The sequence below is a fragment of the Paraburkholderia sediminicola genome (assembly GCF_046027825.1).
Taxonomy (GTDB): Bacteria; Pseudomonadota; Gammaproteobacteria; order Burkholderiales; family Burkholderiaceae; genus Paraburkholderia; species Paraburkholderia sediminicola_D.
In genome coordinates this window covers 1-57671 of record NZ_JAQQDU010000050.1, presented here as the reverse complement: position 1 = coordinate 57671, position 57671 = coordinate 1, and the positions used below count along the sequence as shown (strand labels likewise).

Here is a 57671-nt window from a genome sequence, read left to right as displayed (position 1 = left end):
CAAATTGATCGTCTGGAGCTGTCTTGTGATAATTTGCCCCGCCTGGAGCATGATCCGATCGATCAATTCCTTGACCGTTGGAATGTCGTGAATGAGACCTGCGACCATACCGCACGACCAGGCGCCGGCATCCAGGTCCCCGTCTTTCATGACTCGCGGGTACACACCACCGACCTCGTTTGCGATATCCGAGTAGCTAATACCCGCGCCAAGTTGCCGCTCCTTTTCTAGCAAACGCTCAACACCGCGATTGTTCAGCACACGCTCGGTATTGCGCAGCGGCCGCATCACAAGCCGTGTATCAAGCTCCGTCGCTGCAACAATGGCATCCTTCACGCGGTGATGGACCGGCGCCTCCTGTGTCGCCACAAAACGCGTGCCCATGTTGATGCCAGCAGCGCCCATTGCGAGCGCGGCGACTAGCGAACGCCCATCGGCCATGCCGCCCGAAGCAACGAATGGGATGGCGAGCCGGTCTGCTGCGCTCGGCAGCAGAATAAAGTTGGGCACGTCGTCCTCACCCGGATGACCACCGCATTCGAAGCCGTCCACACTGACCGCGTCGCAGCCGATGGCTTCCGCCTTCAGCGCGTGTCGAACCGAAGTGCATTTGTGGATCACCTTGACGCCCGCCTCGTGCAGTGCAGGCAACCACTTTTGCGGATTGTTCCCGGCCGTTTCCACGATCCTTACGCCGCCCTCAATGATCGCCCTCACGTAGCCCGGGTAGTCGGGCGGATTGCGGGCGGGCAAGAATGTCAGATTGACGCCGAATGGCTTATCAGTCATGCCGCGACAACGCCTGATTTCCGCGGCCAGTGCGTCGGGGCCTGGCTGCGTCAGAGCCGTGATGATTCCCAGCCCGCCAGCATTCGATACGGCAGAAGCCAGTTCTGCAAAGCCAACATAGTGCATTCCACCCTGGATGATCGGATGCTCGATTCCGAAGAGTTCGGTAAGTGCTGTCTTCATGTAAAGGTCCTCTCGATTAGTGACCGATGTCGGTCCGATTCAGAACTGATCCGCGGGAAGCGTCATCAAGCACGCTGCGCCCGTTTTCACTCGCCGACCCAGCGCAAACACAACGGGCAGCTCACGTTCGAACCAGTAGCGAGCCAGCGCGAGCTTGCGTTCGAGGAAAGCGGCGTCTTCTGTTTGAGGCTGGAGAGTCAGTGCGACATCGGCGATTCGCAGCCACATCCACGCGCAGGCCAGAATGCCCAGCATCGTCAGGAAATCGCTGGATGATCCACCTGCATCGTAAGGGTCGCGCGAGACGTCCCTGAACCAGCTCGCGCAATCCCTGAGTTCCCTGGTTGCGTCCTTCAGCGTGTCCGCGTGTGAACGAAGCGATTCCCAACGCCCCGCTTCCTGCGCCGTTGCGTCCACCAGATCGACAAAGTCGGCCAGAGATTGGCCGTCATTCGCCGGCAGTTTCCGAAGCACAAGATCCAGCGCCTGAACACCATTCGCGCCTTCATAGAGCTGAAAGATGCGGGCGTCGCGCACCAGTTGCTCGACACCATTCTCGCGGATGTAGCCATGCCCTCCCATAATTTGCATGGCATCGTTGGCCGACTCGAACGAGCGGTCGCTAAAAAAAGCCTTCACGACAGGTGTGAGCAGGCTGCCCATAGCACTCCGTCTCGCGCGCAATGCTTCTTCCGGTTCGTCCAGGAGTGTTCTGACGTATAGCGCAAGGGCGCGGGCACCTTCAATAAACGCGGCCTGCTTCAACAGGAGACGGCGCACGTCCGGGTGGACCACAATAGGATCGGCCGGACCGCCCGTACGATTCGCAGCCTTTGCGGCCCTGCCCGCCAGTCGTTCGCGCGCGTAGCTCGCGGCATGGCCATACGCTCGATTAGCCGACGAGAGAGCCTGCAACCCCGTGCCTAGACGCGCCAAGTTCATCATGTCGAACATGCCGCTCATGCCAGCCGAGGACTTCCGTTTGGCCCCGGCCCGCTGGTTGGACTCGTGCAGCGGGTACGCTTGAGCGCTCTCGAAGGACAGCGTGCAGGTGGCGCTCCCCTTGAGCCCCATCTTGTGCTCAATACCGGTCACGGTAACGCCGTTCGCTTCGCCCAAAGCCCCCGTCGTGGTATCCACTGTCAGCTTGGGGACGAGAAACAGCCTGACCGTGGACAGATCGTCGAGAACGCGCCCCGCCTCATCAGGCACCTTCGCCAGCACCAGGTGAATGACGTTCCCGGTCAGGTCCTGGTCGCCGCCCGAGATGAAGATCTTGGTCCCGCTCAAGCGCCAGCTACCGTCGGACTGCGGTACCGCGCGAGTCTTCATCAGACGCAGGTCCGTGCCGCAATGCGGCTCGGTCAGGCACATTGTGCCGGCCCAACGCCCTTCCACCATCCGCGGCACGATATGCTTGAGCATCCAGTCGTCGCCGGTACGGCAGATCGTTGCGTGCGCTCCGTTTGTCAGCCCCGTGTAAAGTCCCAGCGAGTTGCAGGCCGACGCGGAGAATTCGCGCACAGCCTGTCCGATCGAGTCGGGTAACCCCGCGCCGCCATATTCCGCGGGGGCTGACACGCTGTTCCAGCCCGCTTCGCACTGTGCTGCATAGCCGGCCTGAAAGCCTGCCGGCGTCTGGACTGAGCCGTTTTCGAACCGGCAACCCAGTTCGTCACCTGGACCGTCTATGGGGGACCACACTTCTTCGAAAAAGCGCGCCGCCTGCTCCAGAACCTGGCGCGTATCGTCACGAGACAGATCGGCCAGCGCATGCGGCGCGCCCGGTCCAATCACGTCATGCAGCAGAAAAAGATAGTCCGCAACGGGAGCTTTGTAGATGATAGACACAGTGCTTCTCTTTCCTGGTTAGTGCGGTTGACCATCGTCGCCGTCGCGCGCGCATGCGCAGCGCGAGGCGCGACATGGTTTCGTCAGGTCCGGTTACCGATTGGTGAAACGTCAAGCTTTAGTACGCCGAATTGCATGAGGGATCGTGAAACTACGCAGTGCTTCGAGCAGTTCCGCATCCGCCCTTGCGGGATCGCTCACGTTGATCTCCACGAAGAAGCCGTTGCTGCCCCTGTCAGAGGCTCGGACCGAGACATTCGCGCTCAAGCCAGGCTTGTCGAGCGCCGCCTGAAACATCCGCTCGATTGCGTCGAGACGCAGCACGTTCTTCTGAATCTTCCCCACCGACGTCTTGGGCATTTCCCGTAGCACGAAACAATGCTTCGGGACGGCCGCGCGCTCAGGAACGTGCCCGGCGGCATACTGCAGGATCTCCTCCGCCGTCGCCACGGCGCCCGGTTTGATCACGACGTAGGCGACGGGCACCTCCCCAGCATGCGCGTCGGGCGCGCCGATGACTGCCGCGTCCTGGATCGCCGGGTAGCCGAAAAGGACCTCCTCGATCATTTTCGGATCGATGTTGTGTCCGCCACGGATAATCAGATCCTTGGATCGGCCCGTGATCCACAACCAACGGTCCTCATCGAGGTAGCCGAGGTCACCGGTGTCCAGCCAGTCACCATCCACCCACCGCGCGCTCTGGTTGTCACCGAAGTAGCCCGGAAATACCGACGGCCCGCGCACGATGACGAGGCCGGATTCGCCCGGTGCACAATCCGTAGCACGTCCCTCCGCGTCGAATCGCACGATGCGTACGTGCTGGTACGGCAACCTCAGTCCCGAGCTGCCAACCTTTATGTTGTTGACAGGCGGTGTGATGCAGGTGACCGCGGTCGTCTCGGTCATGCCCCAGCTCTCACGGATGGGCAGGCCGGTCATTTGATAGAAAGCCTGCGCCACCGTTGTCGACAGCGGCGCCGTCGACGACGCCACGTAGGTAAGCGAAGCGATGTCCGCGCCGCTTACGGGAATCGAGAGCACCTGGTTTACCAGCGTCGGAACGAAGGTCAGCATGGTGGCACCAAAGGCCTCAACGATTTTCCATATGTTGGGGAGTACGGAAGGGTGCCTGAAACCCGTCGACGTCATCAGAACCACAGTCGAGCCGTTCGCAAGCGGCCCATAGCAGCCCACGACGGCACCGGCCACGTGGAAAATCGGCACCCCGACGAGGCGCACTTCATCGGAGCCGAAAGTCGTTAAGCACTTCGATGCCCAGATCCAGAACACCTGATTGCGGTGCAGATGGCGCGCCAGCTTCGGTGCACCGGTCGTCCCCCCGGTATGAAAGAGCGATGCAGTATCGTCCGGCGAAAACGCCCGCCCCGAAAGCAGCCTGTCATCAGGGAAACGCGCGATCGCATCGGCGAAATCGATCACAGGGATCTCCGCAATCGACGCGGGTCCTGATCCGTTGCCGCCCACGCGGATCAGGGCAACGAGCGACGGCACGCCACGCGCGACCACCTCGGCCTTGGCCCAGATTTCTGAATGTTCCTCGTCTGCGAAAGCGACCAGCACCTTCGTGCCGGCGGAGCGGAACATAGGGATCAGGATATCGGGCTCCAGCATCCAGTTGGCCGGATTGACGATGCCCGCGGCCTGCGCGCCCCAGAGGACAAATTGCGACTCGGGAACGGCTGGCAGAAGCACCGATACGACGTCGTCCTTGCCGACGCCCAGCTCGGCGAGCAGATTCGCGGTCTGGTGAATCTTTGCCCGTAGCTGCGCGAACGTGACCTGCTCGACGGTTTCCAGAGGCCGCGCACCGTCCCTGAAAAACTGGATCGCGACCTTGTCCGGGTCGATGCGACAACCGTCCGTCAGCATGTCGTAGGTCGAGGCCGGCAGATTTCGCGCCTCCAGGGGCACACGCTCGAAGCGCGCGACGTCCGCCTCGGTCAGCAACAGCTCTTGGGGGTAGTAATCCGGCAAGCCAGATGATGCGGAAGCCATTCTTGTCGTCTCCTGTTCTTGTGTTTAGTCAGGAAGCCAATGCCCACGCGCAGCGCAGCGCTGCCTCACGCCTCGCGAGCGCACACAGCCAGCATGGCCAGTTTGTCTCTGGAAGCGCGGGGCAGCAAAGGTCAGTGACCCTGGAATCGGGCCTCGCGCCGCTCGACGAAAGACTGAATGCCTTCCTTGAAGTCCTCCGAGGCGAACACCTGCTCGCGCACTTGCGGAATGATGTCGATAGCAGCCTTTTCACCGTGCTCGATAAAGGTCAGCGCCGCGGCTTTGGTCGCGCGCAGACCGATCGGCGCCACCTTGCAGATCAGGCGTGCGATTTCCATGGCGCGTTCGCGGTGCTCGCCGTACGGATGAACTTCCTGGACGAAGCCGCAGCGATAGGCCTCCTGCGCAGAAAATTCGTCGCACAGGAACAGGTGGTACATCGCATTGCCCCAACCCGTGCGGGTCAAAAAGCGGTAATGCGCGCCACCGAGAGGCGCGATGCCACGCTTCGATTCCATCTGGCAGAAGAGGGCGGTGTCCGCTGCAATGACGATGTCCGACGCAAGCATCTGTTCAATGCCGATGGTGTAGGTAATGCCATGCACCACCGAGATCAAGGGCTTCCGGCAGCGCCTCTTCAAGCCGAACGGGTCGACCTGGTCATCAGGAATCGGCTTCGCCGTGGCGGCCGGACCGAAGAACTTCGGCATGTCCAGACCTGCCGTGGTGTGCTCCCCCGCCGGATCGAGCACAGCCACCCACAGGTTGTCGTCGTTGTCGAACTCGGTCAGCCGTTGGGAGAGTTGATGCATCAAGTCGGGCGTGATTGCGTTCTTCTTGGCGCGGTTGTCCAGAGAGATGACCGCGATGTGCCCCTCAACGTTCATGCGCACTTCTGGTGTGTTTGCGGCGTTGCTCATGGTGTACTCCTCCGATTCGGAAATAGGTTCTTTTAGGTGTTCAGACAGCCGTGACGCCACCGTCGACGGCAAGGATTTGACCGGTGATGTGTTTGCCGGCATCGCTCGCGAACAACAAGGCTGCGCCTTTGAGATCGTCGTCGTCGCCAATGCGTTGCAAGGGGGCGCGCTCCGAGAGCGTTTCTACACCAAGCTTTTCGAGCGTCCCTCGGGTCATTTTTGAAGGGAAAAACCCCGGCGCCAGCGCGTTGACGGTAATGCCGTACGGTCCCCATTCACCCGCGAGAGCACGCGTGAAGTTCACAACCGCGCCCTTGCTGGTGTTGTAGGCGATGGTCGGCTGAGACTTGGGACCGTTACCCTTGAGTCCCGCGATGGAGGCAAGATTGATCACGCGCCCATGGCGGTGGGGAACCATCGACAACTTTCCGATCTTCTGCGTGAGCAGGAAAATCGAGCGCACGTTCAGGTTCATCACCTTGTCCCAGGCGGCCAGCGGATGATCCAGCGTTGTCGCGCCCCACGTGGCGCCCGCGTTGTTGACCAGGATGTCGACCCTGCCCAGGCGTTGCAGCGCTTCGTTGGCGAGGCGCTCAACGTCCTCCTCCGAGCCGCTGTCCGCGGCGATCCAGCTTGCATCCACGCCTAACGACGCGAGGCGCTCCTGGGCCGCCTGAAGCGAATCAGCCTTGCGCGCGGAGATCACCACCCGCGCGCCCTGGGTGCCCAACGCCTCGGCGATCTGCAGGCCGAGGCCACTTGAGCCGCCCGTCACGAGGGCCGTGCGCCCCTTCAGATCGAAGAGTTTTGCAACAGCAGTCATGCCCATCTCCTTGTCTAGAGAACTTCAAAAACGCCGGCGGCTCCTTGCCCCCCGCCGATACACATGGTCACCACGACATACCTAACCCCTCGGCGCTTCCCCTCGATGAGCGCGTGGCCCGTCAGTCGCGCGCCACTGACGCCATAGGGGTGGCCGACGGCAATTGCGCCACCATTGACGTTGAGCCGCTCATCCGGGATACCGAGCTTGTCGCGGCAATACAGCACCTGGCACGCAAACGCCTCGTTCAGTTCCCACAGACCGACGTCTTCCAGCTTGACGCCCGCGCGCTCAAGCAACCGGGGAATGGCAAACACCGGACCCACACCCATCTCGTCCGGCTCGCAGCCGGCGATGGCGAATCCACGAAAGAGGCCAAGCGGCTGGATGCCCCGTTGCTCGGCGAGCTTTGCGTTCATCACCACGCAAGCGGATGCGCCGTCCGAAAACTGGCTCGCGTTGCCGGCTGTCACGACCCCACCCGGCAGCGCCGGCCGGATACGCGCTACTGCCTCAAGTGTCGTGTCGGCGCGGATGCCTTCGTCCTGAGCGATCGTCACCTCGCGGGTGACGACGCGCCCCGCGGCGTCGACCACCCCCATCGTCGTGGTCATGGGAACGATTTCGTCGTTGAATTTCCCCGCGACCTGCGCGGCTGCGGCACGTTGCTGGCTGCGCACTCCATAGGCATCCTGATCTTCCTTGCTGATGCCATACCGGCTCGCCACCTGTTCCGCGGTCTGCAGCATGCTCCAGTAGAGTTCGGGTTTGTGCTCGACGAGCCACGGGTCGCGCCGCATGTGCGTGTTTGCCTGGTTCTGCACACAGGAAATTGATTCGACGCCACCGGCCACAATCGCCGGCGCGCCCTCCAGAATGACGCGCTGCGCGGCCATCGCAATCGACTGAAGGCCCGAGGAACAGAACCGGTTGACGCTCACGCCTGCCGTCGTCACCGGCAGGCCGGCACGCAAGGCGATGGCACGGGCGATGTTGCCGCCGGTGGTGCCCTCGCCGAACGTCCCGCCCATGATGCAATCCTCGATCTCCTCAGGATCGAGTCCCGAGCGGTCCACGGCATGCTTGACCGCATGCGCGCCGAGCGTCGCGCCATGGGTCATGTTGAAAGCGCCCTTCCAGCTCTTGCCTAGAGCCGTGCGGGCGGTCGATACGATGACAGCCTCGTTCATGATGTTTTTCCGTAAGGGTGAGTGGATAGTCAGGAATTGAAGGCGCCGCCCTCGTCAGCCAGTCGATCGATCAAGGCGGCCGGCTTCCAGCTCGCGTCGTCGTTGGAGAGCTCGCGCAAGGCACGGCGAACGTTATAGACGCCGACCGTGTCGGCGTAGAACATCGGGCCGCCACGCCAGGCCGGGAAACCATAGCCATGAAGGTAGACGGCGTCGATATCGGACGCGCGCGCTGCGATGCCTTCCTCGAGGATCGTCGCGCCTTCGTTCACCAGCGCATACATCAGCCGTTCGACGATTTCGTCATCGGTGAAACGCTTCGGCCTCACGCCTTTCTCATGCCACCACGCTTCGAGCATGCCGCGCGTGCGGGCGGATGGAAGCGCATTGCGTTGGCCAGCAACGTAGTCATACCAGCCCGCGCCCGTCTTCTGACCGAAATGTCCTGCCTCGCAAAGCCTGTCGGCCAGTTCGAAACGCGGCATCGACGGATCTTCCGCATAACGGCGTTTGCGAATGGCCCATCCAATGTCATTGCCGGCGAGGTCGGCCATCCGAAAGGGGCCCATTGCGAGGCCAAACTTTTCTACCGCCCGGTCGACCTGTTCGGGCAAGGCGCCCTGCTCCAGCAATTCGCCGGCACGGCGCGCGTATCGGGCAATCATGCGATTACCGATGAAACCGTCACACACGCCCGACACCACGGCCACCTTTCCGATGCGGCGGGCGAGCCGCATGGCCGTTTGCAGCACGTCCGGCGCGGTTGCCGCACCGCGCACGACTTCGAGCAATCGCATCACGTTTGCTGGGCTAAAGAAGTGCAGCCCGATCACGTCCTGCGGGCGCCGCGTCTGCGCCGCGATACGGTCGACGTCCAGCGTCGAGGTATTGGTAGCGAGAATCGCGCCCGCGCGGGCCACTTCGTCCAGCGCACGGAACGTGCGGAGCTTGACCTCCATGTCCTCGTACACGGCCTCGATCACCAGGTCGCAATCGCCGATCTTTTCCAGCGCTACACCCGGGTGGAGCAATGCCATGCGCGCTTCGAGGTCCGTAACAGCGAGCTTTCCCTTCTTCACGCTAGCCTCGTAGTTCTGACGAACGGCGGCGGCGCCCTTTTGCACCGCCGCCTCCGAGACGTCCAGTAAAACGACCGGGATCCCCGCGTTGAGGAAGTTCATGGCGATGCCGCTGCCCATCAGTCCCGCTCCAACGACGGCCACCTTGCCGATCGGGCGCTCAGCGGTCGATTCCGGTACGTCCACCAGCTTGGCCGCAGCACGCTCGGAAAAGAACGCGTGACGCAGCGACCTGGAAACCGGCCCGTTCATCAACTCGAGGAAGAAGCGCCGCTCGAGCGCGAGACCTTCGTCGAATGGCAGCTTGACGCTTGCTTCGATGGCATCGAGGCAACGCATCGGCGCTGGCAGGTTCTTGTACTTTGCCGCGATTGCCGCGCGCGCCAATGCCAGATAGCCTTCCGGATTCGGGTGTTGTACCGCCATGTCGCGCACTCTCGGGTGGCGGCCGGAACGCTGGGCGACTTCCCTCGCGAACGCAAGCGCGGCGGTGAGCACGTCGCCTTGCACGATGCGATCGAACAGGCCGGTATCCGCCAGCGCTTGCGAAGCGACCGACTTGCCGTGCACGATCATGTTCGTCGCCGCCTCCAGACCGATCAGACGAGGCAGGCGCTGCGTGCCGCCGGCGCCGGGCAGCAGGCCCATCGTGACCTCCGACAGTGCAATGCGCGCCTCGGGCACCGCCACCCGGTAGTGACAGGCCAGCGCCAGTTCCAGGCCACCGCCCATCGCCACCGAATGAACCGCGGCCACCACGGGCTTGGGGCTGTTCTCGAGCGCGGCAAGAACCGTGTTCAGTCCGGGTTCGCGTCCGGTCATCGGCGAGTTGAATTCACGCATATCCGCGCCGCCGGAAAATGCCTTGCCAGCACCCGTCAGCACGATGGCCTTTACGTTGCCATCAGTGAGCGCACGTTCGACGCCATCGATAATCCCGACGCGGACACCGTAGCCCAGGCCGTTGACAGGTGGATTGGCGATCGTGATGACTGCAACGTCGTCGATGAGTGTGTATTCGGTGTTCATGGAACGTCCTTTTCTGATTGGAGCCGCAGTTCTTGCTCAGACACGGGTTGCTGCCGCGTCGGGCGCTCGCTGAAGAAATTGCTGGAAAATCTCCTGCGCCTCTCGTGAGCGGCGCAGCGTGTCAAAGACCGTCCCCTCCCTCTCGATGCGCGCCTTGATCAATGCCTCGGTCGACTCGCGAATCAGCCCGCGTGTGGCAAGGAGTGCCTGGCGCGGCTTGATGGCGAACCGCTTCGCAATAGAGAGGGCTTCTTCCTCAACCAGGCCCAGTGGCACGATCCGGTTGACGAGTCCCGCCTGATGCGCTTCCGCAGCGGGAATCGTGGCGCCGAGCAAGAGCCATTCGGCCGCCTTGTTTCGTCCTACCACGTGCTGAAGCAGCAAGGTGGACGCGAACTCAGGGCATAGCCCGAGGTCGACAAACGGAAAACGGATCCGTGCATCGTCGGACGCGACGACGTAGTCACAATGAAGGAGGACAGTGGCGCCGATGCCGACGGCGTGCCCGCGCACGCACGCCACCACGGGCTTGCGCAGCGAGGTCATGGCCTGAAGGAAGGGTACTGCTGGAGACTCGCGTTGTTCGGCCACCGGTCCGCTTACGAACATCCCGATGTCGTTACCACTCGTGAAATTGCCGCCTTCTCCCTTGAGGAGCACGGCTTGAACATCATCGCGACTCTCCGCCTCGGAGATCGCCGCGGCCAGCGCCCCGTACATCTGCGCCGTGAGAGCATTCTTCTTCGCTGGCCGGTTGAGCATCACGACCAGCACGCTGTCGTCCAGACGCACGAGTACATCTTCGTTCATCACTCTCTCCTTCAGTACGCCTGATTGCGTTATTTCCTGAGAAGAGAGTGTGGACGGAGAATTCGGTCCTGACTGTCAGAACTGGCTCTGAGATTTGTCAGCGTTTTCTGAAGCTGCCGGCAGCGGCGACAACTTCAGACAGTGAGTCAGTCGATCAATCGATGTTCGACTGCATAGCGGGCCAGCTCGGTGTTGCTCGAGACGCCGATCTTCCTGAGAATGCGTGCGCGATAGGTGCTCACGGTCTTCACGCTCAAAAACATCTGGCGACCAATCTCGGTCAGCCGGGTGCCGTGCACAATCAGCAGCATGATCTCGTATTCACGAGAAGACAATTGCTGATGCAACGCGGTTTGAGACGGCCGTCCGACGCCATCGAGCAGACAGTTCGCGACAGCAGGTGTCACGTAGCGCCCGCCTTTGGCGACACTTCGGATCGAGTCGACCAGCGCCATCGCATCCATATCCTTGGTGACGTACCCGGACGCGCCAGCCTGGAATGCGCGCAAGGCGTATTGCTCCGCGGGATACATGCTTAGCACGATTACCGGCATTGCCGGCCATTCGGCACGAAGCGACGGCAGCATGTCCAGCCCGCTACGTCCCGACATGTTCACGTCGAGCAGCGCGACATCGATCTGCTGCTCGCGAAGGCGCCCCAGCGCCCCGGACGCGTCGCTCGCTTCCGCGACGACATCGAACCCGTTCTGCTCAGCCAGCAAGCGCTTGAGTCCTTCGCGAAAAATCGTGTGATCATCAACCAGCAAAAGACGAATCAAAGCCTGCCCTCCTCCGAAGTACTGCCGTGTCGCACTGGAACGCAGAGCTTCACACACGCGCCCGACCTGGGTCCCGTTCCGAGCAGCAATTTTCCTTCAAGCTCCCGCGCCCGCTCTTTCATGCCGAGCAGGCCGAGATGCCCCTCCAATCCAACGGCGTCAGACTCGAATCCGAGACCGTTGTCCGCGATCGCCAACTCCACCCGGTCCGCATCCCAGGCCAGACTTACGTTCACTTCAGTGGCTTTGGCATGCCTCGCGATATTGGTCATGGCCTCCTGAAAAATGCGGTAGATGCCGATCTCGGTGTTTCTATTGATCCTGTATGCGAGACCCGTGGTCTGAAATCTCACTGCGATGCCATAGCGCCGTTCGAACCGGATCAGATCCAGCGAAAGCGTGTCGCAAAGCCCAAGGTGATCCAGCGCCCCCGGCCGAAGCCCTTCGGAAATCGCCCGTACCGCTTCAATGGTCTCCTGGGTGAGCTGAAGTGCCTGCGCCGCCGTCACGGCCGACGCAGCGAGCGCCGGCGGCCCCGCGCTTGCCGGCTCTGACCCGGGTGTGAAAGACCGGTTCACCGTCTCGATGCCGTTCGACAACCTCGACAGGTCGAACTTGAGCGCCGTTAGCATGCCGCCAATCACATCGTGCAGTTCACGCGCCACGCGATTACGCTCGTTTTCCCTGACGTCGTTGGCGCTCGTCACCAGTTCCTGTAATCGCTTGCTGGCCTCGACCAGCTCCATACGCTGGCGTTCCCGCTCCGTGATGTCGATGCCCACGCCGACGATAGCCGGACGACCGTGGAAGATCACACGCGTGCCGTGAATCTCGAAGCAACCCGGCCGCCTGGATAGCGTGCGCCGGATCACGAACCGCTCCGAAGGTCCACCCTTGATCTTGCGCGCATACTCGGACATCAGCGCCGCCAGTTGCTCGGGATTGGCAACGTCGCTCAGTTTCGCACCGAGGAGCTGCTCCCGCTTGAGGCCGCACATGTGCGCAAAGGTCTCGTTGACGTAGCGGAATCGCCCGTCCTGCAGGATGTAGATGCCGGCTATGGATTGCTCGACGATGCCCTTGAAGGGCACCTCGTAGTCGTCCAGGTCGATATTTAGATCAGTCATGGATTCGGCATGCATCCCATCTGAATGATAGTTGTCATCCAGAAGAATGATGTTCATAATTCACAATGTCAAGAGATCAAACCCGGATACCACCATGGGGCATTCACAAGCGGACAAGGCACGCAGCAGAGAACGGATCCTGGAGGAAGCGGCCGAGCAGATCAGGGATCAGGGGCTCGAGTCGGTCAGCGTCGGAAAGCTGATGAGCAGCGCCAACCTGACTCACGGCGGCTTCTATGGCCACTTCGCCTCACGTTCGGACCTGCTGCTTCACGCTTTGGAACATGCGCTGAACGATGGCAAGGCAGCATTCGAAGCCAGGAACGGCAAAGGCCCTTATGACTACAGCGCCACGATCCGAAGTTATCTGAGCCGCAAGCATCGGGAAGCCCGACGGTCGGGATGCGCGATCGCCGCGCTTGCCGGCGACGTCGCGCGAGCCGACGAGCAGGCGCGTGAAGCCATGTCGGGCCACATCGAACAGTTCGTCAGCAAACTCGCCGCCGCCATGGATGGCGACGAAGACAAGGCCCTGTTCGCCGCGAGTGCGCTAATCGGTGCGCTGGTGGTGTCGAGAGTGATGGTAGACGAGAAGCGATCCGATGCAGTGCTCGCAATGGCAAAGCGGGAACTGCTGGCACTCAAGGAAGATAGCTGACCCCGAACGCTGCCGGGGTCCTGGCAACAGAGGGCGATTGCGAACAAGGTCAAGCGCCGGTCACGCCGGGCAAGCCTGCCAGGCTTATTTTTCAAGCGGCCGGCGGGCAGTCTCGCCCGTCGCACGATACTCAATCGCTTTTCCCGCGCTGCGGCCACCGGAACGCAGGCGGCTCCTTACGCACGAAGCGCGCCGCGGCCTCCCTCACATAAGGCGACGTGAGCGCGATAGCCTGCGCCGCGGCCTCGGCATCCAGCAGCGCGCCGAGGTCACGTTCGAACGTCTGCGCGAGCAGCCGCTTCGTCATGGCGAAGCCGTCCGGCGACTGGGCGGCCATCGCGCGCGCAAACTCGTACGCGCGTGCGTGAAGCGCATCGGCGGACACCACCTCAAGTACAAGTCCGAGTTCCTGCGCCTCGCACGCGGACAATTCACGCGCCGAATAAATGAGCTCCCGCGCGCGCTGCACGCCAATCATGCGCGGCAACGTGTGAAGCGCTCCGAAGTCGGGCACGAGACCAATCCGCGCGAAGGCAAGGCAGAAGCGTGCCCGGTCGCTCGCGACAACGAAGTCGGCCATGAGCGCAAGACTGAAACCCGCCCCGAACGCAACGCCGTCCACTGCCGCGATCACGGGCCGCTCGAAGCTTGCAAGTGCCGTGCACGGCCGCTGGCTCGCGGCCATCCGCTGACGAACCGCGGCGGCATCCGACGGCCCCTGCATGGAGGACACGTCGCCGCCCGAGCAAAAGTCGCCGCCTTCGCCGGTCAGCACGAGGGCGCGCACGGATGCGTCGCGGCGTAGCGTTTCGATCGAGCCGGTGAGTGCTTCGAGCATCTCGGGACTCAACGCGTTCTTGCGCCCCGGCCCCGCGAGTGTCAACGTGGCGACGCCATTTTCGATGGTAGTGTTGATCATTTTATGTACCAATCCGCTGGAAAATAGCGCAGGAGATGTCCCGCGCCAGGCTGTGCGCGGCGAGACGCGAAGCTCAGTCCTGCATTGCCTCGCAGTAACGCGCGAGGTGGTGGTCGCTGTCGCCGAGCAGCGGGTCGAACATCGTCAGGCGCTTGAAGTAGTCGCCCACTTCGAGCTCGTCAGTGATGCCCATGCCACCATGCAGTTGCACCGCCTGCTGGCCAACAAAGCGCCCCGCCTTCGCGACCGTCACCTTCGCGGCCGCGAGCATGCGGCGACGCTGCTGGGCGTCGGGTTCGTCGAGTGCCTGTGCCGCGACATAGGCCATCGAAAGCGCCAGCTCCTTTTGCACGAGCATGTCCGCCACGCGGTGCTGCAACGCCTGGAACGTGGCAAGGGGTACGCCAAACTGGTGGCGCGTGCGCAGGTACTCCGCGGTGATTTCGATCAGTCGCTCCATTGCACCCACCGCTTCTGCGCATAGAGCGGCAATGCCATGGTCGATGCCATAGGTGAGCGCCACGAGGCCGTCGACCGCTTCGCCGACCAGCGCGTGCGCACCGAGCTCGACCTCCCGCAACATCACGTCCGCTGCGCGCAGGCCGTCCATCGTCGGATAACCCGTCACGACAACACCACGCGTCTCGCGCGGCACGACAAAGAGGGCGGGCGCACCGGTGCCAGCCATCCGCACGCTCACAATGAACGCATCGGCCGCCTCGCCATGCCAGACGAGCACCTTCGCGCCATCGAGCACGTAGCCGCCCCCCGTGTGCAACACGCGCGTCTGCACCGCGTCCAACCGGTAACGCGACGACGATTCGGCGTAGGCCGGCACGACGACCTTCTCGCCCGAAACGATGGCACGCAGCCAGCGGTCCTTCTGCGCCGCGCTCCCGTGCCTGACGAGGATCGCCGCAGCCATCACGCCGCACGGCGTCACCGGTTCGAGTACCAGCGCACGGCCCAACTCGTGCTGCACAATCAGGCGACTCGCCGCGCCCTCGCTAAAGCCGCCGTACTCCTGCGGCACCGTGAGGCCGAGCACACCCAGTGCCGCAAACTGCAACCAAACCGCACGGTCGAAGCTCCCGCCTTCCCGTGCACGCCGGCGGCGCGCTGCGAATGTGTATTCGCTCTCCATAAAACGGCGCAAGCTGTCGGCGAGCATGCGTTGCTCTTCGCTATAGCTAAAGTCCATCTGAGTTTCCTAAAAGCCAATGATCGTCCTGGCGATGATGTTCTTCTGCACCTCGGTCGCGCCCCCGTAGATCGACGTTTTGCGCATGTCGAAGTACGTGGATGTGGCTGGCGCCGCCCATCGCGGGCCGCTCACCGGCTGCCGCGCGCCCGGCTCGAGCCATTGAGACGAATACGGCCAGCCGTGTGGCCCCGCAACTTCCTGCTGCAACATCGCGATGTCCTGCTGCAACTCCGAGCCGCGGATCTTCACGATCGACGCCTCCGCACCGGGTCCGCGACTCCCGCTTCCGGTCGCGACACGCAGAAGCAGCATTTCCAGCGCCATCAGATCCATCTCGAGGCGCGCAATCTTGTCGCGCATGCGCGGATCATCGATCATCCGGCCACCCGCTCCGTCATGGGTCGCCGACGCATAGTGTTTCAACTGCATGAGCTCGCGGTAACAGAAGCCGATGCCAGCAATGCCCGTACGTTCGTGGCCGAGCAGGTACTTCGCGTAGGTCCAGCCGTGGTTCTCCTTGCCAACCAGGTTTTCCACCGGCACCTCGACATTGTCGAACCAGGTTTCGTTTACGTCGCGGCCGCCGTCGAGCGAGACAATTGGCCGAACCGTGACACCTGGCGACTTCATGTCGATCAGCAGCATCGAGATGCCTTCCTGGGATTTTGCCTCGGCGTCGGTGCGCACGAGGCAGAAGATCCAGTCGGCGAAGTGCGCCATCGTGGTCCACGTTTTCTGGCCGTTCACGACATAGCGGTCGCCATTGCGCACGGCGCGCGTCCTGAGCGAAGCGAGGTCGGAGCCCGAGCCGGGCTCCGAGTACCCTTGGCACCAGAAGTCGTCAATGTTCGGGATGCGCGGCAGAAAGCGCGCCTGCGTCTCGGGACTCGCGTACTTCATGAGCACGGGGCCGATCATCGTCAGACCGAACGGCAACAGACGCGGCGCGCCCGCACGCACAGTCTCGATCTCGAAGATCAGGCGTTGCAGCGCGTTCCACCCGGTGCCCCCGTGCTCCTTTGGCCAGGTCGGCGCACCCCAGCCGTACGCATTCAGGATGCGATGCCAGCGCACGTAGTCGTCCTTCTCGAGACGCTGGTGCGAAAGCACCTTCTCCCTGATCTCGATGGGCAACTTGTCCCGCACGAACGCGCGCACTTCTTCCCGGAACGCCTGATCCTCGGCGGTATAGCGCAATTCCATCTCGTGATCCTCTCAATGCAGCGTTAGAGCGTACGGGCGATCAGTTCCTTCATGATCTCGTTGGAGCCACCAAAGATCTTGCTCACGCGTGAATTCACGTAGAGGCGCGCAATCGGATACTCCATCATGTAGCCGTAGCCGCCATGCAGTTGCAGGCACTCGTCGATGATTTCGCAGCTGCGCTGCGTGCACCACCACTTCGCCATGGCGGCCGTTTCCGGATCGAGTTCGCCGCGTAACACCCGCTCCATGCAGCTGTCGACGAAGACACGTGCGATCGTCGCGTTCGTCTTGCACTCGGCGAGCCTGAAGCGTGTGTTCTGCAGATCCAGCAGACTCGCGCCGAATACCTTGCGCTCACGTACATAGTCCGTCGTCACTTCGAGCGCCCGCTCCATCGAGCCCAGTGCACCGATCGCGATCAGCATGCGCTCCTGCGGCAGCTGCTGCATCAGCTGATAGAAGCCCTTGCCCTCTTCCTCGCCGAGCAGGTTCGCGCACGGCACGCGTACCGCATCGAAGAAGAGTTCGGCCGTATCCTGACCCTTCTGGCCGATCTTCTCCAGCACGCGACCGCGGCGAAAGCCCGGCAGATCCTGCGCCTCGACCACGACGATCGACACGCCCTTCGCGCCCAGCTCCGGCGCGGTCTTGACCACCACGCAAATCAGGTCCGCGAGCAATCCGTTCGAGATGAACGTCTTCGACCCGTCGATCAGATAGTGGTCGCCGTCCTTCACCGCGCGCGTCTTGATGTTCTTGAGGTCGGATCCCGCCCCGGGCTCGGACATCGCGATGGCCCCCACGAACTCGCCGCTCGCCATCTTCGGCAGCCATTTACGCTTCTGTTCCTCGGAACCGTAACGCAGGATGTAGTGCGCGACGATCCCACTGTGTACGTTCGTGCCGAGGCTCGATACCATCGCACGCGACTGCTCAAGCGCGATGACAGCCTCGTGCGCGAACGTGCCGCCGCCACCGCCATATTCCTCGGGAATACTCGCGCAGAGCATGCCGAACTCGCCGGCCTTGTGCCACACCTCGCGATCGACGTGCTGCTGCTTCGACCAGCGTTCTTCGTGCGGCACGAGCTCGCGCTCCATGAACTTGCGGATCGAATCCTGAAACAGCACGAGATCGTCCGTGATCCACGGACGGCGATTGTCAGCCATGTTTGCTCCCTTCAAAAAACACCCGCGCGACGCCGTGCCTCACGGACGGCCGCCGCCGACCACCAGCACCTGCCCCGTCACGTAGTTGGATTCGGGAATGCACATCAGGTACACCGCACCCGCCGCCTCGACCGGCGTGCCGGCCCGGCCGATCGGAATCATGGCCTCGATGTTCTTCATCAGTTGCGGATTCACCCCGACCTTGATCTCCTTGCCCGCGATGTCGATGGTCGCCGCGTTGCCCTCGCCCGCCACCGCGTCGGTCAGGCGCGTCTTGACGAGGCCGAACGCCACGCTGTTGACGTTCACCTTGTAGCGGCCCCACTCCTTCGCCAGCGCCTTCGTCAGCCCGTTGACCGCCGCCTTCGCGGCCGAATAGTTCGCCTGGCCCGGGTTGCCCATCACCCCCGACACCGACGAAATATTCACGACTTTGCGGAACACTTCCTGGCCGGCCTGGGCCTCGGCCTTCGCCGATTCGCGGAAGTAGTCGGCAGCGGCACGCAGGATGCGAAACGGTGCGCTCACGTGCACGTCCATGATCGAATCCCACTGCTCGTCGGTCATCTTCTGGATCACGTTGTCCCAGGTGTAGCCCGCGTTGTTCACGATGATGTCCAGACGCCCGAACGCCTCGAGCGCCGCGCCTACGAAGCGCGTGCCGAAGTCCGCGTCGGTCACGCTCCCCGCGCAGACCACCGCTTCGCCACCCGCCGCAACGATCTCCTCGACCACGGCCTGCGCCGGCCCCGCGTCCAGATCGTTGACCACGACCGCCGCACCTTCGCTCGCGAGCTTCAGTGCGATCTCACGGCCGATGCCGCGGCCCGAACCCGACACGATGGCGACCTTGCCGTTCAGCTTGCTCATGTTGAATCTTCTCCTTGTCTCTTGTGATGTCAGGCGCCGAGCGCAATCAGCGCTTCGCCCGACAGTTTGATTTCGCCTTTCTGGTCACGCGTCGTGAGCGCGAGCTTCACCGTGTGCGCAGCCTCGTCCTTCTCCGTCACGACACCGCTGCACGTGACGGCATCGCCCACATGGGTGATCGCCGCGAAGCGCACCGAGAAATCGCGGATCGCCTGCTGCGGCACCCAGTTCGTCAGCAGCCTGCCGAGATAGGCCATCGACAGCATGCCGTGCGCGAATACGTCGGGCATACCGGCGCGGCGCGCGAAATCCAGGTCGACGTGAATCGGGTTGTGGTCGCCTGACGCACCGGCATAGAGCGCGAGCGTGAGGCGCGACAGCGGCGCGACGTCGAACGGCGGCAGCACAGTTCCGACCGCCAGTTCGTCGATATGAATCGATTGCATGATTGTTCCTGCTCCTGGTTGCCCGGCATTCAGCCGTTGCGTACGACGATCACACTGCGCAGGTCCGCCACCAGATCGTCGTCGCGCGCTCCTGTCACGCGGGTCTTTCGCACTACGAACTCCAGCGCGCCGCCTTTTTTCTCGTAGATGTCCGCAATGCTCGTCTCGAACGTGAGACGCTCACCCGCGAACGTCATGCGGTGGTAACTGAACTGCTGTTCGCCGTGCAGGATGCGGCCGATGTCGATGTTCAGCCGCTCCACCGCCGCACGCGGATTCGGCGACTCCATTTCGAGGCAGAACAGAAAAGTAGGCGGCACCGGCAACGACAGATAGCCGGCCTTGCGTGCCGCCTCCTCGTCCACGTAGCGCATGTCGGTCTGTCCGGTCGCCTTCGCGAAGAAGCGCAGGCGGCCGGCTTCGACCGTCACCGTGTGGCGCGAGATCAGCGCGCCGATATGACGCTTGTCGATCATGGCGTGTCCTCTGCGTCGATGCGTCTATTGACGGCCATACAGCGTGACCACACACGCGCCGCCAAGGCCGAGGTTGTGCTGTAGCGCGAAGCGGGCGTGCGGCACCTGGCGATCCTGCGCTTCGCCGCGTAGTTGCCATGTGAGTTCGGCGCACTGCGCGAGACCGGTCGCACCGAGCGGGTGGCCCTTGGAGAGCAGGCCACCCGACGGATTCGTCACCACCCTGCCGCCATACGTGTTATCCCCATCCAGGATGAACTTCTCAGCCGTGCCTTCGGGCGTGAGGCCGAGTCCTTCATAAGTAATCAGCTCGTTCGCGGTGAAGCAATCGTGCAACTCCACCACCTGAATGTCCTCGGGGCCGATACCGGCCTTTTCGTACACCTGTTGCGCTGCCGCCTGGGTCATGTCGTAGCCCACGACCTTGCGCATGTCGCCTTCGTCGAAGGTGCTGTTGCGGTCGGTCGTCATGGCCTGCGCCTTAATCACGACGCGGGTGTCGAGGCCGTGCTTCTTCGCGAACGCCTCCGAGCACAGGATCGCGGCCGCCGCGCCGCAGGTCGGCGGACAACATTGCAAACGCGTGAGTGGGTCGAACACGGTCGGCGAAGCCATCACTTCTTCGAGCGTCACGGCGCCGCGGAACACGGCGAACGGATTGCGGGCGGCGTGCTGGCGCGCCTTCACCGAGATGCGGCCGAAGGTCTCCGGCTTGATGTCGTACTCCTTCATATAGGCGCGCCCCGCACCGCCGAAGAACTGGGCCGCGCGCGGCAGCGCCGGCTCGAAGCCCTGCACCTCGGCCATCGTTTTGATGAAGCGCTCCAACGGGCCCGGACGGTCGGTGTACGTACCCTTGAGCGGGCCCGGCACCATCTGCTCAAAACCCACCGCGATCGCGCACTCGACGGTTCCGCTCTCCACGGCCTGACGCGCAAGAAACAGGGCCGTCGAACCGGTCGCACAGTTGTTGTTGACGTTGATGACTGGAATGCCCGTCAGACCGACACCGTAGATCGCGGCCTGACCCGCGGTCGAATCGCCGAATACATAGCCCACGTAAGCCTGCTCGACCAGGGCGTAATCGATGCGGGCGTCGGCAAGCGCGGCCTTTGCCGCGTTCGCCCCCATCGTCGCGTAATCGTCGCTGGCGCCTGGCTTGGTGAACGGAATCATGCCGACGCCGGCTACCACTACCTTGTTACTCATATGCGTTCCTTTCAGAATGAGAACGGTTGATCTGGAAAGTCCCGACGGGCCATTCGGGCCTGGCACGATTCGTCCTTCCGGTACAGCGCACGCAGATCGTGTCCTGAGAATCTTGCCGCCCGCCGGGAGCGGAAGTGCCGCGAAAAACTCAATGCGCTTCGGGCACCTGTAGCTAATTCCGCCAGTCGGCAACGTGGCTGCGGTGACGCTGATGGCACTTTAGGCATCTGGCGATGGGTTGTCCTGTATCGAACGAACGAATTTCGCGTGGGCTCGCGAATCGTTCGAAAGGAGTACGACTGGGCTACCCGTCTGTGGAACAATGAAATGACGGACTCACCCTGGTGAGCGTCAGGGTAGTGACCAGGGTAATACCCCGGACAACTCGCAGGGCAGCAAACCGGGCGCGATCCGCATGAGCGCGGGGCGCCAGCAAAAGTAATTGGGGACAGCAAGGGACTTGCGCGCCACCGCGCACCGGTGGCAGGCGATAGCCAGAATGGCACGCAGCGAAGTACGGCGCAGGAGGGATGACGGTGGCGCACAGGGTTGGCGTGGAAGCCTTCTACGGCAAAGTAAAGTTCACTCAAGGGATCGTCGCGTCGAAGCTGATGCCGCCCGCGAATGGCCCGACGCATCTGGTCCGCACGCATCTGATCGAGGCGATCGCGAATGCCCAGACAGCACGGCTCGTGCTGATCCGCGCTGCCGCAGGCTTCGGCAAGACCACGCTGATGCAGCAGTACGCAGCGCACTGCCGCGCAAGCCGGCGCGAAGTCGTGTGGCTGCGCCTCGACGCCGCCGACAACGATCTGCAGCGCTTTCTGTTACATCTCGATGCAGGCCTGCGCGGCACACGCGGCCATGTCGGTAGCGGCGACGCGCTCGGCATGAGCGTAATCGAGCGCGTGGCGGCCCACGGCAAGCCACTCGCCATCCTGCTCGACGACTTCGAGGCGATCCAGAGCCCGCCTGTTCTCGCGTTCACACAAAAGCTGATCGAGGCGCTCCCGCCTGGCAACGCGCTCGTGATTGCCTCACGCGTCACGCCCGAACTCGGCATTGGCCGTATCCGCGCGCGCGGTGAACTGCTTGATATCAATCCCGCCGCGTTGCGTTTCACGCTGGCCGAAGCAACCGCGTTCATCCGCGACAAATGCGGGCTGTCGCTGCGCGATGCCGACATTGCCACGCTCCAGCGCTGCACGGAAGGCTGGGCCACGGCGATCTATCTCGCCACGTTGTCGTTGCGTACCCGCAGCGACAGCGCCGCCTTCGTCGCTTCGTTCTCCGGCACAAATCTCGAACTCGCCGAATACCTGGCCGAAGACATCCTCGCGCGGCAAAGCGATGCATGCCGCTCGTTCCTGCTCGACACGAGCGTGTTGCCCCAGTTCTCGGCCTCGCTCTGCGACGCCGTCACCGGCCGCGGCGACAGCCGCGAGATGCTCGACTACCTCGAGCGCTCGAACCTCTTTCTCGTGCCGCTCGACGGTGAGCGCAACACCTACCGCTATCACCGCCTGTTCGCGAGTTTCCTGCGCCACCGGTTACGCGCCTCGCAACCCGGCCGCGAGGCCAGCCTGCATGCCGCAGCCGCGCGGTGGTACCTGGACGCACAACGCCCCGTGCCCGCGATCGACCACCTGCTCGACGCTGGCAATCAGGCCGGCGCACTGGCACAGATTGCGCGCCATTCGCGCCAGCTGCTCGGCGCGGGGCGGGTCCGGCTGTTGATGCGCTGGCTCGACCGCATCGCCGCCGATCTGCTCGCCACGCAGCCCTGGGTAGGCCTGACCTATGCGTGGGCGCTGCTGCTCAACCGCCGCTACGCCGACGCGATGCGCATGGCACAACGCATCGTCGAGAGCTGTGCAGGCCAGCCCGAGCAGGACGACGTCACGCTCGAAGCTGAAGCAATACGTGGCGTGCTGCTCGCGCTCACGGACCAGGTAGAGGCCTGCCGCCAGACGAGCGCCGCGTTGCTCGACCGGCTGCCCGACCCTGCGAACTTCACCTACTACAGTCTTGCCAACTCGCTCGCGTTCAGTTGCGTCAGCATGCATTGTTATGACGAAGCGCGCGGCGTGCTCTCACGCGCGCTGCGGCGCGCGCACGATCACCCTTTCGTGGTCATGCGGGCGATAGCGGAAACGCTCGAAGGCACCATCGACCTGGTACAGGGACGCCTCGGCATCGCGCTCGCGCGGCTCGATGCTTCAGCGGCAAATGCGTCGGTCGGCCGGCGAGACGACATCAGTGGCGAGAGCACGGGCACGAGCATGGACGGTGCGCGGGCGCTCGCGCTTTACGAGAGAAACGCGCTCGACAGGATGGCGCATCTGCTGGCCGACGCGCTGCCGCAGACGAAAAGCGTCGGCACGACCGAAGCGCTCATCTCGACGCACGTGCTCTCCGCACGCGCCGCGCGCCTCAACGGCGATGTCGAACAATGGCAGCGCCTGCTGGCCGAACTCGAACAGACGGGACGGGCCATCCAGTCCGACCGCGCGATCTGCGCCGCGTGGCTCGAACGCGCGCGCGTCGCCACGCTGGAAGGCCGCTTCGACGCCGCCGAACAGGCGCTGCGCGCAGCGCAGCTGCACGGCGATTGGGCCAGCGGCGATGTTGCCTTCCTGTCGACCGAGATCGATCAGCCGTTGATCGCCCGCGCTCGCCTTGACGTCGCCGAGCGCCGTTATGCCGAGGCCGCGAGCACGCTGCGCGAAGCGCTCACGTCCGCCAACGCCCGCCAGCGTCATTGGCGCGCGCTGAAGCTTCGACTGCTGCTCGCACTCGCGCTGGACGGCGGCGGCGATCGCGACGGCGCATTCGAGACGCTCACCGAGGCGTTGCGCATGGCGAGTCATGAAGGCTACGTGCGCACATTCCTTGACGAAGGCGAACGCCTGATGCGGCTGGTCGGCGCGTGGGCCGAATGCGGCCCGGCCGGCATCGCGGCGCTCGGCATCGCACCGGCGTTCGTCGAACAGTTGCTGGGCGACACGAAGCCGTCCGGCACACTTTCCCCGCGTACCGCAGCGACGAAGCTTTCACCCTACGGCGCCGACATCCCGGTCGAATCGCTCACGGCGCGCGAACTCGTCGTCTTGCACATGCTTTCGGCCGGCCACCGCAACCGCGTGATCGCCGAGAAGCTGTTCGTCTGCGAGACGACCGTGAAGACGCATCTACGCAAGATCAACGCGAAGCTCGGCGCGCAGAACCGGACTCAGGCCGTGGCAATCGCGCGCACTCAGGGGCTGATTCCCTGAGTTTTCCGAAGCACCGATCCGCCCGGATGTGTGTCGCGCCCGTGGATCGAATCTCCATGTTCAACGCACGACATCTGGAAACATTGCGCTACCCGATCGATCCGTTGCCGTCACTCCACCGCATCAACCGCTCACGGCATAAATCCGCGTAAATTCCCATTTTCGAGCCTAACCGCGCGCCACAGACCCACCTCGGTGGAAAATAGTGATATGTAGCCACCCTGACTCGGCGCGTCGGCCAGACAGTACAACTTTGCGTTGCGAATCGGACGCCCCTGATGATGTGTCGGCCATTCGATGTAGAGGTCCTGATCTTTACCCGGGCGCCGTGCCAGAGGAATTTCGACCTGCCCGCCGTCCCATGTCACTCGCAATTTACGATACCAGTGCGAATCCATATCTGTCGTGATCCTCACCCAGGCACGACATTTGACCCCAAGTTCCCAATAGACTTCGCCCGGATGCTCCGGCGTTCCGAATCGGGCAACCAGGTTTCCGTCATCATTCACCTGAGCAAAGAATCCCGTACCCGGGTGCGATGATAGTTTGCCCGATTCCCACAGCGTTTGCTCCTTTCCTTTAACCCTCAGCGCGCCATCGTTGTCCAGTACAAGCTTATAGGTGATCGGCAAAACGCCCCCCTTTCCCGCTAGCTGGAGCGCCGATCCGCTCTTGCTCCGAAACAGCGGGACATAGGCGTCGGGAAGGGTGCCGGAAAATACGACTACAGCGCCGTCCACATCGATAAACAGACCATGCGAACCGTTGGCGGACACCAGCGATGAACCCACCAGTTCCGGGTCCCTGGGTTTTAGATATCCCGATGCGTAGAACTCGAAGTCCGGCGAAAGGAACTCCCCCGAGCGAAGGCATTGAGCTGGGTTAGATTTAATCATTGACGGTTTGACATTGACATATAAAAGATTAAACATCCGACGCGCGCTCTCAAGCGGCAAGTCAGCCGAATTTATGCTTCAATCGCCCAGCATCATGACTTCGAACGGCGACGTTCTCTTGCCCTCTCGATTTCCATGGAGCCCAATTGATTAAACAATGCCTGATCGCGATACAACTCCACATCCGGTTTAAAGCCGATGATGATGCAGTCCGCGGAATTGTAGCGACTATCTTTATCGACTCCGGAGATGTAAACACTCGACAATTTCATCTTCTCCGTCTTGATAACGTGACTGTTTCCACCTGATCCGCCCAGTTTGGATGTCAGGCCGTTATTCACGTAGGTAAACTGAACGGCATCAACCACCGTGCCGCTCCAGACTTCCGCGCCAATAATCGTATCGGCGAAGTTAACCGTAGTCGCGCCTCCACCGCCGCCGCCCATCCGCGGCGTCGTGGTTACGCCGTCCGGTCCCTCTCCCGCCGCGTAGGTCAGTTGCGCGGAATCGAGGCGCGAGCCCGAATGGATGAGCATTGACTTCGGCAATGATCGCGGTTGCCGCGGCAGTTGAATGGCCCCGCTATCTCCGGCGTTTCCATACGGGCCGTAGTAGATCTCCGCGTCAGGCACAATGGTTTTGGGATCGTTGGTGGGATATTTTATGAAGTCGTAGTAAGGCCATTGTTCGATCAGACTCATCGCCTTATTGCGTGCATTTGTCCTGTACTCATTCGACGAAGCAAATGGCTCGCACGAGTCATAGTGACATAGACTGTCCAGTCGCCGGGAGTAGGAATACCGATATAATTTGTTCGCGTACGGAAGCGCGAAAGAAAGGAATGTTTCAACCTCCTTAACCTCTCGAGACGTATCTTGCAAACCCCAATCCGCGGCATTCGTCTGGGCATCCCTTAAAAACCCAAGGTACGCGCTACCATACAGAGCGTAAAGGGGTAACAGCGCCTCCTCATATCCAGAGGTTTGAAAATATGAATCCTTGTTGCGGATGTTTTGCTGACAGTCTCGCCAGGCTTCCAGTTTTTCGCCATGAGATACATTGCTTGTCACGATGTCGATATAAAGTTCGATCTCCGACCTGACGTAGTTCAGGTGATCGGTCGCTTGTGCCAGGACGGTTTCCGAAACAATGTCCCTGATCTGCCGCGTGATGTCTTCGATCGCGCTTTCCTGTCCGCAATCAGCTTGCGGCCAGAAGGCCCCCATCAGTCCGGCAACGAGCCCCCCCAACGGATGTACGGCCGAGAGCGCGGTCGTTACCACCACCATTGCAACCAGATTCCAGGCCTGCCCCGGACACTGCAGCGCTACGGGCTGAGCTTTCATGGAGGTTGCGGACGCTGCACTGCCTGCGCCTCCTTGAGCTTCGTCGCCTCCGCCGCCAGAGCACGCTGCGAGCGAAAACACCGTTGGCGCGAACGTCAACGCGACAGCACTCTGAATGAATTTTCGTCGAGTAAGGCAGCTCGTCGCAGGAGGGTTTTCGTGATCGAACTTGAATTGCGCCATTTCAGTAATCCAGAATTAATTTCGAAACACCGTGTCGGCCTGGCTTCCCCATCGCCCGCACTATCGGAAACAGAAGATTTCCCATCAATAAAGTGCATGAAAACATCGGAATTATTAATGCGTAGCCGCGTGATGCCCGGATACTGGGAAGGCGATTTCATCAAGGGTGCGCAATGCATCGTCCGCCGGTGCGCTGGTCGCCCCTATTCAACTGGCGGCGGTGTCGGGATTCATAGTTGCATGCGGGAGGGAAGATTTCATCTTCAGTTCTGAAGATGAAAACAGAGAAGGGCTACTGAACTTCAAGAATAATCAGACGATACGGCACAAGTTGATTGCGGCAACGACGGGTCAAGCCGATATCCGTCGGTTGGTGACTACCGCGCCGCTCGCCGCAACGTCGAGGCCTGCAGCATCATTGTCCATGGCGCTCTTTTCAACAGGGGGAGCCTTCGGAAAACTCGGCGTGATTCAGGTTCGACGGGAACAAGACACCCAAGCCCGCAACAATCTGTTCAACGTGGCGCAGATTGCGGGCATTCATTTTGTCCAGTACCACCCGGATTTGCGTCCGGATGGTTCCTAAAGAAACGCCACGGGAGCGAGCGACATCTTCTGCTGTCGAGCCTCCCAAAAGCGCCACGGCGACTGCAGCTTCAGCAAACGTTAAGCGAAAAAAATCGCACAACATTTCTCCGCTAGGCACCAATAAGGCAGTCAATGGTCTCGCGAGGACCATCGCCGTTCCTGATGCCAATCCCCGGCGTGAGTTGCCCTCCATAGCGACGCGCGTCGGAATTGGGGAAACGACCAATGCCATCGATGTATCGTTTTCAACCGAATGGACGCCGGGCGCGCGGACACGCATGGTGCCGCCCGCTCCGCCGGCAACGGCTGACAAGACCAGTTTCTTGAGTACGTCGTGGTCTTCTCGTCGGGATGCGCGCAGATGTGACTCCCGGCTCTCGGGCATCCCGGAAAACGCAAAAAACAAGCCGGCATTCGGCGCTTTCGTCATACGAACGCCGGCCGCATTAGCGAATTTAACGCGCAGATCGGCATCGACAATAGCCACGAAGAGCGGTAACGCGGCTAAAGCGGCAAAGCCTGAGTCTGCAGTGCTGGCTTTTATTTTAAGGTCCCTGTAAACCCGAAGACCTCGCTCAAGGTGTCTCAGCAGCATCGTAATCCGCTCGCGGCTTTCCTTGTCGAAAGGTCCAGCCTGCAAGTCGCGATAGAAGGCAATCGGGGCGCCTTCGTCGACCGCGAGCACGCCTCCGAACGAATAGTGCTGTCCATTGTGACGTGCGAAATCGTTATAGTATTCGGTGCGGATTAGTGCGTTGCGGTTGATGAGGGCTCGCTCGTCAAAAGCCATCGACTCCTTCACTAACGAGTTCGAAAATATAGTATGGCTACGAATGCGCAGCGGATCGATCGCATAGAAGTGCTCGTGATAGATCTTCCTCGCAGAATCGGACGGCATTAAGGCGTTTTCTCCTTCTTCGTCAATTCGCAGTGCGACGCTTCCTGCGTCAACATAATTCCGCAGTCTGTCTCCCAATTCAGTCCAGCCGAGGCCGCCGGTCGCCGCTTCGTAGATCGCGGCCACGATCGAAGAACTATCTGATCTCATCATCGTCGCTCCATGCGGCGAAAGCGCCTAACCCGGACGACGCAGGTCATCGTAGAGCTAAGGACCTACGCGCTTAGAAAGTCTACGCCGTTTAGCGAATCAGTCGAGCGAGCCATATCATCACGCCGGCCCCGGCAGCCGCTGAGCCGGAGGACCAAACTCGACCTCGTCACGCTGCCTTCCACGAGCCGTGCAAGCCGGCTGGTACCCGCCGTGGCAGGCGTATAACCGCGAGCGGCTTATTCTCCAGACGGCGCGCGTCAAGGATCATGAAGCTGCCGCCGACACTAGCCGCCTCATGGACGAATGTGAAGATAAATCCATCCTCTTCCTGCCCGCCATGAGGATCGGCGACGAACACCGGCTCGCATATTGTCACCCCGGGCGGAAATTGGTGGACAGTCTTCTTCCCGGTCTGCAGGTCATAGCGAGCAATCGCTTCGAAGGCGCCGGGTTGAGGCGTCTCGCCGGGACGGGGATCGCGCAATCCCACATACCCGTAGCGGGCTCTGCGGCCAAGATAAGCGTCATTGATGCGACCGAACTCGCAGGGTCGATCATCAATGGTTTGGTCTTCCACGATGTTTGTGTCGGTATGAATCACCAGGCGATGAAGCTCAAGCTTCCTGGCGGCTGAGGTCAGCGAGAAAGCGTCGTACCACGGGACAACTATTTCGATGCGATCGCCCTCGGCGAATGCATTCACCGCATGCCAATGGAAGAACGGCGGCCCCTTGATCCATTTGACATCCTCTGCCGCGTGCGCATCGCGCGGCACCAGCGCGACCATCGTGCCCCTATCCGGCTCCCAGACCGCAGGTGGCCCCTTGCGCGAAAAATCGAAAACCAGCGGACAGATAAAGGCCACCACGTGGCGATCGGTAATGGCAACGTCGTGAACGATGGCAGGCCACGGCGCCTGGAACGTCACGGCGCGGTCGAGCTGCCCCGTCTTGTCGGCGCGCAGGTAAACGAGCCCGCCCGTCTCCAGGTGGTAGGCGATCGCCAGAAGCTCCCCGCTAGCCGGATCGACCTTCGGATGTGCTGACATCGCGCCGGGCAGCTTGCCGTCATAGTTGAACAGACCAACCGTATTGATATCGCGATCCATTTCGTAGGGCGCGCCGCCCTCGTAGAGGGCCAGGTAACGTCCACCGTGATGAATGATGTTGGTGTTGGCGAGGTTAGCGTGCGGCGGTGGGCTGAAGGTTGAGTTGTAGATGCGCTGACCCGCTGCACGTTCTCTGGCCAGTTCCTTCGTCAGTACCCAGCGATTCCGATACCGCGCCCGTCCGTTCTCGAGATAGATAGCGTGGATCATCCCCGTCCCATCAAACGGGTACGCGTAGTGTTCGTCAGGCTTGAATTCCGGATTCGGACCATTGCGCATGAACACGCCGCGAAGGCCCTTGGGTATCTCACCTTCGATCGGCAAATTCGCGTCGTTCCGTTCGTCGAAGACCAGCGCGAAGGCCCGAGTCAAAAAGGGACTTTCGCTCGTCCATGTGTCAATATCGCCCGCTTCAGGAGCCGCCATGTCAGCCGCGGCCGCGAGGGGGGATCCGAACGGCAGGTTGCCCACCAAAAGTGCGCCGCTCCCAATCGTCAAGAAGTCGCGCCGCGACACGAGGCGTTTGTGACTGGTCATGATCTGCCCCCACCATGTCTAACTCGCTGGAATTCATACTTTTACCGTGCTCATCAATCGTATGATAGGTGGGCATTGAGTCATCCAGCTATATGATGAGGTTACCTTTACGCAGTCTTGTCGAGGGTGCCCTCCTTTGAGCCCTCGTCAACCTTCCGACGGATGCCGATGCGTCTTCGCGACCTAACGTGCCGGAGCGACGCGGGCGGATCGGGAGAAATCCGCTTCGCGCTTTTCCAGGAACGCCCGGCAGGCCTCCTTCGCCTCGGCATGGTGCAGTCGCCGGCCGAGCACTTCAATTTCACGCCGAACCGTTTCGAAGAGTGCCTCCGGGCTTGCCCCCTGGCGTAACAGCTTTCTCGTGTCGCGCACCGCCCCAGGCGGCAGCGCTTTGAAGCGCTGCGCGATCCGGATAGCATGAGCCAGCACCTCAGCCGCGGGTAGCGCGGCATTGGCCAAGCCGAATCCGACGGCCTCCGCTGCCGTCAATGGCTCCCCAAGGAGGACCTTCTCGGCAGTACGCACGCGGCCAAGCAGTTGAGGAAGGATCGCGCTGGATGCAAATTCGGGAACCAGACCGAGTTTGACGAAGGGCATAAAGAGACGCGCGTCTTCGGATAGATAGACCAGGTCACAGTGCAACAGCATGGTCGTCCCGATTCCAACCGCAACGCCCGTCACCGCCGCGACGATGGGCTTACCGAAAAACAGCAAGGCTCGCATAAAGCGGAGCACCGGCCATTGCTCGAGTTCCGCGCCCTCGCCGGGCGGACGCTTGAGAAAGTCTTCCAGGTCATTGCCGGCCGTAAAGACGCCCGGCTGGCCGGTGATCACCAAGGCGTACACGTTGGTATCCGCCTGCGCAGCGACGAGCGCGTCGGCCATCGCGTCGTACATGTCGAGGGTAAGGGCATTCTTCTTCAGAGGGCGAGCGATCTCGATGACCGCGAGGCCATCGTGTACGGAGGCAATGATGCTCATGTCGTCGCCTCGTTCGGGAATGGCAACCGGATGCTGTTCGACACGGGCACTTTGAAAACCGACACGGCCCGCTGCTGCTTCACGGCCTGTTGTTCGAGCGACAGTGAAGCCGCCGACGCCTGCTCGACCAGCGCGGCATTCTGCTGGGCGACCTCGTCCATCTGGCTCACGGCCTGATTGACCTGTTCGATGCCGAGACTCTGCTGTTTCGACGCCTCCAGAATGCCGACATTGATGTCGGCCAGTCGCTCGATAGCCCGCTGGACCTCGTTCATCGCGTGACTGACCTCGTCCGCCTTCGCCGAGCCACCGGCGATGCTCGCAACAGAATCCCGAATCAGCGCCTTGATTTCCTTGGCTGCACTCGACGAACGTTGCGCGAGACTACGCACTTCGCCGGCTACGATGGCGAATCCGCGGCCGTGATCGCCGGCGCGCCCGGCTTCCACGGCGGCGTTCAACGCCAGAATATTGGTCTGGAACGCAATACTTTCAATCAAGGCGGTAATGTCGACGATCCTGGTTGAACTGGCCGAAATGTCTTCCATTGCGCTGCGCATGCGTCCGACCACCGTATTGGTCTCGTCGGCAAGGCGCGATGCACTGGCCGCGAATGCACTGGCATCGTTGGCGTTTTGTGCATTCTGTTCGACCGTGGCTGTCAGCTCTGCCAAACCTGTCACGGTTTCCTCCAGCGACGCTGCCTGCTGTTCAGTACGAGCCGAGAGATTGGCGTTACCTGCCGCGATCTCACTGGACGCGTGCAGAATCGAGTCGCTCGACACCTTGATGTTGCGCACAATATCGGAAAGGTGATCGTCCATCTTCTTTAGCGCATCGAGCAATTGCCCAAACTCGTCGCGCGACTGTATGGCTATCGGGTTCCCAAGTTGACCTTCTGCGATGCGTCGCGCGACACTCAGCGCCGAGCGCAGCGGCACCATGATCTCCTTGAGCAAATAAGCGGACGCGCCGATCGCAACCCCCATTCCCAGCGCCATCACACCGAGTGCGACCCACAGCAGCGCATGAAATGTCTCGGCACCCTCTTCTGCCACGTGCTTCGCATGGGCCGCGTTGAGGCTGATGTCATGGGCGATGCCTTCGGACAAGGCCTTACCGATTTCGGTAAGTTCGTCAATGGTGAATGCCGCCACATCCAGATTCCCGGAGCCTAGCATTGACACGATGTCACTGCTTTGGGACTGAAACGCGCTCAGCGACGCAGCAATCCGTTCAGCCGCCTTTCTCTCCTCAGGTGTGCTGATCTTGTCCGGATAGTACCGGTGCCACGAGGCATCGAGTTTTTTCTGCTCGGCCTCGATAGCCGCCACCATCGAAGCGGCCTTGTCCTGATCGTGCAGCACCTGGATATATCTCATCTGCAAGCGGATTTCAAGTGCAGCGGACTGCATGGCGGCGAGATCTTCAATCGGCTCAGTGCTGCCTGTGTACATAGAGTTCATGCCAGCGCTGAGCGTTGCCAGGCCGCGAATACCGCTGACACCGATCACCGCCATCAGAACCACACAGACACCCAGTGCAAGTATGATCTTGAACCGGATTGTGCTCGCGTACTTGTTCATTCATCCACTTCCCATCGAATAGGGATTTACCGGGAGGAAAAGTGCAGACTTACGGGTCCAGTGGGCCGCCCGCCCATCCCGCCGACTGCGTCGAGCCGGTCAGCTTGGCCACCACCTCGCCCTGAACGATCAACCGTTCGCGGCTAGCGGTGACCAGGCGACCCGCCTGAGGGGCGTACAAGACGTGCTCGCTGGAGGGTTCCCCAGGACGCGCCACGATTCGCGCAAAGCGCTCGCCGGCCTCGAGATACGCACCGAGTTCGCGCTCGTACACCACAATACCCGCCGACGGTGCCAGCACGGTTTCCATATGTGCGATCGGCACCATCTCGCCACGCCAGTCGACGCGCTCCACACGCTTGTCCACGACGCCGCGCCCGCACAGAAACGCATACAGCCCTTGCGCGTCGCGTTCGGCCAACTCGTCGGAAACGTCGCCCTGGCCACGCAGTTCGAGGGTCGCGACCAGGCGTCCCGCCGTCTCCTCTCTCCGCACCCAGTGCGATACAACGGCGCCTTCGAACGCGCTGTCTTCGTCGTCATCCCAGACAATCGCCAGATCCGGAGTGAGCGCATCGACCAGATCGCCTGCAACTGGCCAGAAACGTCGGTGCACGTACACGTAAGGCAGCGCTTCCGCGTCGGTATGAAGGTCGAGCACAATCTGCGCGTCGAGTGCGAGATTGAGAAGCGCTTTCTGCCAGACCCCGACGGCCGTCGACGGCTCTGTCGCTGCCGACTCGGTGAAATGGCGATTGAAATTGCGATTGGTCGCTTCGTGAAAGCGGCCGACCAAACGTCCTTGACAGAACTGCGTCAAACCGAGCGGGTTCGCTTGAGGCACGACTGTCACGGTGCCGCGCAGAAGTCCGGCGTCCTGGGCGTCGCGAAGCATCGGCAGCAGCTTGTGTAGCACCAGCATGCCCGCAATCTCGTCGGCATGAACGCCAGCCTGCAAATGGACACGTGGACCGTCACCATCGCCCGTGAGGCGATACGCGCGAACCACGACAGGTTGTCCCGCGTCATTCATGACAGTGATGGAAACATCCTCGATCATCCAGACCTCCTGTGCAAAAATTGGACGGCCGCCGCGCAGCGGCAGCCGTACGCTTCGTCATATTGATTTGAAAAGGCGCCAGTGCGGCGCAGCGCTCACCGACTAGCGCCTCGGCTGCGAGTCGTGCGTCAAGCCCGGGCAGCGCGGAGCCGGTCAAGCGCGTCGACAAATGCGGTAATTCGTTCGCACGCCTCTGCGAGCCGCGCCTCATCGACCACGAAGCCCAGCCTGACATAGCCCGCGGCGGTATCGCCGAACGCGCTCGCGTCGAGCAAGGACACCCCTTGCAAGCGGAATAGCTGCCACGTGAAATCGACGGCCTCAAGGCCTGTTCCCGATACGTCGATCATCATGAACATGCCGGCCTCGGGGAGGAGACAGCGCAACCGCGGCACCGTGCTCAGACGTGCATACACAAGATCACGCCGGCGCCGGTAAATCTCGCGCATCTCGCCGACGATCTGCTCCGAATGCTCCAGTGCCGTCAAGGCGGCTTGCTGAATAAAGCCGGGTAGGCCATAGAGCATGCACAACGCGAGTCGCTCCAGATGACCGATAAGCTCCGGCGGTCCAGCCACCCAGCCCATGCGCCAGCCGGGCATTGCATGAGATTTCGACAGGCTGCCGAGCGTCACGGTGCGCGCCGCCATCTCAGAAAGCGACGCAATACTCAGGTGTTCCCGCTCGAAAGTGAGGTCCCCGTAAACCTCGTCGGACAACACCCATAAATCGTGTTGGCGAGCGAGCAAAGCAATCCGCTCCAGATCCGCGCGCGGCATCACCACGCCCGTCGGATTGCAGGGCGTCGCAAAGAAAATCGCTTTGGTGCGCGGCGTGATCGCGGCCTCAAGGGCGTCGCCATCCAGATGAAATCCGTTTGCCAGATTGACCGGCACGGGAATCAGCGTCGCACCGGCAGCGCGCACGCTGGCCTCATATGTCAGGTACATCGGATCGGGCACGATCACTTCGTCACCGGCTTCCAGCAAGCACTGCGAAACCGCAAAAAGACCGTTTTGCGCGCCCGCGACGACGATCACATGATCGGCCGTGACAGCGAGCCCGGTTGCTCGCGCGTGGTTGCGCGCGATGGCTTCGCGCAGCACAGTGCGTCCCGCCACTTCGCTATAGTGCGTATCGCCCGAGCGCAACGCCTGCACCGCGCTTTCCACAATCACTTCTGGTGTTGCGAAGTCAGGATCACCGACGCTCAGCACAATGACATTTTCGCCATTCGCGCGTGCCTGCTGCGCCGCATAGTGGATGTCCCAGGCGGATGTGCGCTTGCCTTGCAAGCCCTCCATCCGGTTAGCGTACTTCATGAAAATCCTCCTTGCGCAACGCGAGTCTCGTTGGGTCAATCAACTGGTTTCAGTGCGGCCAGATGTCGATCGGAAAATACTTCTTCTCGATCTGCTGGTACTTGCCGGAATCGTGAAGCTGGGTGAGCGCGGCATCGATCCGCTGCTTGAGCGCCGTATCCGACTTGCGAATACCCGCGCCCACACCGTAGCCATAAATCGCGGGATCCATCTTCACGCTACCCGGCCCCTTCAGTTCGAACTCCGATCCATCCTTCGTCTTCAGGAAGGAAAGCACGCCGAGTTCATCCAGGTACATGGCATCGATCCGGCCCGCAACAAGATCCTCGTTGCAATCGTCCTGTGTGTCGTAGAGTCGCACGGTGGCGTTCTTTCCATAAGCGCTTCTGATGAATTCCGAATTGCCCGTGGAGCCCTGCACGCCGATCACCTTTCCGCCAAGCCCTGCAGGCGTGTAGGCCAATTTTGCATCCTTGCGACCAACGAAAGTGCCCGGCGTCTCGTAGTACGGGCGTGAAAACGCAATGATCTTCTCGCGCTCGGGCAAAATTCGCATCGAGTTGAAAATCACGTCGATCTTGTTGCTCTGCAGCGCAGCAATGATCCCGTCCCACGCCACTTCCTTGATCTCGCAACTGGCTTTCATCTGTTCGCAGAGCGCGTGGATCAGGTCCGGTTCGAAGCCCAGCCACTGCCCGGTTGGCGTCTTTGTGAGGAACGGTGGATACGGCTCCGCGGCCACGCCAAAGCGCAGGGTGTCGTCTGCCGCGCTCGCCCTGCCGGTGAAAGCGGCCATGAAGAACACGCAAGACAGGATAAGCGTGATCGCGCGAAATAGCGGTTTCATCGTGTACCTCCGAGTGCCGAACATAGGTCGAATCCGACCACCCACTGCACGACCTGGCAAGGCCGTGGCCACCTTGTCTCACGGCGCGGCGCCTGCCGCGCGCCGGCTCGAATCAACTGTATGCAAGTATAAGTTTTGTTGAAAATTTGTTCAATAAGGAAAACGCCAGGCACACCGCAACGCATGGTTTGGCACGGAGAAATTTTGCATGCACAGAACGCCACCCCTTTCAATTGAACAACTGTCCGGTAGTCGCATATAATCGATCGGGTAAAGACTCCGAAGGCCTAAGGATGAAATCGACCATCAGCAATGAAGCCGCCGAACCGCGTCGGCGTGGCGTTCGCGAAACGCCCGCCGTGCGCCAGCAATCGATCATCGACGCGGCGATGCGCTGCATAGCGCGCTACAGTTACTCCGAAACCACGATCGACCGCATTTGCGCCGAAGCCAAGGTGTCGCGCGGTCTGATCAACCATCATTTCCAGTCGAAAGACGAGTTGATGGCGCAGACCTACAAGCGGCTCGCTTCAGATCTCCGGGCCATTTCGCAAGCGGCTTCCGAAAAAGCCAACGGTCCGGAAGAGAAGCTGAATGCCACCGTGCGGGTGTGCTTCATCCCTCCCGTGTTCACGCCCAAGAACGTCAAGGTGTGGCTCGGCTTCTGGAGCGTCGCGCATAGCGATCCGGTCATCCGCAAGACTCACAAGGAGATGTACGGCAACTACCGGAAGCTGCTGGAAAACCTGTTCGATGAGATCAGTAAGCTGCGTGGCGTCCCGATCAACAGCCCGCTAGCGGCATTGACGCTCACCGCCGTGATGGACGGATTCTGGCTGGAACTCGCTCGCGATCCGACCTCCTTCAAGCCGGAGGACGCGCTCGAAGGCTGCATGCTCGTGATCGACAGTTTCGTGCCGCCATCGGCTAGCCGCAAGCGCGCGTGAAAGCGCGGAAACGGCTGCCGCCAGGTCGGGCGCCAGCCGCTTCCGCGTGATCTGGCGCATCCCTACAGATCGAGCACCAGCCGCGCGGTTTTCGCACGCGACACGCACACTAGGATGGTTTTCTGGGCCGATTTTTCGTCGTCGCTCAGATACTGGTCGCAATGCTCAGCTTCGCCCTCCACGATGCGCGTCTCACAGGTTCCGCACACGCCTTCACGACACAGGCAATCAATCTGCACCGAGCTTTGACTCTCAATGGCCTGCAGAATACTGACATTGTCGTCGACAGAAATCTCCTGCCCCGTCTTTGCCAGAACAACCGTAAAGGCACCGCTCTTGCCGCGGGTCGCGCCGAACTGTTCGCGGTGAACCTGCCGCGGCGGTAAGCCGCGCTTGTGTGCGGCGTCCACCACCGCGTCGATCATCGCGACAGGACCGCACACGTAGATATGCGCATCGTCTTCGATCGACGCAAGCAGCGCATTCACATCAAGCGATTGTCCCAGGCTGTCGGCATATAGATGCACGTGCTCCCGGTGCGGACCGCTCAACAGTTCCTCCGCGAATGCAGCGTGCTCCGGACTGCGATGCCCGTAGTGGAGCGTATAGTCGGCTCCCCATGCCTGCAGTTCGTGGAGCTGCGAGAGGAACGGGGTAATACCAATGCCACCGGCAATCAGCACGTGACGGGGTGCCGCCTGCTCAAGCGCGAAAAGGTTGTGCGGGACCGAAATATCCAGTGTGCTTCCCACTTCGACCCGCTCGTGCATGAACGCGGATCCTCCCTTCGAGCGCTCTTCGAGCCGCACGCCGATTTCATAACTCGCCGTGTCTTCAGGCGAGCTCATCAGAGAATACGCGTTGCGGTAGACGGCAGCGCCATCGCGCATCTGAACGATCACGTGACTGCCGCCCGTGAAGCGCGGCAATGGCCGGCCGTCCATGGCTGCCAGCTTGAAACGCTTAACCAGTGGCGTTACGCGTTGAACTTCGACTACCTTGACCGCGATCATTTCGAGTTGTTTCATCTTCCCCTCCACAACATCCTGCGTACCGCCCTGCGTCGCCGTTCCTGCGTTGCGCTTCAGACGCCGCCGATGACCAGGTATTTCATTTCCAGATAATCGTCGAGCCCGTACTTCGATCCTTCTCTCCCGATTCCCGATTGCTTCACGCCGCCGAACGGCGCCATTTCGCTCGACAGCATCGTGGTGTTAATACCGACCATGCCGTATTCGAGTTGCTCCGCCACCCGCCAGACACGGCTGATATCGCGGCTGTAGAAGTACGCGGCCAGCCCGTAAATGGTGTCATTCGCCATGCCTACGACATCCTCGTCGTCGGTAAAGCGCACGATAGGCGCGACCGGACCGAAGATTTCGTCGTCGAGAATAGCCATGCCTCGTGTGACTCCGCTCAACACGGTCGGTTCGAAGAAGTTGTCGCCGAGCGGGTGCGAGCCGCCGCCGGCCAGCACCACGGCGCCCTTGGCTACCGCGTCGTCGACATGGCCGCGAACCTTTTCGACCGCCCGGCGGTTGATCAGGGGACCGACCTGTGAGGCATCGTCGAACCCGTGGCCCACCGTCAATTCCCGCACCTTGCGGGCAAAGCGCGCCGCAAATTCGTCGTGAACCTTCGCATGCACATAAAGACGGTTGACGCTGATGCAGGTTTGCCCCGCGTTGCGATATTTCGCGGCAAGCGCACCTTCTACGGCAGCGTCGAGGTCAGCGTCGTCGAACACGATGCACGGCGCGTTGCCGCCCAATTCGAGCGACACTTTCTTCACGGTCTGCGCACACTGCTCCATCAACAGCCGGCCAACCCGCGTCGAACCGGTGAAGGTGAGCTTGCGCACGCTCGGGTGGCCGGTCAGTTCCGTGCCGATGGCCGACGGATCGCCGGTCACCACGTTCAGCACACCGGCAGGCACACCGGCGCGCATCGCGAGATCCGCCAGCGCCAGTGCGGTAAACGGCGTCTCGTTGGCCGGCTTGACGACGAGCGTGCAGCCAGCGGCCAGCGCGGGGCCCGCCTTGCGGGTAATCATCGCAGCGGGAAAGTTCCACGGCGTAATGGCCGCGCAAACGCCAACCGGCTCCTTCACGACGAAACTGCGCTGCCCCGTCGAGGTATTGGCGATGACATCGCCGCCGACCCGTTTCGTTTCTTCCCCAAACCACTCGATAAACGACGCGGCGTACTCGATCTCGCCGCGCGCTTCCTTCAACGGCTTGCCCTGCTCGAGCGTCATGATTCGCGCCAGATCATCTACATTGGCGAGGATCAGTTGCGCCCAGCGCAGCAGCACTTCGCTGCGCGCCTTCGCGGTCCGGCCGCGCCAGGCGGGCAAAGCAGCCTCTGCGGCGACCACCGCTTCAACCGCCTGTGCGCCGCTCATATCCGGCACCACACCAATCGTCGCGCCCGTTGCCGGGTTATCAACCGCGATCGTGGCGCCTCCGTGCGCATCAACCCACGTGCCGCCGATCAGACATTGCTGCCTGAACAACGTCGTGTCGCTGAGAACTGATTTCATCGTTCAAATCCACTTGCTTCGTTTCGGCCGCCTGCGCGGAGATCGCGTCAGGAGGCTGAGTGCACCTTGCCGACGAGCTGATGAAAATGCGCAATGCCATGCTCGCTGATGCCGCTGCGCTGACGGTCCACCATGATCCGTCCTTGCCCGCGATAACCCCGCGATTTGAGGCCTTTCTGCACGCTCTCGACCAGACGCAGGTCCTCTTGCGAGAACACGTCCCGATACCAGTCGATCAGCTTCTTCTGCGCATCGGTCAGTTCGGTATTGAGGAAGTAGACGTCGTAGTACTGCAGCGTGACGTCCGCGCTGACCGGGAACTCATAGAGCGCGGTCATGAAGTCGTCGCCCGGCGGCACGTTGAACATCGAACACGGCCACGCCCAGAAACCGCTGAACGCGCGGTTGCTCGTTGCATCATTGAAGCTGTAGCCCTTTTCGGAGGACTTCGCGTGTCCGAATTGCAGCGTCCAGTTACCGTGCAGCGTATGGCCGTAGGTGTCCATGCGCACCGAGTCGGAAAAACCGGGGTGGGCGGGTGCGCAGTGATAGCACTCCATGTAGTTGTCCACCACGGCCTTCCAGTTGGCGTTCACGCTGGTCACGAAACGCGCGCCGAGACGCAGATCCTCGACATTCGGGCATGCGGTGCGCAACTGCGCGGCGAGGCCTGGCAACTGGCTTTCGACGGACTCGGCGTTCGGGTTCATGTTGATGAAGACGAAGCCGCCATACTCTTCGACCTTGAGCGGCGAAAGTTCGAACTTGTCATTCTGGAAGTTCACGACTTCGATGCAGTTCCGCGCGAAAGCCAACTGTCCGTTGAGTTTGAAGGTCCACGCGTGATACGGGCAGGTGATGACGTTCTTCGACTTGCCGCTACCGCTCAGCAACTGATGGCCGCGATGCGGACAGACGTTGTAAAACGCCCGCAAGACCTGATCGTTCCCGCGCACGATCGCGATACTCTCGCCGATCACCTCGCGGGTAATAAACGAGTTCGGCTCCGCGAGCTCGCTGCAATGCGAAACGCATATCCACGAATTGGCGAAGACGCGCTCCTTTTCGACTTCGAAAACGTCCTGCCTTGTGTAAAACTCTGCCGGGATCGTGAAGGCTTCATCAGGGTTCCCGCAAAAATCCGCGGGAAGAGTTGGAGTCGTCATCTCGTTGCTCCTCTACGTATGAACCAGTATCAGACTGGAGAAACCATCATAGCTCTCCAGCCCTCTATATTGAATGAATGTTCAACCTGAAATAAGTATATGTCTGGCTGAAAATTTGTTCAACCAGATCTTATCTCGACCTAGGGATTCTCCGACTGCGCGATCGCGTGATCCGAGGCAAGCGCCGACGGTTCTTCGCGGCGGGCCGCCGCGGCAACCACTCCGTCATCCATCAAGGCACCAATGTCCGCCGGGTCCATGCCAAGGACGCCACGCAGGACCTCGAAGGTGTGCTCGCCGAGCAATGGGGGCGCCGACTTATATTCGACCGGTGTGGCGGACAGGCGCATCGGATTAGCGACCACCGGCACCGAACCCGCGTCCGGATGCGGGATATAGCGCACCGCCTGCCGATGCACGGCCTGTTCGCAATTGAATGCCTGCTCGATGTCGTTGATCGGTCCGCTCGGCACGCCAGCGCCCCGCAGCTTTTCGATCCAGCTATCGCGCGAGCTGGTTTGAATGACTTCCGCCAGACGGGGCAACATATCGGCGCGGTTGATGCTGCGGCCGGTGTTCGTCGCAAAGCGGGGATCGTCGGCGAGTTCGCGCACGCCGAGCGCCGAGCATAGCGAGCGGAACTGCGAATCGTTGCCCACGGCGACAATCAGATGTCCATCGCTGGCGGCGAAGGTCTGATACGGCACGACGTTCGGATGCGCGTTGCCGAAGCGACGGGGTGAAACGCCGCTGGTCAGGTAGTTCATCGACTGGTTGGCCAGCATCGCGAGCTCGCAGTCCAGCAAGGCGATATCCAGATGCTGACCGAGGCCGCTGCGTCCGCGCTCGATCAAGGCGGCCAGAATGGCAGACGTGGCGTACATCCCGGTCATCAGGTCAGCCACCGCCACGCCCACTTTTTGCGGGCCACCGCCGGGCAAACCATCCGCCTCACCCGTGATGCTCATCAGGCCGCCCAACCCCTGAATCATGAAGTCGTAACCGGGCAGGCTGGAAAATGGGCCTGTCTGACCGAAACCCGTCACCGAGCAATAGATCAGACGCGGATTCAACTCCCGAAGACTTTCGTAATCCAATCCATATTGCTTCAGGCCACCCACCTTGAAGTTCTCGACCAGCACATCGGACTGCGCAGCAAACTGGCGGATCAACTCGGCACCTGCCGTCGAGCCGATATCAATGGCCACGGAGCGCTTGTTCCGGTTCGCGCAGAGATAATAGGCGCTCTCAGTCGTATCCTCGCCTCTCTCGTCGCGCAGAAACGGCGGCCCCCATGCGCGCGATTCGTCGCCGGAATTGGGCCGTTCGATCTTGATCACATCGGCGCCGAGATCCGCGAGATTCTGCGTGCACCATGGCCCCGCGAGTACGCGCGTCAGATCCAGTATGCGCACGCCATCAAGCACGTTCTTTCGTTCTTTGCCCAGCAAATTTCACCTCGACTTTCGTAACTTCGGTTGCCGGCATCGCACCACCCCAATTCACCGGACCGTCCGGCCTGCGCAACGCTGCGCACAGGCCTTCATTATTGAATGGTCGTTTAACCTGTTATTGAGACGGATGAAGCCAGACCCAAGGCTGGCTTCGCGACTTCGCCCAGTTGTCCCGCGTGCCGCCTGTTTAGCGCGCCGAGCGAACCGGCACACGCCGTTCGAGATAAGCAAAGCCCCGTTCGATGAAAAACGCGAGCACCGCATAGATCAACGCGACGGCCAGCAGCGGCTCATAAGTCCGCAGCGTTTGCGCGCGGATGTAGTTCGCTGCACCCAGCACGTCCATGACCGCCACGGTCGAAGCCAGCGCCGTCGACTTCAGCAGCATCACGGTTTCTCCGGCCAGCGTGGGCAGCAGGATCTGAATCGCCCGCGGCAGCCATACGCGCCTCACCACCATCGACGGCCGCATGCCCATGGCCCGCGCCGCTTCGATCTCGCCTTTCGGCACCCCGCGCAAACCCGCGCGCATAACTTCGCCGACATAAGCACCCACGCTGATCGCGAGCGCGAACGCCACATACCAGAAGCCGTCACGCAGGTAGGGCCACAAGAAACTCTCGCGCACCGACGGCCATTGCGCAAAGAGCGAGCCGAATCCGTAGTAGATCACGTAGATCTGCACCAGCAGCGGTGTGCCGCGAATGAGCTCGGTAAAGCCGAGGCTGACCCGGGCGAGCAAGGGATTGTGGGAAATCCTCGCAAACGCGACCGTCACGGCCAGCGCGAAGCCGAACACGCCGGAAATCACCAGCAGTTTGAGGGTGACGATGATGCCCGTCACTAACTGCGGCATGTATGACAAAAAATCACTCAGTTCCATGTCTATCGCCTGACGAAAAATGAATACGGCCAATCAGGAATTCGGCATCCACCGGCCGAAGCGCCGTTCGATCCGGCGAAACAACAGATTGGAGAGCTTCGTGATGGCGAAGTAGATCGCTGCGACGATCAGGTAGTAGTGCAGATACTCGCGCGTCGAACTCGCTGCCTGCTTGGCGGTGGACAGCAATTCGGTGTAACCGACCACGCTGATCAGCGCGCTCTCCTTGATAAGGATGAGCCACAGGTTGGAGAGGCCGGCCAGCGCGTACGGCGCCATCGCTGGCAGGACCACGCGCTGGAACACGAGGCGCGGCGAGCTGCCGAACGCCCGCGCGGCCTCGATCTGCCCATACGGAATCGCCAGAATCGCGCCGCGAATGATTTCCGCCGCGTACGCGCCTTGCACCACCCCCAACACGACGACAGCCGTCGCGAAACCGTTGACGTTGACCGGACCGATGCCGATCGCGATCATCACAAGATTGACCGCGTCCGTACCCGCATAAAACAGCAGCAGAATCAGCAGCAATTCCGGCACGGCGCGGCACAACGTCGTATAGGCCTGCGCGATCGCCACCAGGACACGCACGCCGGACAGCTTGGCGCCCGCGCCCAGCATGCCCAGCACGATGCCCGACACGAACGCCCCGAACGAAATTTCTAGCGTCACGATGGCGCCCTGTAGCAGCGCGACGCCCCATCCGTCACGATCCAGCCCCAGGTAGGCGACCCAATCCCACGTATTCATATTGTCTCCCGCTGTTTCCTCGACACCGCGAGTCAGCGCGGCCAGATGTCGATCGAGAAATACTTCTTTTCGATCTGCGTGTACTTGCCCGACGCGTGCAACTGGTTAATCGCATCATCGATCCGCTGCTTGAGCGCCGTGTCCGACTTGCGGATGCCCGCGCCGACGCCATCGCCGTAGACCGCCGGGTCGGCCTTGACCGTGCCCGGTCCCTTCAACTCAAATGCAGCGCCGTCCTTCGTCTTCAGAAAATCGAGGATACCCAACTCTTCGAGGTACATCACGTCGATGCGGCCCGCGACCAGATCCGAATTGCAGTCGTCTTGTGTATCGTAGATGCGCACGGTGGCGGTCTTGCCATACGATCGCTTGATGAACTCAGCGTCGCCCGTGGAGCCCTCCACGCCGATTATCTTGCCCTTCAGACCGTCCGGCGAGTAGGTCAGCTTCACCCCCTTCGGTCCCACGAAAGTACTCTCCGTTTCATAGTACGGGCGCGAAAAAGCAATCACCTTCTGCCGTTCCGGCGAAATCGTCATCGAGTTGAAAATCAGATCGATCTTGTTGCTCTGCAAGGCGGCGATGATGCCGTCCCATGCCACTTCCTTGATCTCGCATTTGGCTTTCATCTGCTCACAGAGCGCACGGATCAGGTCCGGCTCGAAGCCCTGCCACTGTCCGCTCGGTGTCTTCGTGAGGAACGGTGGATACGGCTCCGCTGCCACGCCAAAGCGCAGTGTTTCATCTGCCGCGCTGGCGGGCGTCACAGCAACCAACGTCGCGGCGGCGCAGGCCGCAACCACCGCCAGTCTCAAGAAAATCCCTTTCACTTTAACGCTCCTGTTCATCTGATACGAATTAGGCGGGTCGGCGCAACAAGGCGCCCGTCGCCATGCGCTAATGCGACGCGCTATGGACGAAATTCAATGACGCTCTTTGTGTGCCATGACGAACTGCCGGCACCGCTCACTGCGCGGTGCGCTGAATATCTCCTGCGGCGACCCGCTCTCTTCAACGCGCCCCTGGTGCAGAAACATGACCTTGCTTGACACGTCGCGCGCAAAGTCCATTTCGTGCGTCACCAGGATCATTGTGCGTCCTTCGCGCGCCAGGTCACGAATCACCTTCAGCACTTCGCCGACTCGCTCGGGGTCGAGCGCCGAGGTCGGCTCGTCGAACAGCATGACCTTCGGGCGCATCGCCAGCGCGCGCGCAATCGCCACGCGCTGCTGCTGGCCACCGGATAGAAAAGCCGGGTACACATCGCGTTTATCGGCGAGACCGACCCGTTCAAGCAGTTGTTCGGCGTGCGCGACGGCATCGGCACGCGACTCACGCAGCACATGAATAGGCGATTCGATGACGTTCTCGAGCACCGTGCGGTGCGCCCAGAGATTAAAGCTCTGGAACACCATGCCCAACTGGCTGCGAATCCGTTCGACCTGACGCGGGTCCTTCGAAATGGTCCGGCCTTTCCGGTCCACACCAAGGCGAATTTCCTCGCCGGCCACTTCGATCTTGCCGGAAGTCGGCATCTCCAGCAGGTTGATGCAACGCAGCAGCGTGCTCTTGCCCGAACCGCTTGCACCGATGAGCGAAATTACTTCGCCCTCGCGGGCGCTCAGCGAGACGCCCTTGAGTACTTCCAGATCGCCAAAGCGCTTGTGCAGGTTCTCGACTCGCACCCGCTCGTCGACGTTCGTCTCAACGTTCTCTATTGCGGCTAACATGTTATCTCCTCCAGAGTCGCGTTTACACCCATAGGCGACTCACTATTGAATGGCCGGCCAACCTGTATCTGTCTATGCTGAGTATATGATCCGTTGAAAAATGGTTCAACAGATTTCAAAATCACGCAGCAAAGAAACGATCCTGTTGCGCCGTTGAATAAGCTGGTTGTATGGGTCGGCCCGCGACGGGCACAGGCCCCAGGCACTCCACCTTTCAACCAGCCTGCGATCGTCGATCCAGTCCGCGCTCAGAGACGCACGATACCCATGCCGTCCACCGCCTCGATCTGGATCTCGCTGCCAAACGCCGCAGACGCATTCTGGATGTCGTTCAGAATCTTCGTGGCGAGATCCGCTTGGGCCAGACGCGGCACACCGCTCTTCGTCAAGCCCATGCCATAGCCGAGATCGAGTGGATGAAGGCGTAGCTCGACGATTCGTCCTCCCTCGAAATGGCTGGTCACCAGGACCCCTTCGAATGGCAGACTGCTCGCGAATGACTGGGCGTTCATGAGATTCGCCAGATCCGCATCGGTGATCGTGTCCGGCTGTTCGAACGCCGAGCGCACCAGCGCCTGATTCTTCCGATAAAGCTCCTCAGGAAGCGGCTGCTGAATATCGCTCCAGAAAAAATTGGACAGTCCATAGCAAATCGGCCTGCCGCGATATATCTCGATCGGTCCGAGATGATGGATCCCCGTCACCATGAAAATATCGGCGCCCGCATCAATGCATTCGTGCGCCAACTCGCGCAGGAATTTGCCCGGCAATTGCGGATAGGAATCGTTCATCGCTTCATGCGCGTGAACGGCGACGACGAGCGCGTCCGCGTGCTGCTTACCGAGGCGAACGTTCTGCAAGATCTGCCTGAGATCGTCAGCATCGGGTTCGTAGCGATATTGAAAGCTGGCGCCACTTTCGAACTCCTGTTCGAACAGCGGCACGGTTTGCCCGGCATCATCCTTTCCTTGCCGACCGTGAATCTGATCGTGCATGTCCTGCAACGAACGAAACGCGTCCGGCGGCACCACCGTGATCTTGCGAAGTTGCAGCGCGCTGAGCCCGGGGCGGCCAGGGCACGCGCCGTACGGAGCGAGCGCGTCGGTGGTGGGGCGAAAGGTCGTTGCAAAGGAAACCATGCCGACACGACCTTTGGCGGTTTCGGCGTAAGCAGCGGTGCGCGCCTGGCCCTGATGCTCGCCCACTCCGGCAAAGGCGATGGCGGCCTGTTTAAGCCTCGCGCCGGTTTCCCGCATGCCTTCGAGACCCCAGTCCAGCACATGGTTATTGGCGCGCGCCACCAGCCGGATTCCCATCGCCGCAAGATCCGCGGCGACGGAAGGCTCGCTCGCCAGCGGCCAGTCGCCGTCCCACGAATAAGGCGCGCCGCTAAAACCATCCATATCGACGATCGTCGTCTCAAGGTTGCCGCACGCGAGATCCGCGCCCGTCAGTAAGTCGACGACCGTGGAAAAACCCAGATCGTGCTGCGCCAGTTGCGAGAGTGGCCGGGAAATGATGCAGTCGCCGACGCAGGCCAGGGTAAAGCCGTCGCGCAAGCCAACCAGCGATTCGTTCTCAAGGGGGCGGATGGGATTGGAATAGGCGTTGCGCATGCGAATCTGATTGAAGTCCAATTATTTGTCATACATACGCGGCGACAGCCCGCGGATCAGGGCGTCAACAGACCGCTCGTCGAAAACAGCAGCGGCGGCACGGCCGGGCCCACGTCCACGACCGCGGTCAAAACGCTGCGGTCCGAACGCTGCTTGCCGGTAAACGTCACCCCATCGTCATGACTTTCCAGCGTCACGCCGTCGAGCCCCACGGCAATAATGTGCTTGCCGGCGACCTCGATGATGTCCGTGAGCGAACTCTTGAAGGGTGTTTGCGCTACTTGCCAGCTGTCGCCGTCGTCGGCGCTGCGGTAGATCGTTCCGCGCAGACCGCCCACGAGCAGAACCCCATCCTGAAGCGAGATACCGGTCCAGAACGAGCCGGCGTAACCGGTCTCCGCGTAAGTCCAGTTCTTGCCGCCATCCGTCGAGCGCATCACGCGGCCCTGCTCGCACGCAACGAACAGATTGCCCTTCGGGTCGGCGAAGATTGCATACAGGTTACGGTCGGCCTTCTTCTGGCCTGCCGGCGGCGGCACTTGCACGGTTGACCATGTCGCGCCGCCATCGGTCGTGTGGAGCATCAGCGACCACAGTCCGACCGCCCAGCCCTCGTTGGCATCCTTGAAGTACACCGAGAAGATCGGCTGATCGACACTCGTATCGCTGCGCTGAAGCTTCCAGGTCTCGCCACCATCCTCGGTCCGCACGATCACACCGCCATGACCGACTGCCCAGCCCGTATGCTGATCGATAAACGACACCGCTGTCAGCGTCGAGTCGACCGGCACTGAACGCGCCTGCCGGAAGGTCTTGCCGTCGTCGTCGGAGAGAAGGACGATGCCGTGGTCGCCGACTGCGACGATGCGCTTGCCCGCATGCGTCACTCCGAGGATTTGCGAAGACATCGCAGCTTCAACGCGTTCAGCGGGCTGGAGCCGCAATTGCGGTTTCACGTCCGACGCTTGGCCCGCCTCCGGCGCGAGTGTGCCCGCTGCCATCAAGAGGGCCAGCACGAGGCCCTTCATGCTTTCATTCATCTTTTTCACCTTCTTCTCTCCTGCTCAACCAATTCGGTAAACCTGCTGCGCCGGTGGCAACCGCCGTACCTCCTCGCCACGCGAGGAAGCCAGGCGGCCGACGGTCAAACAACCATCCGCACGCACCACCGGCAAGACCTTGTACCGCACGTAAGCCGCCGCCTTCGGCTAGTGACCGAACGCGCCCGGAGCACGCGCCGGACGGCGCCGCGGGAACAGGCGCTCCAGCAGCACGGCAAGGGCCGGTAGCGCGGTCATCGCCATCACGAGATTGACAATGAACATGAATGCCAGCAGTTTGCCCATGTCGGCCTGGAACTTGAGCGAAGAGAAGCTCCATGTCGCCACACCGATCGCCAGCGTGACCGCGGTAAAGATCGTCGCCATGCCGACTTCGAGAATCGAGTGTTCGAGCGCCCGCGCAATCGGCTGACCCGCGGCCAGGTGCTCCTGCAACCGGCTATAGATATAGAACGCGTAGTCCACGCCGATACCCACCGCGAGCACCATCACCGGCAGCGTTGCGACGGTCAGTCCAATGTCGAACGCCTTCATGAACCAGTAGCCAATGAACGTGCCGACCGTCAAAGGCAAACAGCAGGCCACGACCGCCCGCAGATCGCGGTACACGAGAAACACCAGAATCGCGATCGCTGCGTACACATACAGCATCATCGGCAATTCGCTCTTTGCGACCTCGTCGTTGATCGCCGCGAGCACCCCTGCGTTACCCGCCGCCAGCCTGACATTCAGGCCTGCTACCTGATGCGTTTCGCGGAAATGCTTGACTGCGTCGATCACCCCATTGATGGTGGTGGCCTTGTGGTCGGCCAGGTAGAGGTGGACCGCCGTCATGCTGCAATCCACGTTCAGATAGCCCCGTACCCGGCCGATTTCTGTCGACAGGCCCGCGTAGTTGCCCGGGTCGATCGGCACCACATTCATCTTGGGATTGCCCTCGTTGTAGCCTTCGTTGTAGCTGCGCAGCATGTCGGGATACGAGCTGATCGAGACGACACCCGGGACCTTGCGCAGCGCATAGACGAGGTTATCGTCATAGGCGCCCACCGCGGGGTTCTCGCAGGACTGCGGCGGCGCTTCTACCACCACCGAGAGCCAGTCGAGGCCAATGTCGTAACTGTCGGCGATCGACACAGCGTCGCGATTGAAACGCGCTTCAGGACGCAGTTCCGGCGCGCCGGGTTGCAGCGTGCCCACGACGCGGTCGCGGCTCTGCCACACCGCTGTGCCGAACACGCCCGCCACCAGCACCAGCACGATCGTCGCGTTGCGTGGCTCCGCCACGCGCGCCAACGTGCGCAGCCAGCGCGCACGGCGCTCGCGATTGACCATCGCCTTGTCCGCATAGGCCTTGGTGAAGTTCAGGCATGAGGCGGCCACCGGCAACATCACCAGGTTCGTCACGATCTTGTAGCCCACGCCGAGCGACGCCGTGATAGCCAGTTCGCGAATCATCGGGATCGGGATCATCAGCAGCGTGATGAACGAAACGAGCGCCGTGATGAGCGCCAGCGTGCCGGGAATCAGCAGCCCCGTAAAGCTATGACGGGCAGCGTCGAGCGAGGTTTTGCCGTGCGACAGCTCGCGTGTGATGAAATTGATCTGCTGAACGCCGTGTGACACGCCGATCGCGAAAACGAGGAACGGCACCAGCACACCCAGCGGGTCAAGACCGTAGCCGAGCAAACGCAGCGTACCGAACTGCCAGACCAGCGAGGTCAACGAGCAGACGATCGGCAGGATCGTGAAGCGGATCGAGCGGCAATACCAGTAAACCGCGAGTGCGGTCAGCAGCAGTGCAATCAAGCAGAAGACCAGAACCGACTTCGCGCCGTCGGCGATGTCGCCGATCTGCTTCGCGAAACCGATAATCTGGACGTCGTAGCCGGCGTCCTCGAAAGGCTTGCGGATCTTGTCCTCAAGCAGATGGTTGTACTGCACGTAATCGATTTTCTTGCCGTCCGCACTGAGTTCGCCGATTTCGGCGGTAATCATTGCGCCCTTCTGATCGTGGGACACGAGCGAACCGATGAAATCGCCTTCCACCGTCGAACGCCGGATCTGCGCGATCGAGTCAGGCGTGAGGTTGTTCGGCGTGACGGTGCCCGGGATGATCGGCTGCGAACGGAAGCCTTCCTCGGTAATTTCGTTGACGAAGCTGTTCGGTGTCCAAAGAGACTGCACGCCCAGGCGATCGACATTCGGCAAATAGGCGACAGCCTGCGTCACCTGATAGAGCCGGGCAAGCCCTTCCTTGGTCCAGATTGTGCCCTGCTTGGCCCTGACCACCACGGTAAGCCGGTTCGCACCGAACAGGTCCGATCGATATTTCTGGAACGTCTGCACGTACTCGTGCCCGATCGGAATCTGCTTCTCGAAACCGGCGTCCATGCGCAACTGCGCCGCGAAGAACGCCATTACCGCCGTGAGCCCGACAAACGTACTCAACACCAGCAGCCGGTGTGAGAATAGCCAATGCTCTAGCTTGCGAATCAATCTGTTTAACACGTGCGCTCCTCATTGCAATACGGCGCCCTGGACGCGAAGTCCAGGAGCGATGACATCGTCAGAAATTACGGGTTACAAACACGCCAACGAAATTGCGGTCGGCATACGGTTGAGAAACCGAGTTTCCGCCGAAGAACGCAGTGAAGTTGATCCCCGCCTGCCACACCTGCGGGTTCTGGTTGAACAACAGATAGACGTTGACCGATTTCGCGCCTTGCTCATAGGCAGCCGAGAAGTTCGGCAAGTAGCCGTACACAGAATCATAGAACGTGACGCCGGGCGTGACCTGCCAGCCGGGAATCAGCGTGCCGTCGTAAGTCCAGTTGAAGTCGACCGTCGCGCCCACCGAGGTCGAGGTACCTTGCCCAGCGGCAATCGGATAACCCAGACCCGAGTTGTTGTTCAACCACGCGCCGTAGCCCGCGTCGGTCATCTGGTAGACGGTCTGGCCGTTCACCGTGCGGAAATACATTGCATTCGGGCTGATACCAGGGTACTTCACCACGGTCAGTTCCGCGGTGAACGTCGCCTCGTCGGCCTTGATGAGCCTCAACATCGGGTAGGTCGTCTGCGTGAGATTCAACTGCGCGTTCACGTCGAACTGGATCTTCTTCGCGTCCATCCACGCCTGGCAATCCACGCTACTTGCGTAGTTGGTATTCGCATCCGGCGGGCCGCCCGGCAGATAGCACGCGGACAACGAAACAGCATCACGCGGCCGGTACGAGAGTTCGGCCCCGATTGCCCAGTCGCCCAGCGAAAAATTCGTACTGGCGCCGAACAACTGACGATTCTGCAGATAGGAGAATTGCGACGTGCCATTCGCGAGATACGACAACACCGGCGACTTATCCGTGTAGTTTTCGTAATAGAACGCAAAATTGATGTCGGCGCCCGGCGGCTTGTAGCCTAAACGCAGGCCATATTGAGGCTTGTCGCTCGGCAGCACCGTCTGGTAGGCAGAACCCGTCGCGTTCGTGGGTGCCCCGGCGTAGGCGCCGTTCAACAAGTTCGTGTTGACGCCATTGTAGATACCGGCATTCTTGCTGTTGGCACCGGCAATCGTGCCGGCGTCGAGACCGGAGACGTTGAAGTTATTCGAGTTCAGGGAGGCGGGAACAGAGCCGCGTCCGAACAGGTCCGAGGCCGACCAGAACGTGCCGACCGGCGGGTACTCGTTGCTGTTCCACTGAGCCTGAAGGTAGGCTTCGGTCGAAAAGCCGGCGGGCAAGCTGCTGGCGAAACTGATCATCGGTGCCGGCAACAGCGCCTGCTTGAGTTGCGTTCCCGGTATCAGCAGTTTCTGGATATCGAGCGAGTTGGTGGCATTGATGCCGCCCGCCGCGAAGTAGCTTTCACCCCAGTTGATCACCTGGTTACCGACCCGAACGTGGGCGCGCTGATCGCCGATGTTGAAATCCTTTTCCAGCCACAGGTCGAGCAGTTCGGTATCTCGCACGACCTGTTCCTGCGCGTTGCTGGTAAGCGGCGTGCGATCCGTGCCGTTGGCCGCGAAGTCATACATCGCGGTGCCGCGCACGAGGAACTTCCAGCCCTCGTTAGGCATCGTCAGCAGCAGTTCGCTGGTAATGCTCAGATACCCGGTGAACAGCTGCCCCTTGTGATAATTGAGGTTGCCGTCGTCGCCGTTGGACCATTGGGCCGTATTGGCGGCAGCGCCGCAATTGTTCGCGTTCGGATCGCCAGTCAAGGAACAACTGGGACTTTTGGTACGGATACCCGCACCGCCTGTCAGGTTAGATACCCACGATCCGCTCAGGTCTCCAAGCCCGGTATCGAACGTATAAGCGTTGGCAGAGCCGTACGAAATCATTCCACAGGCGGCCGCACCACACAATCGAATCAATTTCTTGTTCATGTTAAAAGCGTCCCTGAATTCCATACAATTAGTTTTCCTAATGTTATGGAATGGATGATCACAATTTCATGCTTCCCGTTAGCGTGTCTTCTGCTAGATCGCTTCCGATCCTCTTTCACGCGGGGCGCGAGGACCGGGAGCGTCTGCGAATTTTTATCGATCGCTGATGGCGCTAAGATTTTCGCCTGTAAAGAAGCTGTCTTTCAGGCGTGAGTCGGTCGAACCCGGCGGGAAGAACTTGATATCCTTGCCGGTTCCAATAACTGTCTCGTCGAGGATGTAGCGGCCGCTGATCAGGTCGTTATAGACGGCGGAAACCGGCACGCACGAACCGAGGTCCCACTCTGGCGCAATGTAGTTCTCTTTCGCTTTCCAGATCTTGCCCTGCGCGTCGTAGTCGTCACCGACCGCGATCATCCAGCTATCCTCGTCGACGTACAGCGTTTTCTTCGGCGTCGAGTGGCGCATGCCCGCCTTTACCGTGCCCTCGATTTCCCATACGCGGTGCAATTCATAGCGCCGCACGGACGGATTGACAAAATTCGTATCCGTCACGTCGGCGAGCTTTGCGTCGAACTTCTGCATGCCGAGCGTATCGTAGGGGATGTAGACCTCCTTCTTGCCAATCAGCTTCCAGTCGAAGCGGTCCGGGTTGCCAAAGAAGACGAACGAGATATCGGCCGGGTACTGGTTCTCGTAGCCGATCAGCGGCGCATCGTACGAGTAAGCAGGAAGGCGCCGAACGCGGCGCTGGCCAGTGAAATAGTAGTAGGTATCGCTAGGCTCGCCGAAGTAATAGCGCTGAATCGTGCCTTGCCCAGCGAGCGCCGCAGGTTCTGTGTAGAGGTAGTACACGCCGCTTTGCATGCCGCCGTCGTCCTGCGGCGTGTGCTGACCGGTCTTGCCCCACGGATAGTAGGTCAACTGGCTGTAACGCGTAATGATCGGATTGCTTGAGCCGGGACGTGGAGACACATAGGTATAGCCTGATTCATACTCGCTTGCCGCGCCCTGATATCCGACCAGCCAGTTCCACATGACCTGGATTCCGGTTTCCGGGATCGGGAACGGCACACCCGGCAGCGTGGCATTCTGGAGCGACCAGCCGTTCGACGCAATCGAGGCCTTCAGCATCCCGTCCTTCGTATTCTGCGCGACGGCTTCGGGCAGACCACACTCGCGATGGCTCGGGTAGACCGGCATGGTGTAACCCTTGACCTGCTTGAGCATCTGGATCTGGCCAGGCGTCAACTTGTCGGCATATTTATCGACGTTGGACGCATCGATAATGAAGAGAGGTTTCTCCGACTTGTATTGCCAATAATCGGCGCGAACCTTGCCGAACGACCAACCTGGCAACGGCTTGCTGACACCGGAGAACTCCGGAATGGTGCCGTCCTTGTTACCGGCTTTCACGGCGCCCGCAGGCGTCAGGTCGTGGCCGAGGCGTGCCACGTCAGCAGGACCGACGGGCCATGCGCTTGTCGAAAGCAAGCCCAGAGTCACAAGGGCGGCGACCGCCTTGTTGAATTTCAAGTCAACCTTCACGACTATGCTCCTTGATAAACGCGCGACAAATAGTTCGAATAACGTGCTGAAGAACTGCAGATGAGCTGGAACAATTCCGGCAATGTCCCGGAATCCGGATCGGTCAACGCTAGATGAACCGGCCAGGAAAAATGATGGAATGTGAAACTGCGCTTCTTGCTTCCGTTGAAAGCGATGCGGACAATTCAATACGAACCGTCGCCACGCTTTCGCTAATTTGTCGCGTGCGCTTGCGACAAGCGGACCTGCTTTGCTTTGACGCCGACACGAACCGAGCCGGATTGCGCCCCGCCGGGTTGTGCTCCCGGCGCTCCGCTGTAGTGAACATGCTCCCTCCTCCGACACCTTGTCCTGCATGTGCCCGGTCCACTATTGAATGGCCGGCCAACCTGTATTTGATGGTTCCGAGTATAGAACCCGTTGAAAAAACGTTCAACAAAATTTCAAAAAAGCGCGAGTTCTTTCTGGGAGTCTTCCGTCGTCAGCAGCTCGATCAGCCACGGCCCGCCTTGCTGGCGGGCTTGGCTCAGGATTTTCCCTAACGGTGTGCCATCTTCCACACGCTTCGCGTTCCAGCCGTACGCGCGCGCAACGGCGACGAAATCGGGCGTATGCAAATCGACGCCGATTGGCTTCACATCACGGCTAAGCATGGCGTTTTTGATCTCGCCATAGCCGCTGTTGTTGAGCAGCAGCACGATCACCTGTGCACCATGCTGGACCGAGGTGCCCAGCTCGGCGAGCGTGAACTGGAAACCACCATCGCCCGCGAGGCAGACGACTTGCCGCCCGCTGCCGAGACTCGCGCCAATCGCAGCCGGAAGGCCGTAACCCAGGGCCCCAAACCCAACCGAGGCGTTGAACCAGGTCCGCGGCCGCGGCGCCGCGTAGCCCAGGTTGCCGGAGTACACCATTCGCGTGGAGTCGCCGACGATGGACGCCTCGGGAAACACCTGCCGAACTTCTTCGAGCAAAGAAAGATCACGCCGCGAGGCCGCATCCAGCTCACGGTGCCCTTCGTCCCTGCACTGCGCCGCCCGCCGTGTTCCGTGACTCTCCGCTCTGGTTGCGCCAGCGCTGCCCGTCAAGCCCGTGCGGCGCATCGCGACGAGCGTTTCCCTTGCATCGCCTAACAACGGCACTACAGGAACAGCATTGCGGAACAGTTGCTGGGCATCCACGTCGAGCCGCACAAGCGGAGCCGTCATTTCGAAGCTACCGTTGGCGTAGAGATCGTAGTCCGTCGGTCCCAGTTCGGTGCCGAGTGCAATGATCAGATCGCTGGCCCGCATCATGTCGCGTACCGCCTTGCTTGACGCGGACCATGAGATCGCCAGCGCATGCCCAGGCGGCAGAATGCCGCGACCGTTGATCGTCATCACCACCGGTGCATCGAGCGCTTCGGCCAGCCATCGGACTTCTTCGGCCGCACCGAGCGCGCCGCCACCCGCGAAGATCATGGGCGCACGCGCAGCGCCTGCCAGCGCACGCGCGCGGTCGATGGCCTGCTCCGCGGCAGGACCGGTCGTCGCTCTGGGCGGTGGGCTTACCGGCGCCGGCAAATTACCGGCAGGCGCCGTAATGACGTCCAGTGGTAGTTCAATATGTACAGGACGCGGGCGACCGCTCGAAAACACGCTAAACGCTCTCGCGATAACCTGCGGCAACTCTTCCGCGCGCGTAACGGTATGACTAAACTCGGACACACTGCTCGCGAACAAACGTTGATCGGGCAGCTCGTGCAGATGACCGTTGCCGGAGCCGAGATGGCCTAGCGCGTTGACGCTCGAAATGACGAGCATGGGAATCGAATCGGCGTAGGCCTGCGCCATTGCCGTTGCCATGTTGGTGACGCCCGGCCCCGTAATCACGAAGCACACGCCTGGGCGTCCCGTGGCACGAGCATATCCGTCGGCCATAAATCCGAGCGCCTGTTCGTGACGCGCCGTCACGTGGCGCACCGAACTGTCCACCAGCCCTCGGTACAGGTCGACCGTGTGCACGCCCGGAATGCCGAATACGGTATCCACGCCGTAGGACGCAAGAAGTTCGACGAGATACATCCCTACTGTTTTCATACGATCCGTTCTCTGATATCTAAAGTTGTTTGCACGTCGCAGGCGCGGATGCAGGTAATCGCCGCGTTCACGATGCGAGGCCCGGCAGGAGTTCGCGGATGCCCTGCGCGACCATCTGAAACGCAATCGCCGTCAACACGATGCCCGACAGACGCTCGACAAGCTTCATACCCACCTCGCCGAGCCGTTTGCACCATGACGCCGAATATCGATAGGTCAGACTGATAACCCCGGCATGCAGAATGCACACCGCGCTGATCAGGCACAAATCGCCAGGCGAATGAAAGCGCGTGGCCGTCGTAATGACGAGCGAAACGACAGCGCTGCCGATCGAGAGCGGAAATATCAGGGGCACGGCGACGAACTCGCGCCAGCGCTCATGCTCGAGCCTCGCGGTGAGGCCGCGCCGCTCGCCCTTGCCGCCTTGCATCATCGGTATCGACCATAGGCAGAGGACCACCCCGCCGGTGAGGGTCAGTGCGCCCAGCGTCAGCCCAAGCATGCGCAACAGGAACTGGCCGCTCCACACGGCGCCGACCAGCAACACGGAGATCCACAGCAGCATGCGCATCGCGATGCGCCGTTGCGTCGCGTCAGGGAAATGTCCGGTGACGGCCGCATACATCGGCACCGCGACCGGCGGGCAATACAGCGTCAGCAGCCCCGCGACGAGGAGGGGGATATCGGTTGAAGTCATCGTCATCGTGTCACTCCGCTTTCATCAACGGCTGCCGAGCCCTCTCAACGCTCGACTTCGCTATAGCATTCGCGGGACGCCGTGGGTCGTGCGATCAACTGAGCTCGGCGGCCAGCTCTGGCGTCACCGTGAACAGATCGCCCACCAGACCGTAATCGGCAACGCTGAAAATCGGCGCTTCGGGGTCCTTGTTGATCGCGACGATGACCTTCGAGTCCTTCATCCCGGCCAGATGCTGGATGGCACCCGAGATACCGACTGCCACGTACAGTTGCGGCGCGACGATCTTGCCGGTTTGCCCAACCTGATAGTCGTTCGGTACGAAACCCGCGTCGACGGCCGCGCGCGATGCGCCCAGCGCTGCGTTCAGCTTGTCGGCCAGCGGTTCCAGAACCTTCGTGTAGTTCTCGCCGCTGCCCAGACCGCGGCCGCCCGAGACGATGATCTTCGCCGACGTCAGTTCCGGACGGTCCAGCTTCGTCACTTCACGGCTCACGAACTGCGAGAGACCCGTGTCGGCTGCGGCTTCGATCTTCTCGATCGCTGCGCTGCCGCCAACTGCTACAACCGGGTCGAAGCCAGTGGCGCGGACCGTGATGACCTTGACCGGGTCTGAGGATTGCACTGTGGCAATGGCATTGCCCGCGTAGATCGGGCGCTCGAACGTGTCGGCACCGTCTACCGCTGTGATATCGCTGATCTGCGCAACATCGAGTTTGGCGGCGATACGCGGGGCGATATTCTTGCCGTAGGCCGTGGCCGGCACGAGGATATGCGTGTAGCTCTTCGCCGGGTCTTGAACAATCGCCAGCACCGTCGCTTCGACGTTTTCTGCCAGACCCGCTTCGAGTTGCGGCGCGTCGGCCAGCAGCACCTTGGCGACACCGGCAATCTTCGCTGCCGCACCTGCCGCGTCTTGCGCGTTGTGACCCGCCACCAGCACATGAACGTCGTGTGCGGCGAGCGTTGCGATGAGCGCCGCCGCTGCGACCGCGTTCAATGTCGCGGCCTTGATCGACGCGTTATCGTGTTCTGCAATTACCAGATTCGTCATTTCGTCCGTCTCCTTACAGCACCTTGGCTTCGGTCTTCAGCTTCTCGACCAGCGTCTTCACATCCGGCACCTTCACACCGGCGGAGCGCTTCGGCGGCTCGACAACCTTCAGCGTCTTCAGGCGCGGCGTCACATCAACGCCGAGGTCTTCCGGCTTGATGACTTCCAACGGCTTCTTCTTCGCCTTCATGATGTTCGGCAGCGTCACGTAGCGCGGCTCGTTCA

47 protein-coding genes and 1 pseudogene (1 of these 48 running past the window's edge) are annotated in these 57671 nt (G+C 61.2%); 4 read left to right on the top strand and 44 right to left on the bottom strand.

The genetic code is table 11. The features are described from left to right. From PQQ96_RS25175 to PQQ96_RS25130, 10 genes are all read right to left on the bottom strand, one after another. Positions 1-972: the 5' portion of an NAD(P)H-dependent flavin oxidoreductase gene (locus PQQ96_RS25175; protein ID WP_408297710.1), read on the bottom strand. The gene continues 12 nt to the left of window position 1, outside the view; 972 of the gene's 984 nt are visible here — the first part of the coding sequence; the start codon lies at positions 970-972; its stop codon lies beyond the left edge, outside the window. 39 nt (positions 973-1011) lie between these two features. Beyond that, the gene (locus PQQ96_RS25170; protein ID WP_408297708.1) at positions 1012-2823 is read right to left on the bottom strand and encodes an acyl-CoA dehydrogenase C-terminal domain-containing protein; all 1812 of its coding nucleotides are present in this window, start codon (positions 2821-2823) and stop codon (positions 1012-1014) included. A gap of 111 nt (positions 2824-2934) precedes the next feature. Then, the gene (locus tag PQQ96_RS25165; RefSeq protein ID WP_408297706.1) at positions 2935-4839 is read right to left on the bottom strand and encodes an acyl-CoA synthetase; all 1905 of its coding nucleotides are present in this window, start codon (positions 4837-4839) and stop codon (positions 2935-2937) included. A 131-nt stretch (positions 4840-4970) separates the two neighbouring features. Next, complete coding sequence (locus PQQ96_RS25160; RefSeq protein WP_408297704.1) at positions 4971-5831, bottom strand: crotonase/enoyl-CoA hydratase family protein; 861 nt, start codon at positions 5829-5831, stop codon at positions 4971-4973. Further along, entirely contained in the window at positions 5800-6582 is a 783-nt protein-coding gene (locus PQQ96_RS25155) for an SDR family oxidoreductase (RefSeq protein WP_408297702.1), read from the bottom strand. Before PQQ96_RS25155 ends, PQQ96_RS25160 begins: the two co-directional genes overlap by 32 nt. 14 nt (positions 6583-6596) lie before the next feature. Next, positions 6597-7772, bottom strand: a complete 1176-nt coding sequence (locus tag PQQ96_RS25150; protein ID WP_408297700.1) for an acetyl-CoA C-acyltransferase — start codon at positions 7770-7772, stop codon at positions 6597-6599. Positions 7773-7801: 29 nt separating this feature from the next. Beyond that, a complete protein-coding gene (locus PQQ96_RS25145) occupies positions 7802-9880 on the bottom strand; it encodes a 3-hydroxyacyl-CoA dehydrogenase NAD-binding domain-containing protein (RefSeq protein ID WP_408297698.1) in 2079 nt (692 codons plus the stop codon). A 36-nt stretch (positions 9881-9916) separates the two neighbouring features. Then, positions 9917-10690, bottom strand: a complete 774-nt coding sequence (locus PQQ96_RS25140) for an enoyl-CoA hydratase-related protein (protein ID WP_408297717.1) — start codon at positions 10688-10690, stop codon at positions 9917-9919. A 146-nt stretch (positions 10691-10836) separates the two neighbouring features. Next, positions 10837-11469: a response regulator gene (locus PQQ96_RS25135; protein ID WP_408297696.1), complete on the bottom strand. Its 633-nt coding sequence runs from the start codon at positions 11467-11469 to the stop codon at positions 10837-10839. Further along, positions 11466-12653, bottom strand: a complete 1188-nt coding sequence (locus PQQ96_RS25130) for a PAS domain-containing sensor histidine kinase (RefSeq protein WP_408297694.1) — start codon at positions 12651-12653, stop codon at positions 11466-11468. The genes PQQ96_RS25135 and PQQ96_RS25130 overlap by 4 nt, the downstream gene beginning before the upstream one ends. A gap of 37 nt (positions 12654-12690) precedes the next feature. Between PQQ96_RS25130 and PQQ96_RS25125 the strand changes: the two genes are divergently transcribed. Further along, on the top strand, positions 12691-13254 hold the full coding sequence (locus tag PQQ96_RS25125; RefSeq protein ID WP_408297692.1) for a TetR/AcrR family transcriptional regulator: 564 nt from the start codon (positions 12691-12693) through the stop codon (positions 13252-13254). Positions 13255-13384: 130 nt separating this feature from the next. Here the strand turns inward: PQQ96_RS25125 and PQQ96_RS25120 are convergent, their stop codons facing one another. The 8 genes from PQQ96_RS25120 to PQQ96_RS25085 all read right to left on the bottom strand — a co-directional run bounded on the left by PQQ96_RS25120 (position 13385) and on the right by PQQ96_RS25085 (position 20753). Further along, entirely contained in the window at positions 13385-14173 is a 789-nt protein-coding gene (locus tag PQQ96_RS25120; RefSeq protein WP_408297690.1) for an enoyl-CoA hydratase/isomerase family protein, read from the bottom strand. Between the two features lie 73 nt (positions 14174-14246). After that, the gene (locus PQQ96_RS25115; RefSeq protein WP_408297688.1) at positions 14247-15374 is read right to left on the bottom strand and encodes an acyl-CoA dehydrogenase family protein; all 1128 of its coding nucleotides are present in this window, start codon (positions 15372-15374) and stop codon (positions 14247-14249) included. A gap of 9 nt (positions 15375-15383) precedes the next feature. Further along, entirely contained in the window at positions 15384-16580 is a 1197-nt protein-coding gene (locus PQQ96_RS25110; protein ID WP_408297687.1) for an acyl-CoA dehydrogenase family protein, read from the bottom strand. A 23-nt stretch (positions 16581-16603) separates the two neighbouring features. Further along, entirely contained in the window at positions 16604-17752 is a 1149-nt protein-coding gene (locus PQQ96_RS25105) for an acyl-CoA dehydrogenase family protein (RefSeq protein WP_408297685.1), read from the bottom strand. Between the two features lie 39 nt (positions 17753-17791). Continuing rightward, positions 17792-18622 (bottom strand): SDR family NAD(P)-dependent oxidoreductase, encoded by an 831-nt coding sequence (locus tag PQQ96_RS25100; RefSeq protein WP_408297683.1) that lies wholly within the window; start codon positions 18620-18622, stop codon positions 17792-17794. A 29-nt stretch (positions 18623-18651) separates the two neighbouring features. Then, complete coding sequence (locus tag PQQ96_RS25095) at positions 18652-19068, bottom strand: MaoC family dehydratase (protein ID WP_408297681.1); 417 nt, start codon at positions 19066-19068, stop codon at positions 18652-18654. 29 nt (positions 19069-19097) lie between these two features. Further along, positions 19098-19544, bottom strand: a complete 447-nt coding sequence (locus tag PQQ96_RS25090; protein WP_408297679.1) for a MaoC family dehydratase N-terminal domain-containing protein — start codon at positions 19542-19544, stop codon at positions 19098-19100. Between the two features lie 24 nt (positions 19545-19568). Continuing rightward, on the bottom strand, positions 19569-20753 hold the full coding sequence (locus PQQ96_RS25085; RefSeq protein ID WP_408297677.1) for a lipid-transfer protein: 1185 nt from the start codon (positions 20751-20753) through the stop codon (positions 19569-19571). Between the two features lie 536 nt (positions 20754-21289). On the opposite strand from PQQ96_RS25085, the gene PQQ96_RS25080 reads away from it, so the two are divergent. Next, complete coding sequence (locus tag PQQ96_RS25080) at positions 21290-24028, top strand: winged helix-turn-helix domain-containing protein (RefSeq protein ID WP_408297676.1); 2739 nt, start codon at positions 21290-21292, stop codon at positions 24026-24028. Between the two features lie 131 nt (positions 24029-24159). On the opposite strand, the gene PQQ96_RS25075 is transcribed toward PQQ96_RS25080, so the two are convergent. Both PQQ96_RS25075 and PQQ96_RS25070 read right to left on the bottom strand, forming a co-directional pair. Continuing rightward, on the bottom strand, positions 24160-24960 hold the full coding sequence (locus PQQ96_RS25075) for a hypothetical protein (protein ID WP_408297674.1): 801 nt from the start codon (positions 24958-24960) through the stop codon (positions 24160-24162). A 56-nt stretch (positions 24961-25016) separates the two neighbouring features. Continuing rightward, positions 25017-26453 carry an insecticidal delta-endotoxin domain-containing protein gene (locus tag PQQ96_RS25070; RefSeq protein ID WP_408297672.1) on the bottom strand — a complete coding sequence of 479 codons (1437 nt, stop codon included), beginning with the start codon at positions 26451-26453 and terminating at the stop codon, positions 25017-25019. Between PQQ96_RS25070 and PQQ96_RS25065 the strand changes: the two genes are divergently transcribed. Further along, positions 26430-26726, top strand: a complete 297-nt coding sequence (locus tag PQQ96_RS25065; protein WP_408297670.1) for a hypothetical protein — start codon at positions 26430-26432, stop codon at positions 26724-26726. The genes PQQ96_RS25070 and PQQ96_RS25065 overlap by 24 nt on opposite strands. A 163-nt stretch (positions 26727-26889) precedes the next feature. Here the strand turns inward: PQQ96_RS25065 and PQQ96_RS25060 are convergent, their stop codons facing one another. The 7 genes from PQQ96_RS25060 to PQQ96_RS25030 all read right to left on the bottom strand — a co-directional run bounded on the left by PQQ96_RS25060 (position 26890) and on the right by PQQ96_RS25030 (position 35533). Continuing rightward, on the bottom strand, positions 26890-28092 hold the full coding sequence (locus tag PQQ96_RS25060; protein ID WP_408297668.1) for a helix-turn-helix transcriptional regulator: 1203 nt from the start codon (positions 28090-28092) through the stop codon (positions 26890-26892). A 166-nt stretch (positions 28093-28258) separates the two neighbouring features. Then, positions 28259-29737, bottom strand: a complete 1479-nt coding sequence (locus PQQ96_RS25055) for a carotenoid oxygenase family protein (RefSeq protein WP_408297666.1) — start codon at positions 29735-29737, stop codon at positions 28259-28261. Positions 29738-29920: 183 nt separating this feature from the next. Continuing rightward, positions 29921-30718, bottom strand: a complete 798-nt coding sequence (locus PQQ96_RS25050) for an enoyl-CoA hydratase (RefSeq protein ID WP_408297664.1) — start codon at positions 30716-30718, stop codon at positions 29921-29923. Then, positions 30715-32304: a methyl-accepting chemotaxis protein gene (locus PQQ96_RS25045; RefSeq protein ID WP_408297662.1), complete on the bottom strand. Its 1590-nt coding sequence runs from the start codon at positions 32302-32304 to the stop codon at positions 30715-30717. Before PQQ96_RS25045 ends, PQQ96_RS25050 begins: the two co-directional genes overlap by 4 nt. Positions 32305-32353: 49 nt before the next feature. Next, positions 32354-33364 (bottom strand): M14 family metallopeptidase, encoded by a 1011-nt coding sequence (locus tag PQQ96_RS25040; protein ID WP_408297660.1) that lies wholly within the window; start codon positions 33362-33364, stop codon positions 32354-32356. 128 nt (positions 33365-33492) lie between these two features. Beyond that, the gene (locus PQQ96_RS25035) at positions 33493-34686 is read right to left on the bottom strand and encodes a pyridoxal phosphate-dependent aminotransferase (protein WP_408297658.1); all 1194 of its coding nucleotides are present in this window, start codon (positions 34684-34686) and stop codon (positions 33493-33495) included. Between the two features lie 49 nt (positions 34687-34735). Then, a complete protein-coding gene (locus PQQ96_RS25030) occupies positions 34736-35533 on the bottom strand; it encodes a transporter substrate-binding domain-containing protein (RefSeq protein ID WP_408297656.1) in 798 nt (265 codons plus the stop codon). Positions 35534-35826: 293 nt separating this feature from the next. Between PQQ96_RS25030 and PQQ96_RS25025 the strand changes: the two genes are divergently transcribed. Then, on the top strand, positions 35827-36480 hold the full coding sequence (locus PQQ96_RS25025; RefSeq protein WP_408297654.1) for a TetR family transcriptional regulator C-terminal domain-containing protein: 654 nt from the start codon (positions 35827-35829) through the stop codon (positions 36478-36480). Positions 36481-36542: 62 nt separating this feature from the next. Here PQQ96_RS25025 and PQQ96_RS25020 read toward each other — a convergent pair whose 3' ends face one another. The 17 genes and pseudogenes from PQQ96_RS25020 to PQQ96_RS24940 form a co-directional block, all read right to left on the bottom strand. Beyond that, entirely contained in the window at positions 36543-37508 is a 966-nt protein-coding gene (locus PQQ96_RS25020) for a PDR/VanB family oxidoreductase (RefSeq protein ID WP_408297652.1), read from the bottom strand. Between the two features lie 56 nt (positions 37509-37564). Continuing rightward, positions 37565-39022, bottom strand: coding sequence for an NAD-dependent succinate-semialdehyde dehydrogenase (locus PQQ96_RS25015; protein ID WP_408297650.1), 1458 nt, complete (start codon positions 39020-39022; stop codon positions 37565-37567). A gap of 47 nt (positions 39023-39069) precedes the next feature. Beyond that, the gene (locus PQQ96_RS25010; RefSeq protein WP_408297648.1) at positions 39070-40188 is read right to left on the bottom strand and encodes an aromatic ring-hydroxylating oxygenase subunit alpha; all 1119 of its coding nucleotides are present in this window, start codon (positions 40186-40188) and stop codon (positions 39070-39072) included. 140 nt (positions 40189-40328) lie between these two features. Continuing rightward, complete coding sequence (locus tag PQQ96_RS25005) at positions 40329-41615, bottom strand: CaiB/BaiF CoA transferase family protein (protein WP_408297646.1); 1287 nt, start codon at positions 41613-41615, stop codon at positions 40329-40331. A 214-nt stretch (positions 41616-41829) separates the two neighbouring features. After that, a complete protein-coding gene (locus PQQ96_RS25000) occupies positions 41830-42525 on the bottom strand; it encodes an ABC transporter permease (protein WP_408297644.1) in 696 nt (231 codons plus the stop codon). A gap of 33 nt (positions 42526-42558) precedes the next feature. After that, on the bottom strand, positions 42559-43275 hold the full coding sequence (locus tag PQQ96_RS24995; RefSeq protein ID WP_408297643.1) for an ABC transporter permease: 717 nt from the start codon (positions 43273-43275) through the stop codon (positions 42559-42561). 32 nt (positions 43276-43307) lie between these two features. After that, on the bottom strand, positions 43308-44105 hold the full coding sequence (locus tag PQQ96_RS24990; protein ID WP_408297641.1) for a transporter substrate-binding domain-containing protein: 798 nt from the start codon (positions 44103-44105) through the stop codon (positions 43308-43310). Between the two features lie 93 nt (positions 44106-44198). Then, a complete protein-coding gene (locus tag PQQ96_RS24985; protein ID WP_408297639.1) occupies positions 44199-45005 on the bottom strand; it encodes an ABC transporter ATP-binding protein in 807 nt (268 codons plus the stop codon). Between the two features lie 248 nt (positions 45006-45253). Further along, positions 45254-46621, bottom strand: a complete 1368-nt coding sequence (locus tag PQQ96_RS24980) for a CapA family protein (RefSeq protein ID WP_408297638.1) — start codon at positions 46619-46621, stop codon at positions 45254-45256. A gap of 56 nt (positions 46622-46677) precedes the next feature. Further along, the gene (locus PQQ96_RS24975) at positions 46678-47661 is read right to left on the bottom strand and encodes a YCF48-related protein (RefSeq protein WP_408297715.1); all 984 of its coding nucleotides are present in this window, start codon (positions 47659-47661) and stop codon (positions 46678-46680) included. A gap of 168 nt (positions 47662-47829) precedes the next feature. Then, a complete protein-coding gene (locus PQQ96_RS24970; RefSeq protein ID WP_408297636.1) occupies positions 47830-50190 on the bottom strand; it encodes an efflux RND transporter permease subunit in 2361 nt (786 codons plus the stop codon). Between the two features lie 58 nt (positions 50191-50248). Next, positions 50249-52069, bottom strand: coding sequence for a DUF1302 domain-containing protein (locus PQQ96_RS24965; protein ID WP_408297634.1), 1821 nt, complete (start codon positions 52067-52069; stop codon positions 50249-50251). A gap of 153 nt (positions 52070-52222) precedes the next feature. Then, on the bottom strand, positions 52223-53617 hold the full coding sequence (locus PQQ96_RS24960) for a DUF1329 domain-containing protein (protein ID WP_408297632.1): 1395 nt from the start codon (positions 53615-53617) through the stop codon (positions 52223-52225). Between the two features lie 443 nt (positions 53618-54060). Next, positions 54061-55695, bottom strand: a complete 1635-nt coding sequence (locus PQQ96_RS24955) for a 5-guanidino-2-oxopentanoate decarboxylase (RefSeq protein WP_408297630.1) — start codon at positions 55693-55695, stop codon at positions 54061-54063. Between the two features lie 67 nt (positions 55696-55762). After that, positions 55763-56398 (bottom strand): MarC family protein, encoded by a 636-nt coding sequence (locus tag PQQ96_RS24950; protein ID WP_408297628.1) that lies wholly within the window; start codon positions 56396-56398, stop codon positions 55763-55765. Positions 56399-56486: 88 nt separating this feature from the next. Beyond that, positions 56487-57446: an electron transfer flavoprotein subunit alpha/FixB family protein gene (locus PQQ96_RS24945; RefSeq protein ID WP_408297626.1), complete on the bottom strand. Its 960-nt coding sequence runs from the start codon at positions 57444-57446 to the stop codon at positions 56487-56489. A 13-nt stretch (positions 57447-57459) separates the two neighbouring features. Next, positions 57460-57671, bottom strand: a pseudogene (locus tag PQQ96_RS24940) (electron transfer flavoprotein subunit beta/FixA family protein); the annotation flags it as partial.

Coding starts and splice junctions, on each gene's coding strand:
- PQQ96_RS25165 (WP_408297706.1), bottom strand. CDS start 4,839: ATGGCTTCCGCATCATCTGGCTTGCCGGATTACTACCCCCAAGAGCTG.
- PQQ96_RS25155 (WP_408297702.1), bottom strand. CDS start 6,582: ATGACTGCTGTTGCAAAACTCTTCGATCTGAAGGGGCGCACGGCCCTC.
- PQQ96_RS25150 (WP_408297700.1), bottom strand. CDS start 7,772: ATGAACGAGGCTGTCATCGTATCGACCGCCCGCACGGCTCTAGGCAAG.
- PQQ96_RS25145 (WP_408297698.1), bottom strand. CDS start 9,880: ATGAACACCGAATACACACTCATCGACGACGTTGCAGTCATCACGATC.
- PQQ96_RS25140 (WP_408297717.1), bottom strand. CDS start 10,690: ATGAACGAAGATGTACTCGTGCGTCTGGACGACAGCGTGCTGGTCGTG.
- PQQ96_RS25130 (WP_408297694.1), bottom strand. CDS start 12,653: ATGAACATCATTCTTCTGGATGACAACTATCATTCAGATGGGATGCAT.
- PQQ96_RS25125 (WP_408297692.1), top strand. CDS start 12,691: ATGGGGCATTCACAAGCGGACAAGGCACGCAGCAGAGAACGGATCCTG.
- PQQ96_RS25120 (WP_408297690.1), bottom strand. CDS start 14,173: ATGATCAACACTACCATCGAAAATGGCGTCGCCACGTTGACACTCGCG.
- PQQ96_RS25115 (WP_408297688.1), bottom strand. CDS start 15,374: ATGGACTTTAGCTATAGCGAAGAGCAACGCATGCTCGCCGACAGCTTG.
- PQQ96_RS25110 (WP_408297687.1), bottom strand. CDS start 16,580: ATGGAATTGCGCTATACCGCCGAGGATCAGGCGTTCCGGGAAGAAGTG.
- PQQ96_RS25105 (WP_408297685.1), bottom strand. CDS start 17,752: ATGGCTGACAATCGCCGTCCGTGGATCACGGACGATCTCGTGCTGTTT.
- PQQ96_RS25100 (WP_408297683.1), bottom strand. CDS start 18,622: ATGAGCAAGCTGAACGGCAAGGTCGCCATCGTGTCGGGTTCGGGCCGC.
- PQQ96_RS25095 (WP_408297681.1), bottom strand. CDS start 19,068: ATGCAATCGATTCATATCGACGAACTGGCGGTCGGAACTGTGCTGCCG.
- PQQ96_RS25090 (WP_408297679.1), bottom strand. CDS start 19,544: ATGATCGACAAGCGTCATATCGGCGCGCTGATCTCGCGCCACACGGTG.
- PQQ96_RS25085 (WP_408297677.1), bottom strand. CDS start 20,753: ATGAGTAACAAGGTAGTGGTAGCCGGCGTCGGCATGATTCCGTTCACC.
- PQQ96_RS25075 (WP_408297674.1), bottom strand. CDS start 24,960: ATGTTTAATCTTTTATATGTCAATGTCAAACCGTCAATGATTAAATCT.
- PQQ96_RS25070 (WP_408297672.1), bottom strand. CDS start 26,453: ATGGCGCAATTCAAGTTCGATCACGAAAACCCTCCTGCGACGAGCTGC.
- PQQ96_RS25060 (WP_408297668.1), bottom strand. CDS start 28,092: ATGATGAGATCAGATAGTTCTTCGATCGTGGCCGCGATCTACGAAGCG.
- PQQ96_RS25055 (WP_408297666.1), bottom strand. CDS start 29,737: ATGACCAGTCACAAACGCCTCGTGTCGCGGCGCGACTTCTTGACGATT.
- PQQ96_RS25050 (WP_408297664.1), bottom strand. CDS start 30,718: ATGAGCATCATTGCCTCCGTACACGATGGCCTCGCGGTCATCGAGATC.
- PQQ96_RS25045 (WP_408297662.1), bottom strand. CDS start 32,304: ATGAACAAGTACGCGAGCACAATCCGGTTCAAGATCATACTTGCACTG.
- PQQ96_RS25040 (WP_408297660.1), bottom strand. CDS start 33,364: ATGATCGAGGATGTTTCCATCACTGTCATGAATGACGCGGGACAACCT.
- PQQ96_RS25035 (WP_408297658.1), bottom strand. CDS start 34,686: ATGAAGTACGCTAACCGGATGGAGGGCTTGCAAGGCAAGCGCACATCC.
- PQQ96_RS25030 (WP_408297656.1), bottom strand. CDS start 35,533: ATGAAACCGCTATTTCGCGCGATCACGCTTATCCTGTCTTGCGTGTTC.
- PQQ96_RS25025 (WP_408297654.1), top strand. CDS start 35,827: ATGAAATCGACCATCAGCAATGAAGCCGCCGAACCGCGTCGGCGTGGC.
- PQQ96_RS25020 (WP_408297652.1), bottom strand. CDS start 37,508: ATGAAACAACTCGAAATGATCGCGGTCAAGGTAGTCGAAGTTCAACGC.
- PQQ96_RS25015 (WP_408297650.1), bottom strand. CDS start 39,022: ATGAAATCAGTTCTCAGCGACACGACGTTGTTCAGGCAGCAATGTCTG.
- PQQ96_RS25010 (WP_408297648.1), bottom strand. CDS start 40,188: ATGACGACTCCAACTCTTCCCGCGGATTTTTGCGGGAACCCTGATGAA.
- PQQ96_RS25000 (WP_408297644.1), bottom strand. CDS start 42,525: ATGGAACTGAGTGATTTTTTGTCATACATGCCGCAGTTAGTGACGGGC.
- PQQ96_RS24995 (WP_408297643.1), bottom strand. CDS start 43,275: ATGAATACGTGGGATTGGGTCGCCTACCTGGGGCTGGATCGTGACGGA.
- PQQ96_RS24985 (WP_408297639.1), bottom strand. CDS start 45,005: ATGTTAGCCGCAATAGAGAACGTTGAGACGAACGTCGACGAGCGGGTG.
- PQQ96_RS24980 (WP_408297638.1), bottom strand. CDS start 46,621: ATGCGCAACGCCTATTCCAATCCCATCCGCCCCCTTGAGAACGAATCG.
- PQQ96_RS24975 (WP_408297715.1), bottom strand. CDS start 47,661: ATGAATGAAAGCATGAAGGGCCTCGTGCTGGCCCTCTTGATGGCAGCG.
- PQQ96_RS24965 (WP_408297634.1), bottom strand. CDS start 52,069: ATGAACAAGAAATTGATTCGATTGTGTGGTGCGGCCGCCTGTGGAATG.
- PQQ96_RS24955 (WP_408297630.1), bottom strand. CDS start 55,695: ATGAAAACAGTAGGGATGTATCTCGTCGAACTTCTTGCGTCCTACGGC.
- PQQ96_RS24950 (WP_408297628.1), bottom strand. CDS start 56,398: ATGACGATGACTTCAACCGATATCCCCCTCCTCGTCGCGGGGCTGCTG.
- PQQ96_RS24945 (WP_408297626.1), bottom strand. CDS start 57,446: ATGACGAATCTGGTAATTGCAGAACACGATAACGCGTCGATCAAGGCC.